The sequence below is a fragment of the Schlegelella aquatica genome (genome assembly GCF_026013905.1).
GTDB classification, from domain to species: domain Bacteria; phylum Pseudomonadota; class Gammaproteobacteria; order Burkholderiales; family Burkholderiaceae_C; genus Caldimonas; species Caldimonas aquatica.
In genome coordinates this window covers 2,086,144-2,127,500 of the sequence record NZ_CP110257.1, presented here as the reverse complement: position 1 = coordinate 2,127,500, position 41,357 = coordinate 2,086,144, and the positions used below count along the sequence as shown (strand labels likewise).

General features: G+C 66.2%; 31 protein-coding genes, 4 tRNA genes and 2 rRNA genes (1 of these 37 running past the window's edge). 24 read left to right on the top strand and 13 right to left on the bottom strand.

The window, feature by feature from the left end; all coding sequences use genetic code 11:
- Positions 1-97: 97 nt before the first annotated feature.
- From OMP39_RS09610 to OMP39_RS09600, 3 genes are all read left to right on the top strand, one after another.
- A 23S ribosomal RNA gene (locus tag OMP39_RS09610) occupies positions 98-2,972 on the top strand.
- A 211-nt stretch (positions 2,973-3,183) separates the two neighbouring features.
- Positions 3,184-3,296 (top strand): 5S ribosomal RNA (gene rrf / locus OMP39_RS09605).
- Positions 3,297-3,511: 215 nt separating this feature from the next.
- Positions 3,512-6,235 carry a M16 family metallopeptidase gene (locus tag OMP39_RS09600; protein ID WP_264891509.1) on the top strand — a complete coding sequence of 908 codons (2,724 nt, stop codon included), beginning with the start codon at positions 3,512-3,514 and terminating at the stop codon, positions 6,233-6,235.
- Positions 6,236-6,293: 58 nt separating this feature from the next.
- Here OMP39_RS09600 and OMP39_RS09595 read toward each other — a convergent pair whose 3' ends face one another.
- Positions 6,294-7,460 (bottom strand): GNAT family N-acetyltransferase, encoded by a 1,167-nt coding sequence (locus tag OMP39_RS09595; protein ID WP_264891508.1) that lies wholly within the window; start codon positions 7,458-7,460, stop codon positions 6,294-6,296.
- 26 nt (positions 7,461-7,486) lie between these two features.
- On the opposite strand from OMP39_RS09595, the gene OMP39_RS09590 reads away from it, so the two are divergent.
- Together OMP39_RS09590 and glnK are read left to right on the top strand one after the other, a co-directional pair.
- The gene (locus OMP39_RS09590; protein ID WP_264891507.1) at positions 7,487-9,184 is read left to right on the top strand and encodes an NAD+ synthase; all 1,698 of its coding nucleotides are present in this window, start codon (positions 7,487-7,489) and stop codon (positions 9,182-9,184) included.
- Between the two features lie 41 nt (positions 9,185-9,225).
- Entirely contained in the window at positions 9,226-9,564 is a 339-nt protein-coding gene (gene glnK / locus OMP39_RS09585; RefSeq protein ID WP_264891506.1) for a P-II family nitrogen regulator, read from the top strand.
- A gap of 55 nt (positions 9,565-9,619) precedes the next feature.
- Here the strand turns inward: glnK and OMP39_RS09580 are convergent, their stop codons facing one another.
- The 6 genes from OMP39_RS09580 to OMP39_RS09555 all read right to left on the bottom strand — a co-directional run bounded on the left by OMP39_RS09580 (position 9,620) and on the right by OMP39_RS09555 (position 13,122).
- Complete coding sequence (locus OMP39_RS09580; RefSeq protein ID WP_264891505.1) at positions 9,620-10,207, bottom strand: LOG family protein; 588 nt, start codon at positions 10,205-10,207, stop codon at positions 9,620-9,622.
- An 82-nt stretch (positions 10,208-10,289) separates the two neighbouring features.
- A complete protein-coding gene (locus OMP39_RS09575; RefSeq protein ID WP_264891504.1) occupies positions 10,290-10,697 on the bottom strand; it encodes a diacylglycerol kinase in 408 nt (135 codons plus the stop codon).
- Positions 10,698-10,722: 25 nt separating this feature from the next.
- Entirely contained in the window at positions 10,723-11,268 is a 546-nt protein-coding gene (locus OMP39_RS09570) for an RDD family protein (RefSeq protein ID WP_264891503.1), read from the bottom strand.
- Complete coding sequence (locus tag OMP39_RS09565) at positions 11,265-12,119, bottom strand: DUF3106 domain-containing protein (protein WP_264891502.1); 855 nt, start codon at positions 12,117-12,119, stop codon at positions 11,265-11,267. Before OMP39_RS09565 ends, OMP39_RS09570 begins: the two co-directional genes overlap by 4 nt.
- A complete protein-coding gene (locus OMP39_RS09560; protein ID WP_264891501.1) occupies positions 12,116-12,559 on the bottom strand; it encodes a DUF3619 family protein in 444 nt (147 codons plus the stop codon). Before OMP39_RS09560 ends, OMP39_RS09565 begins: the two co-directional genes overlap by 4 nt.
- Complete coding sequence (locus OMP39_RS09555) at positions 12,556-13,122, bottom strand: RNA polymerase sigma factor (protein WP_264891500.1); 567 nt, start codon at positions 13,120-13,122, stop codon at positions 12,556-12,558. The genes OMP39_RS09560 and OMP39_RS09555 overlap by 4 nt, the downstream gene beginning before the upstream one ends.
- Positions 13,123-13,378: 256 nt before the next feature.
- On the opposite strand from OMP39_RS09555, the gene OMP39_RS09550 reads away from it, so the two are divergent.
- From OMP39_RS09550 to pbpG, 6 genes are all read left to right on the top strand, one after another.
- Positions 13,379-15,163: an acetolactate synthase 3 catalytic subunit gene (locus OMP39_RS09550; protein ID WP_264891499.1), complete on the top strand. Its 1,785-nt coding sequence runs from the start codon at positions 13,379-13,381 to the stop codon at positions 15,161-15,163.
- A 165-nt stretch (positions 15,164-15,328) separates the two neighbouring features.
- On the top strand, positions 15,329-15,820 hold the full coding sequence (gene ilvN, locus OMP39_RS09545; protein ID WP_264891498.1) for an acetolactate synthase small subunit: 492 nt from the start codon (positions 15,329-15,331) through the stop codon (positions 15,818-15,820).
- A 128-nt stretch (positions 15,821-15,948) separates the two neighbouring features.
- Positions 15,949-16,965, top strand: a complete 1,017-nt coding sequence (ilvC, locus tag OMP39_RS09540) for a ketol-acid reductoisomerase (protein ID WP_264891497.1) — start codon at positions 15,949-15,951, stop codon at positions 16,963-16,965.
- Positions 16,966-17,239: 274 nt separating this feature from the next.
- Positions 17,240-18,067 carry a CDP-diacylglycerol--serine O-phosphatidyltransferase gene (gene pssA / locus OMP39_RS09535; protein ID WP_264891496.1) on the top strand — a complete coding sequence of 276 codons (828 nt, stop codon included), beginning with the start codon at positions 17,240-17,242 and terminating at the stop codon, positions 18,065-18,067.
- 184 nt (positions 18,068-18,251) lie between these two features.
- Entirely contained in the window at positions 18,252-19,793 is a 1,542-nt protein-coding gene (locus tag OMP39_RS09530) for a 2-isopropylmalate synthase (RefSeq protein WP_264891495.1), read from the top strand.
- A gap of 188 nt (positions 19,794-19,981) precedes the next feature.
- Positions 19,982-21,031: a D-alanyl-D-alanine endopeptidase gene (gene pbpG / locus OMP39_RS09525; protein WP_264894521.1), complete on the top strand. Its 1,050-nt coding sequence runs from the start codon at positions 19,982-19,984 to the stop codon at positions 21,029-21,031.
- On the opposite strand, the gene OMP39_RS09520 is transcribed toward pbpG, so the two are convergent.
- Positions 21,032-21,808: an IclR family transcriptional regulator gene (locus OMP39_RS09520; RefSeq protein ID WP_264891494.1), complete on the bottom strand. Its 777-nt coding sequence runs from the start codon at positions 21,806-21,808 to the stop codon at positions 21,032-21,034.
- Positions 21,809-22,010: 202 nt separating this feature from the next.
- Between OMP39_RS09520 and OMP39_RS09515 the strand changes: the two genes are divergently transcribed.
- A complete protein-coding gene (locus OMP39_RS09515; RefSeq protein ID WP_264891493.1) occupies positions 22,011-22,973 on the top strand; it encodes a TIGR03790 family protein in 963 nt (320 codons plus the stop codon).
- Positions 22,974-23,019: 46 nt separating this feature from the next.
- On the opposite strand, the gene hpnE is transcribed toward OMP39_RS09515, so the two are convergent.
- The 3 genes from hpnE to hpnC are packed head-to-tail and all read right to left on the bottom strand — an operon-like array spanning position 23,020 to position 25,986.
- A complete protein-coding gene (gene hpnE / locus OMP39_RS09510) occupies positions 23,020-24,300 on the bottom strand; it encodes a hydroxysqualene dehydroxylase HpnE (RefSeq protein WP_264891492.1) in 1,281 nt (426 codons plus the stop codon).
- Positions 24,285-25,121, bottom strand: coding sequence for a presqualene diphosphate synthase HpnD (gene hpnD, locus OMP39_RS09505; protein ID WP_264891491.1), 837 nt, complete (start codon positions 25,119-25,121; stop codon positions 24,285-24,287). Before hpnD ends, hpnE begins: the two co-directional genes overlap by 16 nt.
- A 37-nt stretch (positions 25,122-25,158) precedes the next feature.
- Positions 25,159-25,986 carry a squalene synthase HpnC gene (gene hpnC, locus OMP39_RS09500; RefSeq protein WP_342454853.1) on the bottom strand — a complete coding sequence of 276 codons (828 nt, stop codon included), beginning with the start codon at positions 25,984-25,986 and terminating at the stop codon, positions 25,159-25,161.
- 164 nt (positions 25,987-26,150) lie between these two features.
- Here hpnC and OMP39_RS09495 point away from each other — a divergent pair, with 164 nt between their 5' ends.
- From OMP39_RS09495 to OMP39_RS09455, 9 genes are all read left to right on the top strand, one after another.
- Positions 26,151-27,314 (top strand): efflux RND transporter periplasmic adaptor subunit, encoded by a 1,164-nt coding sequence (locus OMP39_RS09495; protein ID WP_264891489.1) that lies wholly within the window; start codon positions 26,151-26,153, stop codon positions 27,312-27,314.
- Between the two features lie 11 nt (positions 27,315-27,325).
- Complete coding sequence (locus OMP39_RS09490) at positions 27,326-30,472, top strand: efflux RND transporter permease subunit (RefSeq protein WP_264891488.1); 3,147 nt, start codon at positions 27,326-27,328, stop codon at positions 30,470-30,472.
- Positions 30,473-30,570: 98 nt separating this feature from the next.
- Positions 30,571-30,657: transfer RNA gene (locus OMP39_RS09485), tRNA-Leu, on the top strand.
- A gap of 22 nt (positions 30,658-30,679) precedes the next feature.
- Positions 30,680-31,987, top strand: coding sequence for a trigger factor (gene tig / locus OMP39_RS09480; protein WP_264891487.1), 1,308 nt, complete (start codon positions 30,680-30,682; stop codon positions 31,985-31,987).
- Between the two features lie 140 nt (positions 31,988-32,127).
- Positions 32,128-32,736, top strand: coding sequence for an ATP-dependent Clp endopeptidase proteolytic subunit ClpP (gene clpP / locus OMP39_RS09475; RefSeq protein ID WP_280925505.1), 609 nt, complete (start codon positions 32,128-32,130; stop codon positions 32,734-32,736).
- 163 nt (positions 32,737-32,899) lie between these two features.
- Positions 32,900-34,174 carry an ATP-dependent Clp protease ATP-binding subunit ClpX gene (gene clpX, locus OMP39_RS09470; protein WP_264891486.1) on the top strand — a complete coding sequence of 425 codons (1,275 nt, stop codon included), beginning with the start codon at positions 32,900-32,902 and terminating at the stop codon, positions 34,172-34,174.
- 100 nt (positions 34,175-34,274) lie between these two features.
- The gene (gene lon / locus OMP39_RS09465; protein ID WP_264891485.1) at positions 34,275-36,704 is read left to right on the top strand and encodes an endopeptidase La; all 2,430 of its coding nucleotides are present in this window, start codon (positions 34,275-34,277) and stop codon (positions 36,702-36,704) included.
- Positions 36,705-36,871: 167 nt separating this feature from the next.
- Positions 36,872-36,947: transfer RNA gene (locus OMP39_RS09460), tRNA-Gly, on the top strand.
- Between the two features lie 95 nt (positions 36,948-37,042).
- A tRNA-Cys gene (locus OMP39_RS09455) sits at positions 37,043-37,116 on the top strand.
- Between the two features lie 150 nt (positions 37,117-37,266).
- On the opposite strand, the gene OMP39_RS09450 is transcribed toward OMP39_RS09455, so the two are convergent.
- Positions 37,267-38,214 (bottom strand): DUF808 domain-containing protein, encoded by a 948-nt coding sequence (locus OMP39_RS09450; RefSeq protein ID WP_264891484.1) that lies wholly within the window; start codon positions 38,212-38,214, stop codon positions 37,267-37,269.
- A 284-nt stretch (positions 38,215-38,498) separates the two neighbouring features.
- Between OMP39_RS09450 and OMP39_RS09445 the strand changes: the two genes are divergently transcribed.
- A tRNA-Leu gene (locus OMP39_RS09445) sits at positions 38,499-38,589 on the top strand.
- 28 nt (positions 38,590-38,617) lie between these two features.
- Positions 38,618-39,928: an MFS transporter gene (locus OMP39_RS09440; protein WP_425340621.1), complete on the top strand. Its 1,311-nt coding sequence runs from the start codon at positions 38,618-38,620 to the stop codon at positions 39,926-39,928.
- A gap of 37 nt (positions 39,929-39,965) precedes the next feature.
- On the opposite strand, the gene murI is transcribed toward OMP39_RS09440, so the two are convergent.
- Complete coding sequence (gene murI / locus OMP39_RS09435; RefSeq protein WP_264891483.1) at positions 39,966-40,808, bottom strand: glutamate racemase; 843 nt, start codon at positions 40,806-40,808, stop codon at positions 39,966-39,968.
- 230 nt (positions 40,809-41,038) lie between these two features.
- Here murI and OMP39_RS09430 point away from each other — a divergent pair, with 230 nt between their 5' ends.
- Positions 41,039-41,357, top strand: partial view of an electron transfer flavoprotein subunit beta/FixA family protein gene (locus OMP39_RS09430; RefSeq protein WP_264891482.1) — the 5' end (the start) only. The gene runs 431 nt beyond the window's last position; the window shows 319 of its 750 coding nt (coding positions 1-319); it begins with the start codon at positions 41,039-41,041; its stop codon lies off the right edge, out of view.

Here is a 41,357-nt window from a genome sequence, read left to right as displayed (position 1 = left end):
CGCGTGAGAGTGAAGTGCGGCACAACGCGATACTCAATCGATCGAGCCATCGATCGAACGGTTCTTGACCGGGCGTCGGAAGACGTCAAAGTTATAGGGTCAAGTGACTAAGTGCATGTGGTGGATGCCTTGGCGATTACAGGCGATGAAGGACGTGGTAGCCTGCGAAAAGCTTCGGGGAGCTGGCAAACAAGCTGTGATCCGGAGATGTCCGAATGGGGAAACCCACCCGCGAGGGTATCGCTGTCTGAATACATAGGGCAGCGAGGCGAACCGGGCGAACTGAAACATCTCAGTAGCTCGAGGAACAGAAATCAACCGAGATTCCGAAAGTAGTGGCGAGCGAAATCGGAGGAGCCTGCACGATTTAGCCATCGACATATCAGAACGGTCTGGAAAGTCCGGCCATAGCGGGTGATAGCCCCGTATGAGAAATGTGGGTGGTGGAACTAGGCGTGCGACAAGTAGGGCGGGACACGTGGAATCCTGTCTGAAGATGGGGGGACCATCCTCCAAGGCTAAATACTCGTAATCGACCGATAGTGAACCAGTACCGTGAGGGAAAGGCGAAAAGAACCCCGGGAGGGGAGTGAAATAGATCCTGAAACCGCATGCATACAAAAAGTCGGAGCCTCGCAAGGGGTGACGGCGTACCTTTTGTATAATGGGTCAGCGACTTACATTCAGTGGCGAGCTTAACCGAATAGGGGAGGCGCAGGGAAACCGAGTCCGAACAGGGCGTTCAGTCGCTGGGTGTAGACCCGAAACCAGGTGATCTATCCATGGCCAGGATGAAGGTACCGTAACAGGTGCTGGAGGTCCGAACCGACTACTGTTGCAAAAGTAGCGGATGAGCTGTGGATAGGGGTGAAAGGCTAAACAAACCTGGAAATAGCTGGTTCTCTCCGAAAACTATTTAGGTAGTGCCTCAAGTATCACCGTCGGGGGTAGAGCACTGTTATGGCTAGGGGGTCATGGCGACTTACCAAACCATGGCAAACTCCGAATACCGATGAGTGCGAGCTTGGGAGACAGTGCACCGGGTGCTAACGTCCGGACACGAGAGGGAAACAACCCAGACCGCCAGCTAAGGTCCCAAAGATTGGCTAAGTGGGAAACGAAGTGGGAAGGCTAAAACAGTCAGGATGTTGGCTTAGAAGCAGCCACCATTTAAAGAAAGCGTAATAGCTCACTGATCGAGTCGTCCTGCGCGGAAGATGTAACGGGGCTAAGCCAGTCACCGAAGCTGCGGATCGTGGCAACACGATGGTAGGAGAGCGTTCCGTAAGCCTGTGAAGGTGTCTCGTAAGGGATGCTGGAGGTATCGGAAGTGCGAATGCTGACATGAGTAGCGTTAAAGGGGGTGAAAAGCCCCCTCGCCGTAAGCGCAAGGTTTCCTACGCAACGTTCATCGGCGTAGGGTGAGTCGGCCCCTAAGGCGAGGCAGAGATGCGTAGCTGATGGGAAACAGGTCAATATTCCTGTACCGCTCTGTAGTGCGATGTGGGGACGGAGAAGGTTAGCTCAGCCGGGTGTTGGATGTCCCGGTTTAAGCGTGTAGTCGTGGCCCTTAGGCAAATCCGGGGGTCTTAGATGAGGCGTGATGACGAGGCGGCTTGCCGCCGAAGTGAGTGATACCCTGCTTCCAGGAAAAGCCACTAAGCTTCAGCTACAGACGACCGTACCGCAAACCGACACTGGTGCGCGAGATGAGTATTCTCAGGCGCTTGAGAGAACTCTGGAGAAGGAACTCGGCAAATTGACACCGTAACTTCGGAAGAAGGTGTGCCCCGAGTAAGTGAACCCGTACAGGGGGAGCTGAATGGGGTCGCAGAGAATAGGTGGCTGCGACTGTTTAATAAAAACACAGCACTCTGCAAAGACGAAAGTCGACGTATAGGGTGTGACGCCTGCCCGGTGCCGGAAGGTTAAGTGATGGGGTGCAAGCTCTTGATCGAAGCCCCGGTAAACGGCGGCCGTAACTATAACGGTCCTAAGGTAGCGAAATTCCTTGTCGGGTAAGTTCCGACCTGCACGAATGGCGTAACGATGGCCACACTGTCTCCTCCAGAGACTCAGCGAAGTTGAAATGTTTGTGATGATGCAATCTCCCCGCGGAAAGACGGAAAGACCCCATGAACCTTTACTGTAGCTTTACATTGGACTTTGAACGGATCTGTGTAGGATAGGTGGGAGGCTTTGAAGTGCGGACGCCAGTTCGCATGGAGCCGACGTTGAAATACCACCCTGGTGCGTTTGAGGTTCTAACCTAGGCCCGTGATCCGGGTCGGGGACAGTGTATGGTAGGCAGTTTGACTGGGGCGGTCTCCTCCCAAAGCGTAACGGAGGAGTTCGAAGGTACGCTAGGCACGGTCGGAAATCGTGCTGATAGTGCATAGGCATAAGCGTGCTTGACTGCGAGACTGACAAGTCGAGCAGGTACGAAAGTAGGACTAAGTGATCCGGTGGTTCTGTATGGAAGGGCCATCGCTCAACGGATAAAAGGTACTCTGGGGATAACAGGCTGATACCGCCCAAGAGTTCATATCGACGGCGGTGTTTGGCACCTCGATGTCGGCTCATCTCATCCTGGGGCTGTAGCCGGTCCCAAGGGTATGGCTGTTCGCCATTTAAAGAGGTACGTGAGCTGGGTTTAAAACGTCGTGAGACAGTTTGGTCCCTATCTTCCGTGGGCGTTGCAAGATTGAGGGAGCCTGCTCCTAGTACGAGAGGACCGGAGTGGACGCACCTCTGGTGTACCGGTTGTCACGCCAGTGGCATTGCCGGGTAGCTAAGTGCGGAAGAGATAACCGCTGAAAGCATCTAAGCGGGAAACTCGTCCCAAGATGAGTCTTGCCGGGGCCTTGAGCCCCCTGAAGGGTCGTTCGAGACCAGGACGTTGATAGGCTGGGTGTGGAAGCGCAGTAATGCGTTAAGCTAACCAGTACTAATTGCCCGTGCGGCTTGACCCTATAACCTTGATGTTCTGCGCGAACCGCAAGAACCGACCGTATCGCCAAGAGCGTTCGACGCTCTGGCCGTGCGAAGCCCACCGTGCTTCGCCTGGTGGTGCAATCATCTTCTGCTGATCGATCCCCGGACACGACATCGTCCGTGATCGTTGCTCGACTCTGCGAATTGGTCGGCCCAGCCCCCCAAGGCTCGAGCCGGCGACAAGTTATGCCTGATGACCATAGCGAGGTGGTCCCACTCCTTCCCATCCCGAACAGGACAGTGAAACGCCTCAGCGCCGATGATAGTGCGGGTTCCCGTGTGAAAGTAGGACATCGTCAGGCTATTAACCCCTCAAACCCCCGCTGCACCTCTTGCAGCGGGGGTTTGTTCTTTGGGGAACGAGCGGCGGCTTCCGAAGTCATACTCGTCCGGGTGACCTCGTCCAGAATGGACGTGGAGTGACCCACCGGTGGCGGGCTCTGCATGGGAGCCGGCGTCCGGTGTCTGCGAACCCCCACATTCGATCCACCCCGAGGAAGACATGCGAGAAGCGGGAATGCGCGCGGCATTGGCCCTTTTCCTGATGATCTGGTCGCTGGCGTGGGCGCCGGCGCACGCGCGACAGGTCGCGCTTCCGCGAGGAGTGACCGAGGTCACTGCGGTGGAGGGGATCAGGGAGTACAGGCTCGCGAACGGATTGCAGGTGCTGCTGGTCCCGGACGCCTCGAAGCCCACCACCACGGTCAACATGACCTATCGCGTGGGCTCGCGGCACGAGAGCTATGGCGAGACCGGCATGGCGCACTTGCTGGAGCATCTGCTCTTCAAGGGATCGCCCAAGCATCCGAACGTCTGGGCGGAGTTCGGTCGCCGGGGATTGCGGGCCAATGGGTCCACCTGGCTGGACCGGACCAACTACTTCGCCAGTTTCTCGGCCAACGACGAGAACCTCGAGTGGTACTTGCGGTGGCAGGCCGACGCGATGGTCAACAGCTTCATCTCGGCCAAGGATCTGGCGAGCGAGATGACCGTCGTGCGTAACGAGATGGAGATGGGCGAGAACAACCCTGGGCGGGTGCTGCTCCAGAAGGGCCTGGCCACGATGTACCAATGGCACAACTACGGCAAGTCCACCATCGGGGCTCGCAGTGATGTCGAGAACGTGGACATCGAGCGGTTGCAGCGCTTCTACCGGACCTACTACCAGCCGGACAACGCGACGCTCATCGTTGCCGGCAAGTTCGACCCGCCACGCACGCTCGCCTGGATCGCCGACGCTTTCGGCGCGATTCCCCGGCCGAAGCGCCGCCTGCCGACCTTGTACACGCTGGATCCGGTGCAGGATGGGGAGCGCTCGGTGACGGTGCGCAGGGTGGGGGGCGTTCCGCTCGCCTACGCGATGTACCACATGCCCCCTGCTGCACATCCGGATTTCGCAGCGGTCTCGCTGCTCGATTTCGTGATGGCCGACGAGCCCTCGGGGCGCTTGCACAAGCGGCTCGTCGAAGCAGGGCTCGCAGCGGGCGTCTTCGCGTTCTCACAGGCGCTCGCAGACCCGGGCTTCGCGGTTTATGGCGTGCAACTCGCGCCAGGACAAGACTTGGAGAAGGCGCGCGAGGCGCTCCTCGACGAACTGGAAAACCTGGCGCGCCGTCCAGTGACCGAGGAGGAGGTGGAGCGGGCGCGTCGCAAGTGGCTCAAGGACTGGGATCTGGAGTTCTCGGACCCTGAACGGGTGGGGGTGGCCCTGTCGGAGGCGATCGCGGCGGGCGACTGGCGGCTCTTCTTCCTGATGCGAGACCGCGTCCGTCAGATCAGCGCCTCGGATGTGCAACGCGTCGCCGAGCAGCGATTGCTGGCGTCCAACAGGACGCTGGCCCTCTACGTGCCTACGGCATCGCCGGTTCGCGCACCGGCGCCCGAGCGCGTGGACCTGGCCTCGGTCTTGCGGGGTTACCGCGGCGATCCGGACGTGAAGGAGGCCGAGCCCTTCGACGCCACTCCTCGCAACATCGAGGCCCGAACCCTGCGGTTCACGTTTCCGGTCGGCCTGCAGGCGGCGTTGCTGCCCAAGTCCACGCGTGGGGGTGTGGTGACCGCGCGGTTGGATCTGCGCTTCGGCACGCTGGAGACCTTGAGGGGGCACGAGGTGACGGGCGAGCTGCTGGCGGAGTTGCTGGACAAGGGGACACAGCGGATGTCCCGCCAAGCGCTTCACGACGAACTCGACCGTTTGCGCAGCCAGGTGCAGTTCAGCGGGGACGAGCGCGGAGTGACGGCCTGGATCACCAGCCGCCGGGGGGAGTTGCCCCAGGTGATCGCGCTGGTGGGCGAGATGTTGCGGGAGCCGGCCCTCTCGCCAGAAGCATTCGAGGAGGTGCGCCGGCAACAACTCGCCGGGATCGAGGCGGCGAGCAAGGAACCTGGGGCGATGCTGGACAACGAGATCGCGAGACGCCTGAACCCCTACCCTGCGGGCGACGTGAGACGCGTGCTGAGCTTCGATGAACGGCGCGCGGCGTTGCAGCGCATCACGCTCGAGGAGGTGCGGGACTTCCACCGCCGTTTCTATGGCGCTTCGCAAGCCCAGTTCTCGGCGGTGGGGGATCTGTCCGTCGACGAGGTGCGCCAAGCGCTGGCCCGCGCCTTCGACGGTTGGCGCAGCGCGTCGCCTTACGAGCGCATCGAACGGCCCTACCAGGAAGTCCCGCCCGGGCAGCTGCGGCTCGTGACTCCGGACAAGCAGAATGCCGTGCTGCGCATCAGCCAGCCTTGGCGCGTGAAGGAGCTCGACCGCGATTATCCGGCGCTGCTGCTCGCGAACTACCTGCTCGGTCTGGGAGGCGATTCGCGGCTCTGGGCCCGGGTGCGCGAGGCCGAGGGTCTGTCGTATGACGTGCGCTCCTCGATCCAGTGGAACCCTTGGCAGCCCAATTCCGCGTGGTCGGTGCGGGCGATTTTCGCGCCGCAGAACCGCGCCAAGGTGGAGGCGGCGATCCGCGAAGAGATCGATCGAGTACTGAAGGAGGGCTTCCGGCCGGAGGAGCTGGAGCGGGGGCGCCGCGGGTATCTCTCTTTCCGGCGGCTGTCCCGTGCTCAAGACGCCAACTTGGCATCGGCGTTGGCAGAAAACCTCTATTTCGGGCGCACCTTCCTCGTTTCCGAGCAGGTGGACGAGGCGCTGTCCCGGCTGACGCTCGAGGAGGTGAATGCCGCGCTGAGGCGCCATCTGCGCCCGGAGCAATTCGTGGTGGGCGTGGCTGGCGACTTCAAGGATTGATCTGGAGGCACCCTGCAGGCGCGGCGCCGGGCTGGACCTGCCGGGGGCCAGGCACGCCTCACGCACCCGTGCGGACGGGCTTCAGCGGCGAGTGCGCCTCGAGCTCCTTCAGGTAGGCGTCGATGCCGGCCGCTTCGCGTTCCAGGTATCGGGCGATGGGGTCGCGGAAGGCGGGGTGGCCCAGCCAATGCGCGGAGTAGGTGCGCACCGGCTGGAGCCCGCGGGCGAGCTTGTGCTCGCCTTGGGCACCGCCCTCGAAGCGCCGAAAGCCCTGCGCGATGCACCATTCCAGGGGCGCGTAGTAGCAGGCCTCGAAGTGCAGGCAGTCGACGTGGGAGAGTGCTCCCCAGTAGCGGCCATAGGCCACGCGCTCGGCGGGATCGAGGGCGAGCAGCGACGCCGCGACGCGCTGGCGACCCTGGCGCGCGACGAACATCAGCCACTGCTGAGGCAGTGCCGTGGCCACCTGCTCGAAAAAGGCCCGGTTCAGGTAAGGCGTCGATCGATGGGCCCGATAGGTCTGGACGTAGCAGCGATGGAAGAAGTCCCAATCCTCCTTCGCGATCTCGGGGCCGACCAGGGCCTCCAGGATCACCCCCGCCTCGCGCACCCGGCGCCGCTCTTGCAGGATCTTCTTGCGCTTGTCACGCTGAAGGTGACCGAGGAAGTCGTTGAAGTCGGCGTAGGCGCGCTCGTTGTGCCAATGGAACTGGACGCCGCAGCGCAAGAGCCAACCCATCTGCCGGGCTGCCTCGATGTCTGCCGGAGAGCCAAAGAGCAGGTGCACGGACGAGCGCTGATCGCGCTGGGCCTGCGAGGTCAGGGCCTGTAACAGAGCCTGGCGGGCCGAGGCGCCGCGCGCGAGCAATCGCGCGCCTGCTACCGGCGTGAAGGGGACCCCCACGAGGAGTTTGGGGTAGTAGGGCAGGCCGTGGCGTTCGTACGCATCGGCCCACGCCCAGTCGAACACGTACTCTCCGAAGGAATGGGTCTTCTCGTAGACGGGGCAGGCCGCCACGAGCTCACCGCGCTGCCAGACGGTGATCGGGCAGGCGCGCCAACCGGTGCGGGCGCAGGCACTGCCCGAGCGCTCGAGGCAGGCGAGGAACGCGTGCCGCACGAAGGGCGTGGCGGCTTCGGAAGCGTCCAGCAACGCATCCCAGCGCGCAGGATCCACCGCCTCCCAGCCCTCGTGGATGCGAATGACATAATCGTTCGAACTCATCTGCCCACTCGAGGAATCCGCTTCCGATGACCTCCGTGCCCACGCTCAAGGTGGCCATTGCGCAGTTCAACGCGACGGTCGGCGACCTGCGGGGAAACGTCGACAAGATCGTGTCGATGGCCCGACAGGCGTACGATGCCGGGGCCCGCGTCGTGCTGGCTCCCGAACTGTCGCTGTGCGGCTATCCCCCCGAGGATCTGCTGTTCCGCCCGGCCTTCATGCAGGCATGCGAAGAGGCGCTGCATGATTGCGCAGCGCGCCTGGCGGACCTGTCGGGGCTGTGCGTCGTGGTCGGGCATCCGCAGCAGGTCGATCATGACGGAGATGTTAGGAGCAAGTCGGTGGTCGTGCCGCGACGCTTCAACGCCGCCTCGGTGCTGGCGGGGGGAAAGGTCCTCGCGACATACGCCAAGCGCGAGCTGCCGAACTACCAGGTGTTCGACGAGCGCCGCTACTTCGTCTCGGGGCGCGATGCAGGTCAAGGCCCGGTGGTGTTCGATGTGCAGGGCTGGCGCGTGGGGCTCAACATCTGCGAGGACGCGTGGTTCGATGAGGCGCCGCGCGCCGCCTGCGAGGCGGGGGCTCAGGTGCTGCTCGTGCTCAATGCGTCCCCATTCCATCTGGGCAAGTGCGAGGAGCGCGAAGCCCGAATGGGCGAGCGGGCGCGCGCTTGCGGCGTGCCTCTGGTCTACGCCCACCTCGCGGGCGCGCAGGATGAGGTGGTGTTCGATGGCGCGTCCTTCGCGGTGGATGCAAAGGGCCAGGTGCAGGCGCGGGCGCCCGCCTTCGAGGAGTCGTTGCTGATCGTCGAGATCGACGGATCCGGTGTGCGGGGCCCGGTCGCGCCGGTGCCTGCGATCGAGCAGCAAGCGTGGTCGGCACTCGTGACCGGCGTGCGCGACTACATCGGCAAGAACGGCTTTCCCGGGGCCATCGTCGGTCTGTCAGGTGGCATCGACTCGGCGCTGGTGCTCGCGATCGCGGTGGACGCCCTCGGCGCCGAGAAGGTGCGGGCCGTGATGATGCCCTCGCCGTACACCGCGGACATTTCGTGGATCGATGCACGCGACATGGCGGCACGTCTCGGTGTACGGTACGACGAGATCGGCATCGCGCCGATGTTCGAGGCCTTCCGTGCCGCACTTGCGCAGGAATTCGCCGGCCTGCCCGAAGACGCCACCGAGGAGAACATCCAGGCCCGCATCCGCGGGACGCTCCTCATGGCCCTGTCCAACAAGCATGGCTGGATCGTCCTCACCACGGGCAACAAGAGCGAGATGGCGACCGGCTATTGCACGTTGTACGGTGACATGGCGGGCGGTTTCGCCGTCATCAAGGACGTGGCGAAGACCTTGGTCTACCGCCTCGCACGCTGGAAGAACGAGCAGCGCACGCCGCGCGCCGACGGCTCGGTGGGGCCGGTCATTCCCGAGCGCATCATCACGCGGGCGCCCTCGGCGGAGCTCCGACCGAACCAGACCGATCAGGACAGCCTGCCCCCATACGAAGTGCTGGACGGGATCATGCAGCGCTACATGGAGGAAGACCAGAGCATCGACGAGATCGTGGCCGCCGGCTTCGACCGGGCGGATGTCGAGCGCGTCACCCGGCTGCTCAAGATCAACGAGTACAAGCGACGGCAGGCACCCATCGGCATCCGCATCACCCACCGGGCTTTCGGGCGCGACTGGAGGTACCCCATCACCTCCAAGTTCCGCGCGTAAACTGGTGCCAGTTCTCAACTCGATTCAAGCTCGGAGCCCCCATGAAGCAGATCACCGCCATCATCAAGCCATTCAAGCTGGAAGAAGTGCGCGAGGCGCTCGCCGAGGTCGGCGTAACCGGCCTGACCGTGACCGAGGTCAAGGGCTTCGGTCGCCAGAAGGGCCACACCGAGCTGTACCGCGGCGCGGAGTACGTGGTGGACTTCCTGCCCAAGGTGAAGGTCGAGGTCGTCATCAAGGACGAGGACGTCGACCGCTGCATCGAAGCCATCGTCAAGGCTGCCAAGACCGGCAAGATCGGCGACGGCAAGATCTTCGTCACCCCGGTGGAGCAGGTGGTGCGCATCCGTACCGGCGAGACGGACGAAGCCGCCATCTGACCGCGCAGACCGAGGCGGCCGGTCCATCATCCACTCCCCGCGAGGGTCGGCCGCCTCAGATGCGCTGGTAGTCGTCCGGCGCGGTGGCCGTGCGGGCCAGCGCTTCCAGGCGGTCGAGCAGTGCCGCGGGGCGTGCCTCCACCTGCACGAGCGCGGCCTGCGCGGGCTGCACGAAGCCTTGCTGCTCGGTGTGCCGTATGAAGGCCAGCAGGCCGTCGTAGTAGCCTGCGGCGTTGAGCAGGCCGACCGGCTTGTCGTGGTAGCCCAACTGCCGCCACGTCCACACTTCGAAGAGCTCCTCGAACGTGCCGATGCCGCCTGGCAGCGCGACGAACACGTCCGCCCGTTCCGCCATCATCTGCTTGCGCTCATGCATCGTCTCGACGATGTGCAGCTCGGTCAGACGGCGATGTGCCATCTCCTTGTCGACCAGTGACCGGGGGATCACACCGACTGCCGTGCCGCCGGCTTCGAGCACGGCGTCTGCCACGGTGCCCATGAGGCCCGCACGACCGCCTCCGTAGACGAGGCGCCAGCCGCGCTCACCGATGAGTCGCCCGGTCTCGCGGGCCGACTCTGTGAAGGCCGGGGAGGCGCCTGGACGCGAACCGCAGTACACGCATACCGAAAATGCAGTCGTCATGCGAGCATGATCGCATGATCGCCCCGGCCTTTGGGGGCGTCCGCAGGAGGGCGTGAGACGGTCCGCCAGGCTGCAGGGGGGCTCAGCCCGGCACAAAGCGATGCCAGAGTGCCGCCAACCAGACGCCGCCACACAAGACCAAGCTGAGGAAGACGGCCGCGCTGGCCAGGTCCTTCGCGCGCTTGGAGAGCTCGTGCAACTCCATGGACACGCGGTCCACCGTGGCCTCGATGGCCGAGTTCAGCAACTCGACGATCAGCACCAAGAGGACGGCGCCCATCAGCAGCGCCTTCTCGACCCAGCCCTGACCGAGCCATAGCGCGAGTGGCAGCATCACCGAGGCCGCCCAGATCTCCTGGCGAAAGGCGTTCTCCCCCGTGTAGGCGGCGCGCAAACCGGCCAGCGAGTGCCGGGTGGCGAAGAGGATGCGCACCAGGCCGGTGCGGCCCTTGTGCCCGTGGGCGAGCGAAGAGGAGGAGTCGGCGAGCATGGACGTTCGCAGGGGCGGGGGCCACTCAGGCACGAGAAGGTGCGGAGCGCCGTGCAGGCGGCTGCGGTTGCGGCTTGCTGTCGACCAGCTCGGTGCCGCAAAGCGCGTCATGCCAGTACTGGCGGCGAGGATGCAGCCAGGAGCTCAGCGCGTAGAGCAACACCCATCCGGCCGTGACGACGAACACCATGGAGCCGCTGACGGGGCGCAGCGCCCAAAGCAGTGCGAGCGGAGGGACGAACCACACCCACGACAGCGCGAATCGCGCGAAAGCGCGCGCCTGCGTCAATGCCCCGCCGCCGGTCCGCCGCACACGGATGTGCCAGGTCTTCATCGCCAGTGTCTGGCCGCCACGCGACCAGAACCAGACGAAGTAGATGCCCAGCACCACGAACATGAAGAACTGCAACTCATGCCGGGCCTGCAGGGCGTGGCGCTGCTGCGTCAGGCTGGAGAACAAATAGGCAGAGATCATCACCACACCGAACAGCAGCACGCCCTCATAGAGGAAGCACGCCAGGCGGCGCCGCAGGCTGGGCGCGCGGGCCGGCAGTTCGGCAGCGGAAGTCATCGGGCAGCAGCGTCGTCGGAGGGAGCAGGCACAGCCGCCACGCCTTGGGGACCTACCCGCGGCAGCAGCGTGTGGGGATCCACGAACTCGGGGGTGGCGGCAATCTTGGGCAGACCCGGCTGCTGGTGCCACGGCGGCGTCGGCTTCTTCGTGATGAAGGTCGTCGTCGCGCCAGGGCCGCCTTTGACGAGCACAGGTGCCACCGGCTTGGGTGGCGTGCCAGTTGCGGGGATCGGCACGATGTTGGATTTTGCCACGTTGCCGGAGGCGTTCTTGGGTGTGGAGCCCGGCCGAGGCCCGGCGGCCGAGCCGGCCGTGGAGGCGGGCGCCTTGCCGCCCGGGTTCGCGTCGCGCGGTGTGGGCTTCTTCGTCGCCTGCTGAGCGCGGGCCGCCAGACGTTGACGTTCTTCTTCGCTCAGCGACTGATAGGCCTCCCAGCGGTCGCGGCGTTCATCGGCACTCAACTCGCGCACCTCCCGGAAATTGAGCCGGGCATTGCGCCGCTCTTCGGTGGACATGCGGGCCCATTCGGCCATGCGCGCTTGCAGACGCTGCTGCTCGTCGGCGCTCATGCTGGGATAGCGAGCCGCGATCTCCAGCCACTTGCGCTTGCGGGCCGCGTCGATCGAGGGCCAGTCGCGCTCCAATGGCCGCAGGACGGCCTGCTGCGCCGGGGAGAGCTGTTTCCAGGAGGGCCCCTCGCGCGACGGGCTCGCGGCGGAGGGCGCGGTCGTCGAGCTGGGGCTCTGACCGGCGGCCCACTGGGGCCACGCGGCCGCACCCGCCAGCACGAACGCGCACGCGCCGGCGCGGACCCCGGCAATCAGGCGGCGATGCAGGCAGGCGCTCATTCCAGCGGTGCCTTCAGGAACTCTCGGAACCCGGGATCGGCGTAGGCGGCGGGAGGCAGGTCGTCGGCGAGCAAGGCCGCGTCGATGTCGGCCGCCTCCTCGACTTGCCGCTCGAAGTGCCGCTCCTGGATCAGGAACAGCCCGGCGAGCAAGAGCGCCACCGGCACGAGCGAGCCGGCCCAGCGCCACCACAGGGGCGGGCGCCCGTCCCCGAGGCCGAGTGCCGGACCGACCGGAACGGCGACCGGCTCGACGGCCGCGACCGGCTCGGGCTTGCGGCGCGTGAGTGCCTGCTCACGTGCGAAGCGCAGCCGGGCTGACACATCGGCGGGCAGGTCCTCGGCCTGGGCGGACAACGCTGCGGCCACCCGCAACCCCAGGCGGGCTTCGAGCACGTCCAGGTCCGTGATGGCAGAGGTAGCGGCGTCGTTGTCCGTCATGGTGCGATTCCCTTGGCCTTCAGTGCACGAGCCAGCGCGTGGACCGCTCGAGAGCAATGCGTCTTGACGCTGCCCTCCGAGCAACCCATGGCAGCTGCCGTCTCGGCTACATCCAGTTCCTCCCAGTAACGCATCAGAAAGGCCTCGCGTTGACGGGGCGGCAGGTTCTCGACCTCCTCCTCGATGGCGCGCAGGACCTGGGCGCGGGCGACGGAGTCCAGTGCGCTTTCGGAGCCCAGGCGGGCATCGAGCGATTCCAGCGTCTCGAGGAGGTCGAACTCCACCGTGGCGTCTGAACCCTCGAACGACGAGAAGTTCTGCACGACGGCGTCGCGCACCTTCTGCCGGCGAAACCAATCCGTGATCGCGTTGGCAAGAATTCGCTGGAACAGCAATGGGAGTTCCGCCGCGGGCCGATCGCCGTACTTCTCGGCCAGGCGGATCATGGAATCCTGGACGATGTCCAGGGCGGCGTCCGTGTCGCGCACGGCGTACAGCGTCCGCTTGAAAGCGCGCTTGTCGGCACTCTTGAGGAAGTCCGACAGTTCTTGTTCGGTGGCCAAGGGCGGTACGGCGCGCGCAGGAAATCAGAACCGGCGGATTATCGCATCGCAAGCCCGGGGGAACTCCCGCGTGTAACGGACGATCCCACGGGCCCGTGCCCGGTGTCATAATGTTGCTTCGCACAACACTGGGTCTCAACTCGGACGCCCGACCCGGGCCTCCTCGTTCTTGACCGCGCAGGTCCCGAATCCGCCTCACAAGGGCGTGCTAGGGGCACCGATCGTTTTTCGTCAGAGAAAATCTGAAAGGTTCTGAATGGATATGTCTGCCGCGGACCACAAGCGTGCCGCCGTTGCCGACGGCAAGGCCGCCCCGCAATCCCCCACCCAAGAAATCAACGGCGCCGAGATCCTCGTGCGCTGTCTCCAAGCCGAAGGCGTCAAGTTCATCTGGGGCTACCCAGGCGGCGCGGTTCTCTACATCTACGACGCGCTGTACAAGCAAGACACCATCGAGCACGTCCTGGTGCGCCACGAGCAGGCGGCGGTGCACGCCGCCGACGGCTATGCGCGCGCGACCGGCGAGGTCGGTGTGGCGCTGGTCACCTCCGGCCCGGGCGTGACGAACGCGATCACCGGCATCGCGACGGCCTACATGGACTCGATCCCGATGGTGATCATCACCGGGCAGGTGCCGACGCCCGCGATCGGGCTGGACGCCTTCCAGGAATGCGACACGGTCGGCATCACGAGGCCCATCGTCAAGCACAACTTCCTGGTCAAGGACGTGCGCGACCTGGCCGTCACGATCAAGAAGGCGTTCCACATCGCCCGCACCGGCCGCCCGGGCCCGGTGGTCGTGGACATCCCCAAGGACGTCTCGCTCAAGACCGCGCGTTTCGAGTACCCCGCCACGATCGAGATGCGTTCCTACAACCCGGTGCGCAAGGGTCACGGCGGGCAGATCCGCAAGGCGGTCCAACTGCTGCTCAGCGCGAAGCGGCCCTACATCTACACCGGCGGCGGCGTGATTCTGGGCAACGCCTCCGCGGAGTTGCGTGAGCTGGTCGATCTGCTCGGCTACCCCTGCACGAACACGCTCATGGGGCTCGGCGCGTACCCGGCTTCCGACCCGAAGTTCCTGGGCATGCTGGGTATGCACGGCACCTACGAGGCCAACATGACCATGCAGAACTGCGATGTCCTGCTGGCCGTGGGGGCGCGTTTCGACGACCGCGTGATCGGCAACCCGCGGCACTTCGCTTCGGTGGAGCGCAAGATCATCCACGTGGACATCGACCCGTCGTCGATCTCCAAGCGCGTGAAGGTCGACATCCCGATCGTGGGCGACGTCAAGGAGGTGCTGCAGGAGCTGATCGCGCACATCCGCGAGCAGCAGCTGAGGCCCGACGCCCAGGCGCTGGCGGGATGGTGGGGGCAGATCAACGAGTGGCGCAAGCGCGAGTGCCTGAAGTACAAGCGCTCCGACGAGGTCATCAAGCCGCAGTACGTGGTCGAGACGCTGTGGGAGCTCACGAAGGATCGCGAGACCTACATCACCTCCGACGTCGGCCAGCACCAGATGTGGGCGGCGCAGTTCTATCGCTTCGACCAGCCGCGTCGGTGGATCAACTCCGGCGGCCTGGGCACGATGGGCGTGGGGCTGCCGTATGCCATGGGCATCAAGCTGGCCAAGCCGGACGCGGACGTGTTCTGCATCACCGGCGAGGGCTCGATCCAGATGTGCATCCAGGAGCTCTCGACCTGCCAGCAGTACCAGACGCCGGTCAAGATCATCTCGCTCAACAACCGCTACCTCGGTATGGTGCGGCAATGGCAGCAGCTGGAGTACAGCGGCCGCTACTCGCACAGCTACATGGATGCGCTGCCCGACTTCGTCAAGCTCGCAGAGGCGTACGGCCATGTGGGCCTGAGGATCGAGAAGCCCTCGGAGGTGGAGCCGGCCCTGCGCGAGATGATGCGCCTGAAGGACCGCACCGTCTTCCTCGACGTGCGCACCGACCCGACCGAGAACGTCTGGCCGATGGTCCAGGCGGGCAAGGGCATCACGGAGATGCTGCTGGGGTCCGAAGACCTGTGAGGCCCGCCGGGGCGGCGAGGGCGCGACCGTTACCGCGGCGCGTCAGGAGCCGTCCCGAGGCTTCCCGGTCCCGGACGCGTCTTTCACTTCCTTCCTAGAGATCGAACCTCGTGGCCAAGGGCCGTCGGTTACCGCCGCCGGCCTGAAGAGCGCGAACCCTCGACCATGAAACACATCATCGCAGTGCTGCTGGAGAACGAGCCCGGTGCTCTCTCCCGCGTGGTGGGCCTCTTTTCGGCCCGCGGCTACAACATCGAGACCTTGACGGTCGCCCCCACCGAAGACCCTTCGCTGTCGCGCATGACCATCGTGACGACCGGCAGCGACGACGTGATCGAGCAGATCACCAAGCACCTGAACCGCCTGATCGAGGTGGTGAAGGTGGTGGATCTGACCGAGGGCAACTACATCGAGCGCGAGCTGATGCTCATCAAGGTGCGCGCCGTGGGCAAGGAGCGCGAGGAGATGAAGCGCATGGCCGACATCTTCCGCGGCCGCATCATCGACGTGACGGAAAAGACCTACACCATAGAGCTGACGGGCGACGCCGCGAAGCTGGACGCATTCATCGAGGCGATCGACCGCACGGCGATCCTCGAGACGGTGCGCACAGGCACCAGCGGCATCGGCCGCGGCGAGCGCATTCTGCGCGTCTGAAGCGCCCCTTTCGTGAACGAGTGGACAGGTGATGCAGTGAACAAGTGAGGTGGGATATCGACGCGGTTTGCACTCGTTCACGCGGTCGCTCGGTCACCTGTTCACGACTACAAGTGTTGGAGAAACTCATGAAGGTCTATTACGACAAGGACGCCGATCTGAGCCTCATCAAGGGCAAGAACGTCACGATCATCGGCTACGGCTCGCAAGGTCACGCGCACGCACTGAACCTCAACGACAGCGGCGTCAAGGTCACGGTCGGTCTGCGCCGCGGCGGGGCTTCGTGGGCCAAAGCCGAGAAGGCCGGCTTGAGAGTCGCGGAGATCGGCGAGGCCGTGAAGGGGGCCGACGTCGTGATGATGCTGCTGCCGGACGAGCAGATCGCCGCCGTGTACAAGCAGGAAGTCGAGCCGAACATCAAGCAGGGTGCCTCGCTCGCCTTCGCGCATGGCTTCAACGTCCACTACGGGCAGGTGATCCCCCGTGGCGACCTGGATGTCTGGATGGTGGCCCCGAAGGCGCCCGGACACACGGTGCGTTCCACCTACACCCAAGGCGGTGGCGTGCCGCACCTGATCGCGGTGCATGCCGACAAGACCGGCAAGGCGCGTGACCTGGCGCTGTCGTACGCGGCGGCCAATGGTGGCGGCAAGGCGGGGATCATCGAGACGACCTTCCGCGAGGAGACCGAGACCGACCTCTTCGGCGAGCAGGCGGTGCTGTGCGGCGGCGCGGTCGAGCTGATCAAGGCGGGTTTCGAGACGCTGGTCGAGGCCGGCTATGCGCCCGAGATGGCCTACTTCGAGTGCCTGCACGAGCTCAAGCTCATCGTGGACCTGATCTACGAAGGCGGCATCGCCAACATGAACTACTCGATCTCGAACAACGCCGAATACGGCGAGTACGTGACGGGCCCCAAGGTCATCACGGAAGAGACGAAGAAGGCGATGCGGCAGGCGCTCAAGGACATCCAGACGGGCGAGTACGCCAAGAGCTTCATCCTGGAGAACAAGGCCGGCGCGCCCACGCTCTTGTCGCGCCGCCGCCTGACCGCCGAGCACCCGATCGAGGTGGTGGGCGAGCAGTTGCGCGCGATGATGCCCTGGATCAAGAAGAACCGCCTGGTCGACCAGTCCAAGAACTGAAGGGCCGACGGGGCCCCGGCGGCCGGCCGGGGCCCCGCCTGCCCGCTGGCGGCGGGCAGGCAGGTGTGTGGACCGGCGGGCCGGCGCGCGACGGCCGCAAGGCGGGGGCCGCGACCTCAGGGTCGGCGGCCCTTTTTGTCCTGCGTGGCTGATGTATCCTCGCGGCCTGCCCTGGGGCGACGGGCGCGGCCTTTGCTCGACGATGTCAGGCCCGCGCGCCGGCGGCGGTGGACCCGCCGTGTCGCGCCCGTGGCATAACCAGTGAGTTCCCGGCATGAACGATTTTTCGGATCCTCCCCTCGAGCCGGCGCCGGAACTGGCCGTGCGGCCCCGTCGCAAGGGGATTTACATCCTGCCCAACCTCTTCACGCTGGCGGCGCTGTTCGGCGGCTTCTACGCGGTGGTCATGGCGATGAACGGGCGCTTCGAGCAGGCGGCCATCGGGGTGTTCTCCGCGATGGTGCTCGACAGCCTGGACGGCCGCGTGGCCCGGATGACGAACACGCAAAGTACCTTCGGCGAGCAGATGGACAGCCTCTCGGACATGGTGTCCTTCGGAGCCGCGCCGGCGCTGATCGTCTACGAGTGGGCCCTGCAGGGCCTGGGCAAGCTCGGGTGGATCGCAGCGTTCGTCTACTGCGCGGGAGCGGCTTTGCGGCTGGCGCGCTTCAACACCAACATCGGCGTGGTGGACAAGCGGTTCTTCCAGGGACTGCCGAGCCCCGCGGCCGCCGCCATGGTGACCGGGTTCATCTGGGTGATGGACGACATGGGGTACAAGGGGGCCGAGCACATCGAATGGCTGACCTGGACGGCCTTCGCCTTCACGCTCTACGCGGGGCTGACGATGGTCACGAACGTGCCGTTCTACAGTTTCAAGGACGTGAGCTTCAAGCGCTCGGTCCCGTTCATCGTGATCGTGGCCATTGCGCTCGGCTTCGCTGTCATCTCCTACCACCCCCCGCTCGTGCTGTTCGGGGTGTTCATCGTCTACGGGCTGTCGGGCTACGTGGTCTACTTCATCCGAAAGGCCAAGGGCAAGCCGGTCAGCGTCATTGCGGTGTCCACCGACGAGCCGGACGAAAAAGGCCTTCACCAGTGAACGCGGCTTGGCCCGGCCGTGGTATATTGGCCCGCATGACGCAGCGCATCGCCGCCTTTTCGCTATTGCTCCTAGGAGTGCCGCGGGCGCGCTGATGGCTCACGTCTAGAGTTTTTTCGCATCAACGGCCCGCAAGCGCACAGCAAGCGGGCCGTTTTCTTTTGTTCCTGCCACGGAGCGGATCATGCCCGACAAGCTCATCATCTTCGACACCACGCTCAGAGACGGCGAACAGTCGCCCGGCGCCTCCATGACCCGCGAGGAGAAGCTGCGCATCGCACGGCAACTCGAGCGACTGCGTGTCGATGTGATCGAGGCCGGCTTCGCTGCGTCGTCCAACGGGGACTTCGAGGCCGTGAAGGCCATTGCCGATGCGATCAAGGAATCCACGGTGTGTTCGCTGGCCCGCGCCAACGACCGTGACATCAGCCGGGCCGCCGAGGCGTTGAGGGGCGCGAATTCCGCGCGCATCCACACCTTCATCGCCACCAGCCCGCTGCACATGGAGAAGAAGCTGCGGATGACGCCGGATCAGGTCTACGAGCAGGCGCGGCTGGCCGTGCGCTTCGCGCGCAACCTGTGCGCGGACGTGGAGTTCTCGCCGGAGGACGGCTATCGGTCTGAGATCGACTTCCTGTGCCGGGTGCTCGAGGCGGTCATCGACGAGGGGGCCACCACGATCAACATCCCGGACACCGTGGGCTACGCGGTGCCGGAACTCTACGGCAACTTCATCAGGACGCTGCGTGAGCGCATCCCCAACTCGGACAAGGCCGTCTGGTCGGTGCACTGTCACAACGACCTGGGGATGGCGGTGGCCAACTCGCTGGCCGGCGTGAAGCTGGGCGGCGCGCGTCAGGTGGAGTGCACCATCAACGGTCTGGGCGAGCGGGCGGGCAACTGCGCCCTCGAAGAGGTGGTCATGGCCGTCAAGACGCGGCGGGACTACTTCGGCCTGGAGGTCGGCATCGACACCAGCCAGATCGTGCCGGCGTCGCGCCTCGTATCGCAGACCACCGGCTTCGTGGTGCAGCCGAACAAGGCCGTCGTGGGGGCGAACGCCTTCGCCCACGCGTCCGGCATCCATCAGGACGGGGTGCTCAAGGCGCGCGATACCTACGAGATCATGCGCGCCGAGGACGTGGGCTGGACGGCCAACAAGATCGTGCTGGGCAAGCTCTCCGGGCGCAATGCGTTCAAGCAGCGACTGCAGGAACTGGGGATCGAACTGGAGTCGGAGGCCGAGATCAATGCGGCGTTCGCGCGCTTCAAGGACCTGGCCGATCGCAAGAGCGAGATCTTCGACGAGGACATCATCGCGCTGGTGAGCGACGAAAGCGTGACCAGCGAGCAGGAGCATTACCGGCTGTTGGCCCTGTCGCAGTACTCGGAAACGGGTGAGCGGCCGCACGCGCGGGTGGCGTTTGCCGCCGGCGACGAGGAGTTCCATGCCGAAAGCGACGGCAACGGGCCGGTGGACGCCAGCCTGAAGGCGATCGAGTCCAAGGTGCGAAGTGGGGCCGAAATGCTGCTGTATTCGGTCAATGCGATCACCTCGGGCAGCACAGAATCCCAAGGCGAGGTGACCGTGCGCCTGCAACTCGGCGGGCGGGTGGTCAACGGTGTGGGTGCAGACCCGGACATCGTCGTGGCATCGGCCAAGGCCTATCTCTCGGCCTTGAACAAGCTGCACAGCAAGGCAGAACGCGTGGCCGCTCAGGGCTGAACAAGCACGATTTCCGGTTTAGCCCGGACTTGAGAAAGGGCGCGTAAGTTTTTGATGTTGCGCGCCTTTTTTCTATCACCTAAACTCGCTGGGCCGGGCTGCTGGAGGTTGTCGTGTCGTTGCTCTCAGGAACTCGTTGGTTGTCCGTCCTGGTGGCTGGCCTCGTGGCGCTCTCGCCGCTGGACGGCATGGCGGCGCGCAAGAGCGAAGATGCGCCTGCCAAACGTGCTACCCATACCGGCGCCAAGCGCGCGACGGCCAAGAAGCCGAGCGTGGCTCCCAAGAGCCGGGGCGCCCGCACGGCGATGCGGGCCGAGCGCAAGGGCGGCGTCGTGCGCAGTGCCGGCCCCAAGGTCAGCAAGGCCGCCGGCCTTCCTACCCGCAAGGCGGCCTACGTCCCCAGCGAGCCGCGGCTGTCGTACGCACAGGCGTATGGCCTGCACCAAGCGCCCGATCCTCTGGACCTGAAGTCCAGCGTGGCGCTGGTGATCGACCAGGACACCAACGAGATCCTGTTCAGCAAGAACTCGCAGGCCGTCTTGCCCATCGCTTCGATCACCAAGCTGATGACCGCCCTGGTGGTCGTGGAGGCGAACCAGTCGCTCGATGAGGTGCTGACGATCACCGAGGCCGACATCGATACCGAGAAGGGCAGCCACTCGCGCCTGGCGGTCGGCACCCAACTCACGCGGGGAGAGATGCTCCATCTGGCCCTCATGTCCAGCGAGAACCGGGCCGCCAACGCGCTCGGGCGCCACTACCCGGGCGGCTTGCCGGCGTTCGTCGAGGCGATGAACCGCAAGGCGCGCGAGTTGGGCATGCACGACACCCGCTATGTCGAGCCCACCGGCTTGTCGAGCCGCAACCAGTCCAGCGCGCGTGACCTGGCGACCCTGGTCAACGCGGCCTACCAGTACCCCTTGATCCGCGAGCTCTCCACCTCCCCTGAGTACCAGGTCGCGGTCGGGCGCCGTCACTTGCAGTTCCGCAATACCAACGGTCTGGTCTTCAACCCGACCTGGGAGATCGGCCTGCAGAAGACCGGCTACATCGTCGAGGCCGGCCGCTGCCTCGTGATGCAGGCCCGCCTCGCAGGTCGCCAACTGATCATGGTGTTCCTCGATTCGGCCGGGAAGTACTCGCGCATCGGCGACGCCGAGCGCGTGCGCAAGTGGCTGCTCGAGGAGGGGCACGGCGCCGTCACGGGCCAGCCCCATATGCCGCGGGTCACGTCCTGATCAGGACGGCTGCCCGCGGTAGCCGAGGGCAGCCGAGATCTGGGCCGCCGTCTGCGTCAGGCGCTCCAGCCAGCTCTCCTCCAGGCGGTCGGCAGGCGCTGAGATCGACAGCCCCGCCACCAGCTTGCCTTGGTCGTCTCGGATGCCCGCTGCCATGCAGCGGACGCCCAGTTCGAGCTCCTCGTTGTCGCGTGCCGTGCCGTACTGGCGCACCTTGGCCAGCTCGCGCTCGAGCGTGGCCAAGTCCGTGATGCTGTTGCGGGTGTGGCCGGCCAGCCCGGTACGGGTGGCATAGGCCCGCACCCGCTGCGGGTCGTCTTGCGCGAGGAAGAGCTTGCCCACGGAGGTGAGGTGCAAGGGTGCGCGGCCTCCCACGGCGCGCACGACCTGCATGCCCGAGCGCTCGCTGTAGGTCCGCTCGATGTAGACGATCTCGTCGCCCTGACGCACGGACAAGTTGACGGGCTGGTGCGTCAGCTTGTGCAACTCACGCATCGGCCCGAGAGCCGCGTCGCGCACGTCCAGACGCGCTTTGACGAGATTGCCGAGCTCGAGCAGGCGCATGCCCAGGCGGTAACTGCCGGCCTCCGGCCGATCCACGAAACGCCCGACCGCCAGGTCGTTCAGAATCCGGTGGGCGGTCGAGGGATGCAGACCGGTCTGTTCACTGATTTCCTTCAGCGACACCGGGTCCCGATGTGCGGCGAGCACGTCCAGAAGAGCGAACATGCGTTCGAGAACCTGAATCGTCGGAGTGTTGCCCTCGGTGCGTTTCATGAAACGGATTTTCCCTCAGATCCGACCGATTTTGCATGACGAAAAGTTGCACGGCCGTGCACGTCGGAGCTGGCTGTGCCGCATGGGAGGTGCTGCCCTGTGGATGGTTTCGCCCACGGCCGCGCTCGCACAGGCAGAGGCACCCGCCTCCGTGGCGTCGCGTCCTGCGCCTGGCGTGCGCGTTCCGCGGGTTCGAGGCAGGTTGAAGGCCAGCCAGCTGGGATTGCTGGTCAATGAGGACGATCCGTACTCGGTGGCCGTGGGCGACGCCTACGCGCGCAGGCGGGGGATACCTTCGGCCCAGGTCGTGGCGGTGAGGCTTCCGGTCACGCCGACGCTCGAGGTCGCGGAGTTCGAGGCCTTGCAGGCGCGCATGGAGCAGGCCTTCGGCGCGGCAGGCGAGGACGTTCAGGCGCTGGCCATGGCGTGGGTGCAGCCCTACGCCGTGGGCTGCCAGTCCTTGACGGCGGCGGTGACGCTCGGCCTGGACGCGCAGTTGTGCCGAAACACCTGCGGGCGTCCGCGCGTCTCACCCTATTTCAATCATCCGACGCATCGCCCCTGGAGCGACCTGCGCCTGCGGCCGTCCATGTTGATTGCCGCGCCCACCGAGCAGGGCGCCCAGGCCCTGATCGAGCGCGGCGCAGCGTCCGACGGGCAGCTGGGGCGGCGGGGTGCGCCCTGGGTGCACGCGTGGTTCGTCTCGACATCGGACCGAGCGCGCTCGGTGCGCGCCCCGCTGTACCCGCCGCCCGTGCGGCTGAGCGCGGTCGGCGTGGAGGTGCACGTGGCGCAGGCCGAAGAGGCGCCCGACGCCGAACGCGTGGTGCTGTACCAGACAGGCGCGGCTCGGCTGGAGGGGTTGGATCGCCTGCAGTTCGTGCCGGGGGCGCTGGCCGACCACCTGACCTCCTTTGGCGGCCGCCTGGAGGGGGCGTCCGGCCAAAGCAGTGCGTTGGCGTGGATCGATGCCGGCGCGACGGCGAGCTATGGCACTGTCAGCGAGCCCTGCAACCATCCGCAGAAGTTCCCGCACCCTCAGATCCTGCTGCTGCACTACCTGCAGGGCGCCACCGCCCTCGAGGCGTACTGGAAGAGCGTGGCCTGGCCGCAGCAGGGGGTGTTCGTCGGCGACCCTTTGGCGGCGCCGTTCGCACGGGACTGAAAGGCCCCGGGGGCGCAGCCGTGGCACCCAGGCGGACGGCGGCCGCTCAGCGGCCGCCCGCGAGGGCTCGCGCGGCCTCCACGCCCGAGCGCACCGCGCCTTCCAGGGTGGCGGGGTAGGGGCCCGCGATGTAGTCCCCGGCCGCCCACAGATTCTCCGCAATCCGTGCGCCGGGACGCTCGAGAGCCGGCGTACAACGGAAGGTGGCGCGCTTTTCCACCAGCGTGCGAACGGCTCGCAAGGGAGGGCGCAGAAAGCGCGCCAACTCCGCTTCGGCCTGCCGACGTGCAGCCTCGGTCACCGCATCGATGCCTCGGTCTGCCCAGGACCGTGCGCCACTGACCACGAAGGCCAGCAGCCCCTGCGGGCCGTCGAGTTGGCCATGGTCGAACACGAATTGGGCCGGTTCGCCTCGCAAGGCCAGCAGCGGCGCGGGCAAGCGCACCCCATCACCGCGCAGGTAGACGGTCACGATCGGCTCGTAGGTCAGCCGCGCCGCCTGAGCCGCCCAGGCGGGATTCGCTTGCCGCGCCAGGCGCGCCGCTTCCCAGGCAGGGGTGGCCAGCACGACCGCATCGAAGCGCTCGCCCCCGTCGAGCTCCCAGTGCGCCGGGCCTTGCCGGATTTCGTGCACCCGGTGCAGCAGGCGCACCTCGGCGCCCAGTTCGCGCATCCAGGTCACGGCACGCTCGGGAAAGAGGCGGCTCAGATCGACGCGAGGCAGCAGAAGATCGGAAGCGCCTGGTCCGCCCCACAAGGCGTCGCGCAGCACGCGCAGGAACACGGCCGCACTCGCTTCGGCCGGCGGGGTGTTGAGCGCGGCCACGCACAGCGGATCGATGAGGCCGCAGCGCACGGGCCCGGGCAGTGCAGCGGTGAGTTGTGCCACCGTGAGATGAGCGGGGCAGCGCCAGCCGCGCAGGGCCCACCCGAGCGCGGCGGCGATGAGGCGCAGCCGATCGGGGGGCGTCCAGTGGCGCGCGGCCCATAACCCCTGCACGAGGGCGAGAGGGGCGGGCCCGCGCGGCACGAAGAGCCCCGTGCCATCGGGGAAGCCGAGTTGCAGCGGCAGGCGCAGCAGGTCCAGCGTGGTGCGCGCGCCCACCGCCCGCATGAGGCGCAAGGTTTCGCGGTAGGCGCCGATCAAGATGTGCTGGCCGTTGTCGAGCGGAAAGCCCTCCACCTCGACGCGACGGGCGCGCCCTCCGACCTGGGCGGCCATCTCATAGAGCGTGACCGCATGGCCCGCCCGGAGCGCCTCCACTCCTGCGGCGCAACCCGCCCAGCCCGCGCCCACGACCGCGACGCGCATCAGCGTCCCCGCCATTGGGTGCGCCAGGCGATCCACAGCTTGCGCAGCGGGGTGAGAGCGATGCGCTGGTGCAGCACCTGGAAGCCGGTGGACTCGACTTCACGAAGCAGTGTGCGGTAGATGTTGGCCATCATGAGCCCGGGCTTCTGCGAGGCGGCGTCGGCCTCCGGCAGCAGGGCGAGCGCCTCGTCGTAGGTGCGATGGGCGCGCTCGGCCTGGAACTTCATCAGCGCGGTGAACCGGTCGCTGTAGATGCGATTGAGGATCTCGTGGGCCTTCACGTCGAAGCGCTGCAGCTCCTCGATCGGCAGGTAGATGCGTCCGCGGCGCGCATCGTCGCCGACGTCGCGGATGATGTTGGTGAGCTGCAGCGCGAGCCCAAGCCGGTGCGCATAGGCCACGGTCGCATCCTGGGTGCGCCCGAAGATGGCCGACGACACTTCACCGACCACGCCTGCCACGAGGTCGCAGTACCGGGCAAGCGAGCGGAAGTCGAGGTACCGCGTCTGGTGCAGGTCCATCTCGCAGCCCTCGATGACGGCGAGCAGATGCTCGCGCGCGATTGCGTAGCGCTTGGCGTGCGGCATCAGGGCACGCGTGACGGGGTGGCTGGGTTGGCCCGCATACGCGCGTTCGACCTCCTGCCTCCACCATTGCAGCTTGGTGGCCGCGACCTGCGGGTCTCTCACCTCGTCGACCACGTCGTCCACTTCGCGGCAGAAGGCGTAGAAGGCGGTGATGGCGGCGCGACGCTCAGGCGGCAGGAACAGGAACGCGTAGTAGAAGCTGGAGCCGCTGGCGGCGGCCTTGTCCTGCACGTATTGCTCGGGTGTCATGTCGGAAGGAAGCGGGGCGGGCGACCCAGTGAGCCGGCTACATGCGCCACGCTCGCCACAGCATCGGCCAAGCATCGCGCGGGCCGAGCACGGGCCGTGTGTGCAGCATCGCGTAGTTCAGCCGCCGGATTCTCTCAAGAATCCGCAGCCCCCCTTGGACGACGAGGCGCAGTTCCCACCCGGCGCGGCCCGGCACTCGCCGGACGAGGGGCGCGCCTTCGCGCAGCAGCGACTCGGCCCAGTCGACGAGCTCGCGCAGCAAGGCCGGAGTGCGCGGAGTCTCCTGGTGCGCGAGCAGCGACGCGGGGGGCACGTCGTGTCGCCGGCAGGCATCGAGCGGCACATACAGCCGGCCCCGGGCGGTGTCGACCCGCAAGTCCTGCCAGAAGTTGGTGAGCTGCAGCCCCGTGCATATGGCGTCCGACTCGCGCCGGGCTTGTTCGTCGTCCAGGCCGTAGAGATGCAGCATCAGCCGCCCCACGGGGTTCGCGGAGCGCTCGCAGTAGGCGAGCAGTTCCTCCCGGTCGAGGTAGCGGTGTTTGGTGAGGTCCTGTACGAAGGCGTCGAGCAGCGCTTCCAACGGCGCACCGGGCAGCCGGTAGTCACGGATGGCGTCGGCCAGCGGCAGAAAGACATGCGACCAACGCCGCGAAGGGGCAGCGCCCTGCAGCACCGCGTGCAGGTCCTCCCGGTAGGCGGCGAGGTCCCCCAGGCGGCACAGGCGGTCGGCGTCGCCCTCGTCCGCCAGGTCGTCGGCCGTGCGGGCATAGGCATAGATGGCCCGGACGGCGGGCCGAAGTCGGGCCGGGCACAGGGCGGAGGCGACAGGAAAGTTCTCGTAATGGTCGATGCTCACGGCAGGCATTGTCCAATGGCCCGAGGGAGCCCGATGGGCGCGAACACTCGGACCCCTCGCGCGCCGCCCGTCGGGGTTTGACACTGCCGGGACCGTTCTCATACATTACTGACCGGTCAGTCATTAACTCCGTTCTCATTTACCTTGCCTGCGAGCGCCGAGGAGATCTTGTGATGCGTGCCCTTTCGTTTCTACTCAGTGCGGCGCTGGTTGTACTCGGTGGCTGCGGCAAGCCGGAGCCCCCGCCCGAGCCCGTGCGGTCCGTGCGCACGATCGAAGTGGGAAGCGAATCGGCAGGTCTCGTGCTGGAGTACGCCGGGGAAGTCCGCCCGCACACCGAGTCGCGGCTCGGATTTCGCGTCGGCGGCAAGTTGGTCGAGCGGCCCGTCGGGCTGGGCGATCGGGTGAAGGCGGGTCAGGTCCTCGCGCGGCTCGACCCGCAGGACCTGCGCCTCGGCCAGGACGCTGCGCAAGCGGCTCTCGCCGCTGCTCGTGCCAACCTCGAGCAGACCGAAGCCGACTTCAAGCGCTTCCGTGAACTGCGCGAGCAGGGCTTCATCAGCTCGGCGGAGATGGAGCGTCGGGAGACGGCGCTGCGTTCTGCCCAGGCGCAGCATCGGCAGGCGATGGCGCAGGCGCAAGCGCAGGGCAACCAGGCGGAGTACAGCGTGCTGCGGTCGGACGTCGCGGGTGTCGTCACCGCGGTGGACTCCGAGCCCGGCATGGTGGTGGCCGCGGGGACCCCGGTCGTGCGTCTGGCCCATGACGGCCCTCGCGAGGTCTGGTTCTCGGTGCCGGAAGACAAGGTGGAGTTGGTACGCCGACTGCGCAGCGACAACGTGCCTTTGGAAGTGCGGCTCTGGAGTGACCGCGAGCGAGCCTTGCAGGCACGGGTGGAGGAGGTGGCCGCGGCGGCCGACCCGGCGACCCGCACCTACCTGGTCAAAGCCAACTTGGGGCGCACGGATCTGCCGCTCGGGCAGACCGCGAGCGTGCGGATCGCCGTGCCAGCGGCTGCTCGGGCGATCAAGCTGCCCTTGGCAGCCGTGTTCGAGCAGCAGGGCCGCAGTGCTGTGTGGGTCTATGAACCCGCCACATCCACGGTGCGCGCGACGCCGGTGCAGGTGGCCGGCGCGGAGGGCAACATGGTGCTGGTGTCCGGCGGCCTGCAGCCCGGCCAGCGGGTCGTCGTGGCCGGCGTGCACACGCTCTCGCCGGGCCAGAAGGTGAAGCTGTGGGGTGCCGACTCGGTGCCCGCAAGCCAGCGGCCGGCCGCACCCCCGACGGCCCCGGCCTCCGCGGCGGCCGCCCCCGCGCAACGGGGTTCGGGACAGTGAGGGGCGACGACGTGAACGCCTCGACGAACTCTTCTACCTCGCGCTTCAACGTCTCGCGCTGGGCCCTGGAGCATCCGGCCCTCACCCGCTACCTGATGGTGGTGCTGATGGTGCTCGGCGCGGCGGCCTACTTCCAGTTGGGTCAGGACGAGGACCCGCCGTTCACCTTCCGAGCGATGGTGGTGCGCGCCTTCTGGCCCGGGGCCACGGCCCCACAGATGGCCGAGCAAGTCACCGACAAGATCGAGCGCACGCTGCAGGAAGTGCCCTACGCCGACAAGATCCGCAGCTACTCGAAGCCCGGCGAGACCCTCATCATCTTCCAGCTCAAGGACTCGGCGCCGCCGCGTGAGGTGGCGAACGCCTGGTACCAGGTGCGCAAGAAGGTGGGCGACATGCGCTCGACCCTGCCCCAGGGCGTGATCGGCCCCTTCTTCAACGACGAGTTCGGCGACGTCTACGGCTCCATCTTCGCCCTGTCGGCCGACGGCTTCAGCGAAGAGGACCTGCGGCGCCATGCCGAGCAGGTGCGCCAGCGGCTGTTGCGGGTGGCGAACGTCGCCAAGGTCGAGCTCTTCGGCGTGCAAGACGAGAAGATCTTCGTCGAGATCTCCCAACGTCGCCTTGCCCAGCTCGGCATCGACTTCAATCAGGTCGTTGCCCAGCTCGGTGCCCAGAACGCGGTGGAAGGCGCAGGCGTGCTGGTCGCCGGCACCGACAACCTGCAGATCCGCATCGGGGGGCAATTCCGGTCGGTGGAGGAGCTCGCGCGGTTGCCCATCCGGGCCGTGAATCCGGCCACCGCCCAGGCCTCCAGCCTGCGGCTGGGGGACATCGCCGCGATACGCCGCGGTTACGTGGACCCGCCGCAGGTCAAGGTGCGCCACCAGGGCGAGCAGGTGGTGGCGCTGGGCGTCTCCATGGCCAAGGGCGGCGACATCCTGCGCCTGGGCGAGGAGTTGAAGGTGGCCGTGGCCGCCGCCCGCGCCGAGCTGCCGGTGGGTATCGAGCTGCAGCAGATCCAGGACCAGCCGACGGCCGTCTCCCGCTCGGTGGGCGAGTTCGTCAAGGTGCTGATCGAGGCCGTCGTCGTGGTCCTCGCGGTGAGCTTCGTCAGCCTCGGGCTGCACACCCGGCCGCTGCGCATCGACATCTGGCCGGGGCTCGTCGTCGCCATCACGATCCCGCTGGTGCTGGCCATCACCTTCGTCGTCATGTACTACTGGGGCGTGGGGCTGCACAAGGTGTCGCTGGGCGCACTCATCATCGCGCTCGGCCTGCTGGTCGACGACGCGATCATTGCGGTCGAGATGATGGTGCGCAAGCTCGAGGAAGGCTACGACAAGATGCGCGCAGCCACCTTCGCTTACGACGTGACGGCCATGCCGATGCTCACCGGCACGCTCATCACGGCAGTGGGGTTCCTGCCGATCGGCATGGCCCGATCGTCGGTGGGGGAGTACACTTTCGCGATCTTCGCGGTCACCACCGCGGCGCTGCTCATCTCCTGGGTGGTCTCGGTCTATTTCGTGCCCTACATCGGCGCCTGGCTGCTCAAGACGCGGCCCAAGGTGGAGGGCGAGGCACACGAGCTCTTCGACACGCCGTTCTACAACCGCTTCCGCGGCGTCGTGGACTGGTGCGTGCGCCACCGCTGGCTCACCATCGGGTTGACCGCGGGCACGCTCGTGTTGGGCGCGCTGGGGATGACGCGCGTGCCGCAGCAGTTCTTCCCCGACTCGAGCCGGCCGGAGATCCTGGTCGACCTGTGGCTGCCCGAAGGGTCGACCTTCGACGCCACGGAGGAGGTGGCGCGCCGCATCGAGGGGCGGCTGCGGCGCGAGCCCGAGCTCGCCAGCGTCACCACCTGGGTGGGCAGCGGTGTGCCGCGCTTCTACCTGCCGCTGGACCAGATCTTTCCGCAGTCCAACGTGAGCCAGATGATCCTGCTGCCGCTCGACCTCGACGCGCGGGAGCGGCTGCGTCGCAAGCTGCCCGACCTGCTGGCGGAGGAGTTCCCTGAGGTGCGCGCTCGCGTCAAGCTCCTGCCCAACGGCCCGCCGGTGCCGTACCCCGTGCAGTTCCGCATCGTCGGCTCCGACCTGCAGGAACTGCGCAAGTGGGCCGACGAGGCGAAGGATCTCATGCGCGCTCACCCCCTGCTGCGGCAGGTCAACGACAACTGGAACGAGGCGGTCAAGGTCCTGCGGCTGGAGATCGACCAGGACAAGGCGCGGGCTCTGGGCGTGACGAGCCAGGGCATCGCGCAAACGTCGCGCACCGCGCTGTCGGGCACGACGATCGGCCAGTACCGGGAAGGCGACCGCCTGATCGACATCGTGCTGCGCCAGCCGAAGGAGGAGCGCGACGCCGTCACCGACATCGCCAACGCGTACGTGCCCACCTCCTCCGGGCGCGCGATCCCGCTCACCCAGATCGCCAAGATCGGCTATGCCTGGGAGCCCGGAGTGGTGTGGCGCGAGAACCGAGACTTCGCGATCACCGTCCAGGCCGACGTGGCCGAAGGGGTGCAGGGCCCGACCGTGAGTTCCGAACTGTGGCCCAAGATGCGGGAGCTGCAAGCGCGCATGCCGGCCGGCTACCGCATCGAGCTGGCGGGGACGGCCGAGGAAAGCAGCAAGGGACAAGGGTCGATCTTCGTCAATGTGCCGGTGATGCTGTTCCTCACCTTCACCCTCCTGATGCTGCAGTTGCAAAGCTTCTCCCGCTCGGTCTTGGTTTTCCTCACGGGGCCCATGGGCATCGCGGGTGTCGCGGCCGCCTTGCTGCTGCTCGGCCGGCCGTTCGGCTTCGTGGCCATGCTCGGGGTCATCGCGCTGATGGGCATGATCATGCGCAACTCGGTGATCCTGATCGATCAGATCGAGCAGGATCGTGCGCGTGGGGTGCCCGCCTGGAATGCGATCGTGGAGGCGGCGGTGCGCCGGTTGCGTCCGATCGCACTGACGGCGGCCGCGGCGGTCCTGGCGATGATCCCGCTGTCGCGCAGCGTCTTCTGGGGGCCGATGGCCGTGGCCATCATGGGCGGCCTCATCGTGGCGACCGCTCTCACCCTGCTCGCCCTGCCGGCGCTGTATGCGGCGTGGTTCCGCGTGCGGCGCCCCGAAAGTGGCAAAGGGGCCTTTGCCGCGGGCTAAAATAGTTGGTTCGCCTGACACCCGAGGAGGGGCGTGGGCGCGCCAAAGGCTTCGAGGGCCGGAGCTTGGCGCTTTCGCGCTGTCCTCCTCTTTCATTTGCGCGGGTGGCGAAATTGGTAGACGCACCAGGTTTAGGTCCTGACGCCAGCAATGGCGTGCCGGTTCGAGTCCGGCCCCGCGCACCACACACACAAGAGAGAGATCACCATGGCCGTGACCGTTGAAACCCTCGACAAACTGGAACGCAAGATCACGCTGACGCTGCCGGCTGACGACATCAAGAACGAAGTCGAGTCCCGCCTGAAGCGCCTGGCGCGCACGGTCAAGGCCGATGGTTTCCGTCCCGGCAAGGTGCCCCTGAGCCTGGTGGCCCAACGTTACGGCTACTCGGTGCAGTACGAGGTGATGAACGACAAGGTCGGCGAGGCGTTCGCCAAGGCCGCGGCCGAAGCGCAACTGCGCGTGGCCGGCGCTCCGCGCATCACCGAGAAGGAGGGCGCTCCCGAGGGCCAGCTGGTGTTCGATGCGACCTTCGAGGTCTACCCCGAAGTGAAGATCGGTGACCTGTCGGGCGTGGAGGTCGAGCGCGTGACGAGCGAGGTGACCGAGGCCGCGATCGACCGCACGGTCGAGATCCTGCGCAAGCAGCGCCGCACGTTCGCCCAGCGTCCTGCCGCCGAGCCCGCCGCCGACGGCGACCGCGTGACCATCGACTTCGAAGGCAAGATCGACGGCGAGCCGTTCGCCGGCGGCAAGGCCGAGGACTTCCAGTTCATCCTCGGTGAGGGCCGCATGCTCGAGGAATTCGAGAAGGCCGTCCGCGGCATGAAGGCAGGCGAGTCCAAGACCTTCCCGTTGAAGTTCCCGGAGGACTACCACGGCAAGGACGTCGCGGGCAAGGAAGCTGACTTCCTCGTCACTCTCAAGAAGATCGAGGCACAGCATCTGCCCGAGGTCAACGAGGCGTTCGCCAAGTCGCTCGGCATCGCCGATGGTTCGATCGAAGCCTTGCGCGCGGACATCAAGAAGAACCTCGAGCGCGAGGTCAAGTTCCGCGTGCTGGCGCGCAACAAGAACGCCGTGATGGAAGCGCTCGTCAAGGTCGCTGAACTCGACCTGCCCAAGGCGCTGGTCCAGAACGAGGTCGACCGCATGGTGGCGAACGCCCGCGCCGACCTCAAGAACCGCGGCATCAAGGACGCCGACAAGGCGCCGATCCCCACCGAGATCTTCCAGCCGCAAGCCGAAAAGCGGGTGCGCGTCGGCCTGGTCGTCGCCGAGCTGGTCAAGGCCAACGATCTGCACGCCAAGCCCGAGCAGATCCGTGCGCACGTCGAGGAGCTGGCGCAAAGCTACGAGAAGCCCGAAGAGGTCGTGCGTTGGTACTTCAGCGACAATCAACGTCTGGCCGAGGTCGAGGCCGTCGTGCTGGAGAACAATGTCACGGACTTCGTCCTGTCCAAGGCGAAGGTGGTCGAGAAGAACGTGCCGTTCGATGAACTGATGGGCGCTTGATCCCCGCCGTCCTCCGCTTGCCGAGGGGCGCCGGTCGAGAGGCCGGCGCCCCTTGCGTTCTAGCACCCGCCTGCCGCAGGGGGCGGGCTTGTCCCCGCATAATCAGACCCCAGATTCCGAGGAGCGATAGAAGGACTTCCATGAGCGCACTGGACACTCAGAACCTGGGCATGGTGCCCATCGTCATCGAGCAGTCGGGCCGCGGCGAACGCGCCTACGACATCTACAGCCGCCTGCTGCGCGAGCGCGTGGTGTTCCTGGTCGGCCCGGTCAACGATCAGACGGCCAACCTGGTGGTCGCGCAGTTGCTCTTCCTGGAAAGCGAGAACCCCGACAAGGACATCTCGCTGTACATCAACTCGCCCGGCGGCTCGGTCAGTGCCGGCATGGCCATCTACGACACGATGCAGTTCATCAAGCCCGATGTCTCCACGCTGTGCCTGGGCATGGCTGCCAGCATGGGGGCCTTCCTGCTGGCCGCGGGCGCCAAGGGCAAGCGTTACGCGCTGCCGAACTCCCGCATCATGATCCACCAGCCGCTGGGTGGCGCTCAGGGTCAGGCCACCGACATCGAGATCCAGGCGCGCGAAATCCTCAAGCTGCGTGAAAACCTGAACAAGATCCTGTCGGAGCGCACGGGGCAGCCTCTGGAGAAGATCCAGAATGACACCGAACGCGACTTCTTCATGTCGCCCTCGGAGGCCCAGGCCTATGGGCTCATCGATCAGGTGCTGGAGCGACGCTCCTAAACCGTGCTCGCCGAGCGGTTATTCGCCCTGAAACGGCTCGTTTCGGGGGCGCGCCGCCGGTGCGAAACAAGCTGCGCGACGGGGCCTTTTTCGAGAGCGGGGCCCCGTTTTTGTTTGCCTTATCATCGTCTCCGGATTCCCGCCTACACACCCTCCTGACGCCATGGCCGACAAAAAAGGCTCCTCCAGCGAGAAAGTCCTGTACTGCTCCTTCTGCGGCAAGAGCCAGCACGAGGTCAAGAAACTCATCGCGGGTCCGTCGGTGTTCATCTGCGATGAGTGCATCGACCTGTGCAACGACATCATCCGCGACGAGGTGCCGGCTGACGCTGCCGATGCGAAGTCGGGCCGCGGTGAGCTGCCCGCGCCCTCGGAGATCAAGGCCATCCTCGACCAGTACGTCATCGGACAGGACACCGCCAAGCGCATCCTGTCGGTGGCGGTCTACAACCACTACAAGCGTCTCAAGCACATGGGCGGCTCGTCCAAGAAGGACGACGTCGAACTCGCCAAGAGCAACATCCTGCTCATCGGGCCGACGGGCTCGGGCAAGACCTTGCTGGCCCAGACGCTGGCTCGGCTGCTGAACGTGCCGTTCGTCATCGCCGACGCGACCACGCTCACCGAGGCGGGCTACGTCGGTGAGGATGTCGAGAACATCATTCAGAAGCTGCTGCAGAACTGCAACTACGACGTCGAGAAGGCGCAGCGGGGCATCGTCTACATCGACGAAATCGACAAGATCAGCCGCAAGGCCGACAACCCCTCGATCACGCGCGACGTCTCCGGCGAAGGCGTGCAGCAGGCGCTGCTCAAGCTCATCGAGGGCACGATGGCCTCGGTGCCGCCGCAAGGCGGTCGCAAGCACCCGAACCAGGACTTCCTGCAGATCGACACGACGAACATCCTGTTCATCTGCGGAGGTGCCTTCGACGGCCTGGAGAAGGTGATCCAGAACCGGTCCGAGAAGTCGGGGATCGGCTTCGGTGCGGCCGTCAAGAGCAAGAGCGAGCGCAACATCTCCGACGTGCTGCGAGAGGTCGAGCCGGAAGACCTGATCAAGTTCGGGCTGATTCCCGAGCTGGTGGGCCGGCTGCCCGTGGTGGCGACGTTGGGCGAGCTGACCGAGGACGCGCTGGTGCAGATCCTCACCGAGCCCAAGAACGCCCTGGTCAAGCAGTACCAGAAGCTGTTCGCGATGGACGGCGTGGAGCTCGAGATCCGGCCGTCAGCGCTCGTGTCGATCGCCCGCAAGGCGCTGGCCCGCAAGACCGGCGCTCGCGGCCTGCGCTCCATCATGGAGCAGGCACTCATGGACACCATGTTCGAGCTGCCTGCGCTGGACGGTGTGGCCAAGGTGGTGGTCGATGAGCACACCATCGAGGAAAAGACCAAGCCCCTGCTCGTCTATCGCGAGCAGGCCAAAGCAAGCGCGTGACAGACGCCACGCGGTGGCGAGCGGGATGCCGGGGAGGGCCCGCACGTGACTTGCAATTGACATCTCGGGCCCCACATCGGCTTGAGAAAGAGAGGTCGTGATGTCTGGACATCCTGTTTTGCCCGCGGATCCCATCGAGCTGCCGCTGTTGCCCCTGCGCGACGTAGTGGTGTTCCCCCACATGGTGATCCCGCTGTTCGTCGGGCGTCCGAAGTCCATCAAGGCGCTGGAGTCCGCCATGGCGGCGGGCCGCCAGATCATGCTCGTCGCGCAGAAAGCGGCCGGCAAGGACGAGCCCAAGCCCGAAGACATGTTCGAAGTCGGCTGCATCTCCAGCATCCTGCAGATGCTGAAGCTGCCCGACGGCACGGTGAAGGTGCTGGTCGAAGGGTTGCAGCGCGCCACCACCCGCCGCATCGTGGACAACGGCGAGCATTTCGTCGCCACCGTCGCCCCTGTGCAGCCCGACAACGACCAGAGCGCCGAGGTCGAAGCATTGCGTCGTGCCGTGACGCAGCAGTTCGATCAGTACGTCAAGCTCAACAAGAAGATTCCGCCGGAGATCCTCACCTCGATCGCCGGGATCGACGATCCGGGCCGTCTTGCGGACACGATCGCCGCGCACCTGCCGCTCAAGCTCGAGAACAAGCAGACGATCCTGGACTTGTTCTCGGTCTCGGAGCGCTTGGAGCGCCTGCTCGGCCAGCTCGAGCATGAGGTGGACATCCTGCAGGTGGAAAAGCGCATCCGTGGGCGCGTGAAGCGCCAGATGGAGAAGAGCCAGCGCGAGTACTACCTCAACGAGCAGGTCAAGGCTATCCAGAAGGAGCTGGGCGAGGGCGAGGAAGGCGCGGACATCGAGGAGCTCGAAAAGCGCATCAAGGCCGCGCGCATGCCCAAGGAGGCGCGCAAGAAGGTCGAGGGCGAGCTCAAGAAGCTCAAGTTGATGTCGCCGATGTCGGCCGAGGCGACGGTGGTGCGCAACTACATCGAGACGCTGGTGGGACTGCCTTGGAGCAAGAAGACCAAGATCAAGCACGACCTGGCGTTTGCCGAGCAGGTGCTCAACGAGGATCACTACGGCCTCGAGAAGGTCAAGGACCGCATCCTCGAATACCTCGCCGTTCAGCAGCGGGTCGAGAAGGTCAAGGCGCCGATTCTGTGCCTGGTCGGGCCGCCGGGGGTGGGCAAGACCTCGCTCGGCCAGTCCATTGCCCGGGCGACGGGCCGCAAGTTCGTGCGCATGGCGTTGGGCGGCGTGCGCGATGAGGCCGAGATTCGGGGTCACCGCCGCACCTACATCGGCTCGATGCCGGGGAAGGTGCTGCAGAGCCTGACGAAGGTCGGCACGCGCAACCCGCTGTTCCTGCTCGACGAGATCGACAAACTCGGCATGGACTTCCGAGGCGACCCGTCGTCGGCGCTGCTGGAGGTGCTCGATCCCGAGCAGAACCACACCTTCAGCGACCACTACGTCGAGGTCGACTTCGACCTCTCCGACGTGATGTTCGTGGCGACCTCCAACTCGCTCAACATCCCGCCGGCGCTGCTGGACCGCATGGAGGTCATCCGTCTGTCGGGCTATACCGAGGACGAGAAGCTGAACATCGCCCAGCGCTATCTGCTGCCCAAGCAGATGAAGAACAACGGGGTGAAGCCCGACGAGCTGGAAGTCACGGAAGAAGCCATCCGAGGGATCATCCGCTACTACACCCGCGAGGCCGGCGTGCGCTCGCTCGAGCGGGAGATCTCGAAGGTCTGCCGCAAGGTGGTCAAGGGCCTGATCCTCAAGAAGTACGAGGGCAAGGTCGTCGTCACCGAAGAGAACCTGCACGACTTCCTCGGTGTGCGTCGCTACCAGTACGGTCGCGCCGAGAAGGAGAACCAGGTCGGCCAGGTGGTGGGTCTGGCGTGGACCGAGGTCGGGGGCGACCTGCTCACGATCGAGGCGGCCGTGATGCCCGGCAAAGGCAACATCATCCGCACCGGTTCACTCGGCGACGTGATGAAGGAGTCGGTGGAGGCCGCACGTTCGGTCGTCCGCAGCCGCGCGCGCCGCTTGGGCATCAAGGACGAACTCTTCGAGAAGCGAGACATCCACATCCACGTGCCCGATGGCGCCACGCCGAAGGACGGCCCCAGCGCGGGCATCGCGATGACGACGGCCTTCGTCTCGACGCTGACCGGGATTCCCGTGCGGGCGGACGTCGCGATGACCGGCGAGATCACGCTGCGCGGCGAGGTCACGGCGATCGGGGGCCTGAAGGAGAAGCTGCTCGCGGCACATCGGGGCGGCATCAAGACGGTGCTGATCCCCGAGGAGAACGTCAAGGACCTGCAGGAGATCCCCGAGAACGTGCGCAACCAGCTCGAGATCGTGCCGGTGAAGTGGATCGACAAGGTGCTCGAAGTGGCGCTGGAGTCCAAACCGACGCCGCTGCCCGAGGAGGAGCCGGCCAAGATCGAGCAGCCGGCCAAGGAGGGGACCGCGCCGGCGGCCGATGTGACGGGCGACGTGCTCAAGCATTGAAGCCGGCTGCGTGGGCGGGGGGGCGGGTGCTCCCCGCGCACCGGGCCGCTGCGCTTGTCGAAGACACCCAAAAAACTTCGCCGAAGCGCTTGCAACGCGAACGAAAATGCTCCTATAATGTGAGCTTCAGCGCAGGACGAAATGAACAACGTTCAGCACTGAACGATGCGGGAGTAGCTCAGTTGGTAGAGCGCAACCTTGCCAAGGTTGAGGTCGCGAGTTCGAGACTCGTCTCCCGCTCCAGATTCGAAGGGAAGCGCCATCGATCGTTGATCCGTGCAGCTTCCCTTTTTCATTGATACGATCTCACCGGCTTGCAGTGGAAGCCGTCCCCACACGGCGGGGTAGCAAAGTGGTTATGCAGCGGCCTGCAAAGCCGTGTACGCCGGTTCGATTCCGGCCTCCGCCTCCAGTCTTATCCCCATGACGACAAACGGCCCTTCGCGGGCCGTTTGTCGTTCTTGCGTTTGCTGCGACGTCGCACCTTGACGACGCGCTTCGCCGGCAGGCCTTCGCCCACCTGACGCGGCGGCTGGAGCGTCGAGCGCCCCGGCCGTCGGTGTCAGGCGTGGCGGGCGTCGTCGGGCTTGCCTCGGCCGGACAGCCGCTTGACGGCCAGCACGGCAAGCAGCACCAGCGCGCCAGCCAGGATGCCGAACAGAGCGTTTGCGACGGCGCCCACCAGCGCCGGCACCACGCCTTCCGTGCTGCCCGTCAGCCGTTGCGTCAGCGCTTCGATCGTGTGATGCACGGCCGGCACGCCGTGCGCGACGATCCCGCCGCCGACGAGGAACATCGCTGCGGTGCCGGCGATCGAGAGCGTCTTCATGAGGTAAGGGGCCAGACGCAGGATCCCCCGCCCCAGGGCCGAAGCGAAGCTGCTGGCCCGGCGGCTCAGGTAGAGCCCCGCGTCGTCCAGCTTCACGATCGCCGCGACGAGCCCATAGACCCCCATCGTCATCAATGCCGCGATGCCGACCAGGGTGGACACCTGTACCGCGAAGGAGGCATCGGACACCACCCCCAGGGCGATCACGATGATCTCGGCCGAGAGGATGAAATCGGTGCGAACCGCCCCCTTGATCTTCTCCTTCTCGAGCGCCACCAGGTCGACCTCGGGGTCCTCCAGTTGTCTGACCAGTTCGGCGTGATGCGCCTCGTCCTCCTGGCGACTGTGCAGGAACCGGTGGGCCAGCTTTTCCACGCCCTCGAAGCAGAGGAACAGCCCTCCGAGCATGAGGAGCGGCATGACCGCCCAAGGTGCGAATGCGGAGATCGCCAAGGCGGCCGGCACGAGGATCAGCTTGTTGACCGCCGAGCCCTTCGCGACCGCCCAGACCACCGGCAGTTCACGGTTGGCCTGCAGGCCCGTCACCTGTTGCGCGTTCAGTGCGAGGTCGTCTCCCAGGACACCGGCCGTCTTCTTGGCGGCGACCTTGGTCATCACGGAGACGTCGTCGAGGATGGTGGCGATGTCGTCGAGCAGGGCGAGTAGGCTGGAGCCGGCCATGGCGTTCCTTGGGTCTTGTCGTTTGCGAGTCGGATGGCAGGGCGGCGAGCCAGGATCGTGCCCGCGCGGCGCGGGCGCCACCCGATGCCGTTGGCAGTGTAGGGCCGGCGTGCGGCTTTCCACAGCGGTTGTGGGTAGCTTTGTGAACACCGTGGGGATGCCGCGTGCGAGCCCTACTGCCCGTGGCCTCCCTCTTGGTTTGCTCAATTCTTGAGCAGCTTCCGGGGCGCGCGCCCCCGCTTCCCTTAGACTTGCGCACTCGCTCGGCCCGGGGTCTCGGGCAGGCCCGAGTGGTGAAATTGGCAGACACAGCGGACTTAAAATCCGCCGCCCCCGAGAGGGGGCGTACCGGTTCGATCCCGGTCTCGGGCACCACCCCCTCTGGCATGATGCCGCCGTCAGGATGGCCAGTGAGGACGGGATGGCGGCATGGGGTGCCAATGCTCTGCAGGAGGGCGTGCGACGGCGCGAGGTGTTCGCGTGGGCGATGTATGACTTCGCCAACTCCGGCTATACGACGGTCGTGCTCACGGCCGTGTTCAACGCCTACTTCGTCGGCGTGGTGGCGGCCGATCCTTCGTCTGGCACGCTGATCTGGACGTTGTGTTTGGCGCTGTCGAGCGTCCTGGTGATGTTGACGATGCCGTTGGTGGGCGCCTACGCCGACCTTCGCGCGGCGAAGAAGCGATTGCTGGCGTTCACGACCGTGGCCTGCGTCGCCGCCACCGCGTCGCTTGCGCTCACGGGGCCCGGCACACTCGCCTGGGCCGTGGTCGCGGTGGTGCTGTCCAACGCGTTCTATGCCTACGGCGAGTCGCTCATCGCCGCCTTTCTTCCGGAACTGGCCCGCCCCGAGGCGATGGGTCGTGTCTCGGGCTGGGGCTGGAGCTTCGGCTACCTGGGCGGGATGCTTTCGCTGGGCGCGAGCCTCGCCTGTGTCCTGTGGGCGCAGGCGCGCGGGGTGCCGGCCACCGAGTTCGTGCCGGTGACCATGTTGATCACGGCCGGGGTGTACGCCGGCGCCTCCCTCGTGACCTTCGCGATGCTGCGTGAACGAGCGCAGCCTCAGCCCGGGGCTGAGGCTGCGGGGCACGCGGCGGCATGGCGGCGCCTGGTCGGCACCTGGAGGCACGCCCGGCGGTATCGCGATTTCGTCTGGCTGCTCACCTGCACCGGGTGCTACCAGGCCGGCATCGCCGTGGTCATCGCATTGGCCGCCGTCTACGCCGAGCAGGTGCTGGGGTTCCGTCAGCACGAGACGATGGCGCTGGTCTTTCTCGTCAACATCGCTTCGGCCGTGGGCGCGTTCGCATTCGGCCACTTCCAGGATCGCGCCGGTCACAAGCTCGCCCTGGCACTCACCTTGGCAGGCTGGATCACGATGACCCTCATGGCGGCGGCCGCCACGTCCGCGCCGCTGTTCTGGGCGGCCGCGGTGGTCGCCGGCTTGTGCATGGGGTCGAGCCAGTCTGCGGGGCGCGCCATGGTCGGCCTCCTCGCTCCGCCGCAGCACGCGGCCGAGTTCTATGGTCTGTGGACGTTCGCGGTCCGGCTGGCGGCGATCGTCGGACCCGTCACCTACGGCCTCATCGCATGGGGGACGGGCGGTCATCACCGGCTCGCGATCCTGGCGACGGGAGCGTTCTTCGTCGTCGGCCTGGTCTTGCTACTGCCGGTCAACGTGGCCAGAGGACGTGCCGCGGCGGCTGCATGACCGCCGCCGAAGGAGCCGTTCGACCGCGGGATGAGCGTCAGGGCTGCGCAGGCGAAGGGCCCGTGAGCGACGCGGGGGCAGCCCGGACCTGCACCGGGAAATCCAGCCAGGCGTCGACGATGCGACGAAGGACGGCGACGTCGCCGGTGGTGTAGGCGACGGTCTCGGCCGGTTCGCAGCCGAAGACGTCCGGCCCCTCGCGTTCTTCGAGCAATCGCCTGGCGTGGCGGGCGACGGGCTCGGCCGTGTCCACCAGGATCACTTCAGGCCCCAGAGCGGCGCGCAGGGCCTCCATGGCGAACGGATAGTGCGTGCAGCCGAGGACTACGGTGTCCACGTCCGCCTGGCGCAAGGGTTCGCAATAGCGCTGCGCGAGGGCCCGCACGTCGTGGGCTGCCGTGTCTCCTGCCTCGATGGCCTGCGCGAGGCCCGGGCAGGGCTGGAGGTGCAGTTGGGCATGCTCGCGGTAGGGCGCGATGAGGCGCTGAAATTTCTCGCTGCGCAAGGTACCCGTGGTCGCCAGCACGCCGATGCGCTTGTTGCGACTCATCGCCAGCGCCGGCTTCACACCGGGCTCGACGCCGACGAACGGGACGCCGGGGTGCCGCTCCCGCAGATGACGGGCGGCGGCGGCGGTGGCGGTGTTGCAGGCGATGACCACCAACGCCGCTCCTTGTCCTACCAGGAACGAGGTGATGAGCTCGCTGCGCTCGATGACGTAGGCCGCGTCGCGCTCACCATACGGGGCGTAACCGGAATCGGCCAGATAGACGAGCCGCACGCTGGGCATCGCGCGGTGGAGCGCCCGCAGCACCGACAGCCCGCCCACGCCGGAATCGAAGACGCCGACGGTGACGGGGCGGGGGCGGGCGGTGTCCATGCTTTCGGCGGGGGAAAGATGGGGCGGGAGTCTAGCAGCGCCTCATTCTTGTGGCCGCGGTGCATCTGTTTTGACCGCCGGGGGTGGACGGGCAGGGGGCGCGATCCGCTAGAATCGAACGATCGTTCGTTTTTTGGCCCGCCCGCCGTCGCCCAGGTGGCCGCCCGCCTTGCGCACCGCACCATAGAATGGGCAGTTAACGTTTACGTCAATCCAAAGGAGAACGTCGCATGAAGGCACTGGTACCGGTCAAGCGCGTCGTCGACTACAACGTGAAGGTTCGCGTGAAGTCCGACGGCACGGGGGTGGACATCGCCAACGTCAAGATGAGCATGAACCCCTTCGACGAGATCGCCGTCGAGGAGGCCACCCGGCTGAAGGAAAAGGGCGTGCTGACCGAGGTGGTCGCCGTCTCCTGCGGCGTGACGCAGTGCCAGGAGACGCTGCGCACCGCGATGGCGATCGGCGCCGACCGCGGCATCCTCGTCGAGACGAGCGAGGAACTGCAACCGCTGGCCGTGGCCAAGCTGCTCAAGGCGCTGGTGGACA

Coding starts and splice junctions, on each gene's coding strand:
- OMP39_RS09600 (WP_264891509.1), top strand. CDS start 3,512: ATGCGCGCGGCATTGGCCCTTTTCCTGATGATCTGGTCGCTGGCGTGG.
- OMP39_RS09595 (WP_264891508.1), bottom strand. CDS start 7,460: ATGAGTTCGAACGATTATGTCATTCGCATCCACGAGGGCTGGGAGGCG.
- OMP39_RS09590 (WP_264891507.1), top strand. CDS start 7,487: ATGACCTCCGTGCCCACGCTCAAGGTGGCCATTGCGCAGTTCAACGCG.
- glnK (WP_264891506.1), top strand. CDS start 9,226: ATGAAGCAGATCACCGCCATCATCAAGCCATTCAAGCTGGAAGAAGTG.
- OMP39_RS09580 (WP_264891505.1), bottom strand. CDS start 10,207: ATGACGACTGCATTTTCGGTATGCGTGTACTGCGGTTCGCGTCCAGGC.
- OMP39_RS09575 (WP_264891504.1), bottom strand. CDS start 10,697: ATGCTCGCCGACTCCTCCTCTTCGCTCGCCCACGGGCACAAGGGCCGC.
- OMP39_RS09570 (WP_264891503.1), bottom strand. CDS start 11,268: ATGACTTCCGCTGCCGAACTGCCGGCCCGCGCGCCCAGCCTGCGGCGC.
- OMP39_RS09565 (WP_264891502.1), bottom strand. CDS start 12,119: ATGAGCGCCTGCCTGCATCGCCGCCTGATTGCCGGGGTCCGCGCCGGC.
- OMP39_RS09560 (WP_264891501.1), bottom strand. CDS start 12,559: ATGACGGACAACGACGCCGCTACCTCTGCCATCACGGACCTGGACGTG.
- OMP39_RS09550 (WP_264891499.1), top strand. CDS start 13,379: ATGGATATGTCTGCCGCGGACCACAAGCGTGCCGCCGTTGCCGACGGC.
- ilvN (WP_264891498.1), top strand. CDS start 15,329: ATGAAACACATCATCGCAGTGCTGCTGGAGAACGAGCCCGGTGCTCTC.
- ilvC (WP_264891497.1), top strand. CDS start 15,949: ATGAAGGTCTATTACGACAAGGACGCCGATCTGAGCCTCATCAAGGGC.
- pssA (WP_264891496.1), top strand. CDS start 17,240: ATGAACGATTTTTCGGATCCTCCCCTCGAGCCGGCGCCGGAACTGGCC.
- OMP39_RS09530 (WP_264891495.1), top strand. CDS start 18,252: ATGCCCGACAAGCTCATCATCTTCGACACCACGCTCAGAGACGGCGAA.
- pbpG (WP_264894521.1), top strand. CDS start 19,982: ATGGCGGCGCGCAAGAGCGAAGATGCGCCTGCCAAACGTGCTACCCAT.
- OMP39_RS09520 (WP_264891494.1), bottom strand. CDS start 21,808: ATGAAACGCACCGAGGGCAACACTCCGACGATTCAGGTTCTCGAACGC.
- hpnE (WP_264891492.1), bottom strand. CDS start 24,300: ATGGCGGGGACGCTGATGCGCGTCGCGGTCGTGGGCGCGGGCTGGGCG.
- hpnD (WP_264891491.1), bottom strand. CDS start 25,121: ATGACACCCGAGCAATACGTGCAGGACAAGGCCGCCGCCAGCGGCTCC.
- hpnC (WP_342454853.1), bottom strand. CDS start 25,986: ATGCCTGCCGTGAGCATCGACCATTACGAGAACTTTCCTGTCGCCTCC.
- OMP39_RS09495 (WP_264891489.1), top strand. CDS start 26,151: ATGCGTGCCCTTTCGTTTCTACTCAGTGCGGCGCTGGTTGTACTCGGT.
- tig (WP_264891487.1), top strand. CDS start 30,680: ATGGCCGTGACCGTTGAAACCCTCGACAAACTGGAACGCAAGATCACG.
- clpP (WP_280925505.1), top strand. CDS start 32,128: ATGAGCGCACTGGACACTCAGAACCTGGGCATGGTGCCCATCGTCATC.
- clpX (WP_264891486.1), top strand. CDS start 32,900: ATGGCCGACAAAAAAGGCTCCTCCAGCGAGAAAGTCCTGTACTGCTCC.
- lon (WP_264891485.1), top strand. CDS start 34,275: ATGTCTGGACATCCTGTTTTGCCCGCGGATCCCATCGAGCTGCCGCTG.
- OMP39_RS09450 (WP_264891484.1), bottom strand. CDS start 38,214: ATGGCCGGCTCCAGCCTACTCGCCCTGCTCGACGACATCGCCACCATC.
- OMP39_RS09440 (WP_425340621.1), top strand. CDS start 38,618: ATGGCCAGTGAGGACGGGATGGCGGCATGGGGTGCCAATGCTCTGCAG.
- murI (WP_264891483.1), bottom strand. CDS start 40,808: ATGGACACCGCCCGCCCCCGCCCCGTCACCGTCGGCGTCTTCGATTCC.